Source organism: Streptomyces sp. NPDC101234, assembly GCF_044767525.1.
GTDB classification, from domain to species: domain Bacteria; phylum Actinomycetota; class Actinomycetes; order Streptomycetales; family Streptomycetaceae; genus Streptomyces; species Streptomyces sasae.
In genome coordinates this window covers 283,051-329,832 of record NZ_JBIWOA010000011.1, presented here as the reverse complement: position 1 = coordinate 329,832, position 46,782 = coordinate 283,051, and the positions used below count along the sequence as shown (strand labels likewise).

Genomic DNA, 46,782 nt, shown 5'->3' with positions numbered 1-46,782 from the left:
AGGGCACCAGGGCGGTCGCCCAGGCTCTCGTCGAGTCCAAGGGCTTCACCGTCGTGGGCGGCGGGGGCGCCCCCCCCGCCCGGCGGAAGGGATTCAGGTTCCTGTGCGTGGAGTGACGCGGTGTCAGCCGGTCGCGCCGCCCGAGACCCACTCGGTCCACGGCATGTTCCAGTCGCTGAGGCCGTTGTCAGGGGCCAACGCGGCCTTGTCCGCGGAGTTCTTGACGATCACGACGTCACCGACCATCGAGTTGTCGAAGAACCACGCGGCCGGCTGCCTGCCGTCGCCGCCGCCCTTGACGTCCTTCAGGCCCACGCAGCCGTGGCTGGTGTTGGCCTTGCCGAAGATCGAGTCGGCACCCCAGTAGTTGCCGTGGATGAAGGTGCCCGAGGAGGTCAGGCGCATGGCGTGCGGTACGTCGTCGATGTCGTACGCGGGCTTGCCGTCCTTCTTCGTGAGGCCGACGCTCGCACCGTTCATGTGGGTCTGCCCGAACTTCTCGGAGATGACCATCCGGCCGTTGTACGTCGGGTGCTCGGCGCTGCCGGACGAGATCGGGATGGTCTTGATCGTCTTGCCGTCTCGTACGACGGTCATCTGCTTCGTCCTGGCGTCGACCGTGCTGATCTGGCTGCGGCCGATCTTGAACGTGACCGTCTTCTGGATGCCCTGACGGGTGAGCTTGACGGTGACGGTGGAGCCGGGCTTCCAGTAGTTCTCGGGGCGGAAGTCCAGGCGGTTGTCGTTGAACCAGTGACCGACGACCTGCTGCCCGCTGCTGGAGCTGACCTGGATCTCCGACTCCACGGTGGCCTTGTTGCTGATCGCCTTGGCGAAGGAGATCGACACCGGCATGCCCACGCCGACGGTCGAGCCGTCCTCGGGGGAGAGGTGCCCGATGAAGTCGTTGGCCGGGGAGACCGTGGTGATCGTGGCGTTCCCGGTCACGGAGCGGCCACTGGCGTCCACCGCATCTGCGGCGACCTGGTATCTGGCGGCCCGCTCCAGCCGGCCGTCCGGCTTCCAGGACGTGCCGTCGGCGGACAGGGTGCCGGGAATCTCGGCACCGGTCGCGACGGCGGTCATGGTCACCTTGGTGAGCGTGCCGTTGCTGACCGTGACGTTGACGGGGTCGTTGATTCCGACGCCGTAGGCACCTTGTCCGGGCGTGATCTTTATTCGGGCGTCGGAAGCGTCCTGGGTGCCCGCCTGATCTGCCTGCGCATGCGATGTCGGCTGATTCCCGGCGGCGGCGTCGCCGCCGGTGGCGGCGTTGCTGGTGCCGCCGAGGGCTGTGAGCGCGAGTACGCCGCCGAGTACGCCGGTCATAGCCGTCAGTCCGGTGTGTCGCTTACTTAGCGTGATCAAACGCTTCTCCCATGCCGCTGGTCGTTGAAATCTCTGGAGCTGGTCACCGGAGAGGTGACAATTTGGACTAAAGAACTATTTTTAACCATTGATCTGCCCTGAAGGGAGCCAATTGTGGCGAATTCCACGCGTCCCGAGAGCTTCACCCAGGCCCTGCTCGGCGGCCGGACGGCGCGTGGTCGATCTGCTTTCGCCGCTCGGCGCGGGCCATGGTGGGGGTGCTGCGATGGGCGTGGCGCCGGTCACAGGCAACAGCCCAGGCTTCTGGGGCAACGGCCGCAGCCGGGGGCGAGTCGCGATCAGACCGAGCTCCGTTCCGCGGTGGCTCTCCACTGCGGCTCCGGCCGCTCGGGACGCCCGCCCGCGCATTTTGACGGCCGTCAACCGGTCCCAGGCCAAGGTCCGGCCACTGGTCGAACAAGCGATTGCCACCTTCAAGTGCGGGCGACTCCTCCACAAGCTGCGCTGCTCGACGACCCGGATCACGAGCCTCGTCCAAGCCGTGCTCACTCTCCATCTGGCCAGTTCAAGCTGAGGATGGAAAAAGCTCAGTGGATGTCGACGTAGTCGGCGACCGCGGCGCTGGAGGCGGAGCCGGACGTGCGCGTAGACCGTGGCGGTCACGCCGATGTGGGCGTGGCCCACAACCTCCTCGATGACGACGAGTTCGACGCCCTGTTCCGGAAGGAGTGTCGCGGTCGAGCGGCGGAGGTCGTGGAACCGGACCGGCCGCAGGTTTGCCTCGCGGAGTAGGGCGTTGAAGTGCCGGGCGAGAGGCGCTGGTTCGATCGCGTGTCCATCCGGCCGTGTGCAGACGTAGCTGCCGCCCTGCCGCCCTGCCGGCCCGAACCCTCGTGCTCCCTCGTGAAGGCGACCCCCAGGCCGCCCGCGATGCCTTGCACGAGTACCTCCAGATCGTGCGGCGCGCGCGGCTCGGCAACCAGCCCTGACCGTGGCCGGTATCCCATAGGCGCCCCGAGGCGGGCCGGGCGACGATCCGTTCAGTCGTCGGCTCGGCCGTGGTCGAAGAGCAGGCGTACGAAGTCGGTGACGGGTCCGGCGATGTCGAGGTCTTGGTCGAGCACCCGATGCAACCGCAGCCCGTTGAGCGCGGCGTGGAAGAGGGACGCGGCACTCTCGGAGCTGACGCCCTCGCGCAGCCTGCTGCGGGTCGACTCGTCGTGGAATCCCTCGGCGAACTGCGCGCGCTCGCGTTCGTAACGTTCGACGAAGTAGGTGTGGGCGGGACGAGCCGACTGTGTGGCCGCCTGCGGGGTCAGGTCCGTAGCGGTCGTAGCGGGTGGCCGCAATGACGGAGTCCGGTGTCGAAACCGGAGCGATTATCGGTTCTTTCGCCGGTCCTGAGGGTACGGTCATCAAAGGAGCGGCCGGAGGCTTGGCTGCGGGGTTCGTCACCAGCAAGGTGACGAACAATATTTTTTCGGATATCTGAGGCTGGTTCTGACCGTGGCATCCTCGCTGGCGCTCGCTGGGGCCGCTGCCTTTGCCGTGCTCTCCGCGCAGTCCTGGACGCGAGTCGTCCGCCACTGGGACGACCCGGCGGCGCCCTCATCGCCGATGGCTCTGGCGAGGCTTTTCGGGCCTGACGCCCAGCGCAGGCTTGAGCACGCCTCTGTGCTCAACGCCGCCTGCCTGAGTGGTCTGACCCTCCTGCTGCTCGGCGGAGCATGGCTGCCCCCGGCGGGGAGTACGGCCAAGGAGAACCCAGTCGCCCTGGGGGTCGCAGTTCTCGGACTGGCCGTCTTCTTCGCCGGGATTCTTGCGCAGCTGTCCATAGGCTTCTTCGGCGGACCGCGCTTCTTGCTGCCCAGGCGCTTCAGGGGTGCGAAGTCCGACGTCTCTGCGGTTTCCATGCCTGTTCCCGGCAGGGCAGGCGATACCGCAGAAATTTCGGCAGATCGGGATGAGGCGGAGAGCTAGGCGCAACTGCGGCGCTACAAGGTCTACATGGACGGGAGGCGTGCGGGAGACCTGTGGCCGCGCGAAGCGTGCCTGAGCGCGGACACCCTGCCTGACCTGGCTGGGTGCAATCGCACACGGTCGATCTACAGTTGGCGTCATGAGCCGTTGGCAGGAGTTGACCGGGGGGACGTCCGGGCAGGACTACGCTGCACGGTTCGCGGCTCTGGCCCGCAGTGGGAAGGACGTGCACGGCGAGGCGCGGTTCTGCGCGGCGCTCGTGCCTGCCGGAGCGCGGGTGCTGGACGCCGGGTGCGGTACCGGACGGGTCATGATCCGGCTCACGGAACTCGGGTACGACTGCGTCGGGGTGGATCTCGACGCGTCGATGCTGGCGATGGCGCGGAAGGAGGCGCCAGGGCTGCCCTGGTTCCAGGCCGATCTGGCCGAATTCGAGCCCCGTCTGCTGGGTGTCGCGGCCGACTTCGATCTCGTGGTCGCCGCGGGCAACATCTTCCCGTTGCTCGCGTCCGGCACCGAGGCCACGGTGGTCGGCCGCCTGGCCGCCGCCCTGCGCCCGGGCGGTCTGCTGGTCGCCGGCTTCGGCCTGGACGAAGCGCATCTGCCCGTGCCGCCCGGCATCACCCTGCCGGAGTACGACGACTGCTGCGCCGCGGCCGGCCTCACTCTCGTCGACCGCTTCGCCGGCTGGGACGCCGAACCGTACGACGGCGGCGGCTACGCCGTCAGCGTCCACCGCCGGTCGCTGTCCTGACCGCTGCGCCCGTCGGGCGGCCGGTGGCCTCTGCGGGTGGTCCGCGAGCGGCCTCGCCGGGGGACCGGATCCCGCCACCGGGAGCCGGAGCGCCCCGTGGATCCCGCGCGGCACGGGCGGGACCGGCCCCGTGAACCAGCGGTGGAAAACCTGTGGATGAACTGTCGGTGGGGCCGCCTATGCTGCATCCGAAGATCACGCGGAACCTGGGGAGGGCGCGGCATGTTCGACAAGCTGTTCGGCAGAGGCGGGGAGAGACCGGCGGCGGATCCGCACGCACTTCCCGCCCCGCGCCTGCTGCCGAACCGGATGTACACGCTGCGCGCGCTCGGGGACAGGCGGGTGCTCGCGCTGGTGGAGGCGGCCTCGGCGGGTGACTGGACGGCGGTCAAGGCGGCGCTGGGCCCTTTCGATCTCGGCCGCGACGATCAGGTCCTCGGCGAGCTGGCCGAGCTGGACGGTGTGCAGGACTGGATCGGCCGCGCCGTCGAGGAGGACAAGGAGCACCGGGCGACGGCCCTGCTGATATCCGGGGCGCGTCACATCGTCTGGGGCTGGGAGGCGCGCACCCGCGCCCGTGCCGTCGACGTCACGCGGGAGCAGTGGCGGGTCTTCGGCGAGCGGCTCCGCATCGCCGAGGAGCAGCTGCTGGAGGCGGCCGAGCTGCGGCCGGAATGGCTCACGCCGTGGCGCCGACTGCTCACCTCCGGCCGGGGCATGTCGCTGGGCCCCGTCGTCAACGAGACCCGGCTCGACGCCGCTCTGCGCCGCGACCCGCTGGATCTGGAGACCCATGTCGAATGGGTGTCGCATCTGCAGCCGCGGTGGAACGGCGAGCCCGGTGCGGCCCTGGCGTTCGCCCGTGAGGCGTTCGCCGGAGTGCCCGACGGCGATCGACTCGGCTGTGTGATCGCCATGGCGCACATCGAGGACTGGGTCGAGTCCGACCGCAAGAACTGCCTCATCACCCCCGAGATCCAGGACGAGTTGCTGGACGCGGCCGAGCGCAGCGTCCTCCACCCCGCCTATGTGCGCCGCCCGGGCTGGCAGCAGGACTTCAACATGTTCGCCATGGCCCTGTCCCTGGCCTCCGAACGGATCGCGCTGCCGCGTGTCTTCCGTGAGCTGGGCGGCGCCTACACCCCGTGGCCCTGGAGGTACATGGGGCGGCCGGAACAGATGTACGCCCGCGCCCGGCGCAACGCCTGACCCCGCCACCCCGCCCGCCGCCCACCTCACCCCGGACTGCCCGATGACTCTGCCCGACACCCCTTCGAGCCCGGCCGGCGCCGACCGCACCTTCCAGGTGGATCTGCGCGGCCTCGTCGACCTCCTCTCCCACCACCTCTACTCCAGCCCCCGCGTCTACCTGCGCGAACTCCTGCAGAACGCCGTGGACGCGCTGACCGCGCGACACAGCCTCGAACCGGACGCCCCCGCCGACGCGTTCGGCATCCGCCTGTACGCCGACGGTTCGGTGGTACGTGTGGAGGACGACGGCGTCGGTCTCACCGAGGCCGACGTGCACACCTTCCTCGCCACGATCGGCCGCAGCAGCAAGCGCGCCGAGAAGATCGCCGAGCAACGGGCCGACTTCATCGGCCAGTTCGGCATCGGACTGCTCTCCTGCTTCCTGGTCGCGGACGAGATCCATGTAGTGAGCCGTTCCGCCCGCACCCCCGGCGCCCCCGCCGTGGAGTGGCGGGGACGTGGCGACGGCAGCTACTCCGTGCGCACCCTGCCCGCCTCCGCCCGCCCCCGGCCCGGCACCACTGTCACCCTGACACCGCGCTCCGACGCGGGCCAGTGGACGCGGCCGGTCGAAGTACAGGCGTTGGCACGGCACTTCGGCTCCCTGCTGCGGCACCCGGTCACCTTCGACGCAGGCACGGGCGGCCCCGGCACAGCCGTCAACCCCGAGCCCGCGCCCTGGTCGCGCACCTACCCCTCGCCGGGAGCCCGCTCCCGGGCACTGGCCGCGTACGGCGAGGAGGTCTTCGGGTTCACGCCGCTGGACACCATCGAACTGGACCTGCCGGCCGTGGGGTTGAAGGGCATCGCCTGCGTGCTCCCCGAGGCGGTGCCGGCCGGGCGCCGCCACGGTCACCGCGTGCACGTCAAAGGCATGCTGCTGTCCGAGCAGGCCGAGGAGATCCTGCCCGAGTGGGCGTTCTTCGTCCGCTGCGTCGTCGACGCCGAGAGCCTGCGCCCGACGGCGTCCCGCGAGTCCCTGTACGAGGACGGCACCCTGGCCGCGGTCCGGGACGCCCTCGCCGAACGGCTGCGCGCCTGGATCGCCCGGACCGCCGCCAGTGACCCCGACCTTCTCGGCCGCTTCCTCCAGACCCACCACCTGGCCGTGAAGTCCCTCGCCGTGCACGACGACGAGATCCTGCGGATGCTGCTGCCGTGGCTGCCGTTCGAGACCACCGACGGACACGCCACGCTCGACGAGTTCGCGCGCACCCACCGCACCGTGCTCGTGACCTCCAGCGTGGAGGAGTTCCGGCAGGTCGCCGCGATCGCCGCGGCCGCCGGGCTCGGCGTCGTCAACGGCGGCTACACCTACGACCGCGAACTGGTCCACCGGCTACCGGAGATCAGGCCGGAGGTGAGTGTCGCCGACCTCGACCCGGCCACGCTCACCGCCCACCTCGACCCCGTCGACCGGGAGACGGAACTGGCCGCGGCGGCCTACCTCGCCCAGGCCCGCGACGCCCTCGCCGTGTTCGACTGCGATGTCGCGCTGCGCACCTTCCAGCCCGCCTCCGCCCCCGCCCTCCTCCTCGACAGCCGCGAGGCCCGGCACGAGCGCACCCGCTCCCAACTCGCCCGCGAACAGCAGGGCGGCGTGTGGGGCGACATCCTCGGCCATCTGCACCAGGAGGCCCCGCGGGCCCAGCTGATCCTCAACCAGCTCAATCCGCTGGTCCGTACCGCGGTGACCATCGACGCGCCCGAACTGGCCCGCACCAGCGCCGAAGCCCTCTACGGACAGGCCGCGCTGCTGTCCCGGCGCCCGCTCAGGCCCGCCGAGTCGAGCCTCATCAACCGCTCCTTCCTCGACCTCCTCGCCCACGCCCTGCGCAAGGACAGCTGACGATGCCCATCGCACCCCATCCCCAGAACACGGACGAGCTGTACGAGGCGCTCCAGGAGAACGACCGGCGACCCTACGGCCGTACCCGCACCGTCACGGCCGAGGAACTGGTCGAGTCCGCCGAGCAGTTCGCGGAGCCCCGCCCGCTCGTGCACGCGCTCCTCGCACTCCAGAAGGCGTACAACTACGGTTCCGAACCCAGGAAGGCGCCCGTCGTCTTCGCCCGCGTGCTCACCCTCTTCGACGAGCAGCCCGACGTCTTCGACGAGCGGCTGCGGCACACGCTGTTCTGGCGGTTCAAGTGGGTCGCGGGCGCTCTGGTCGCCCTGCCCGAGATGCCCCTGGCCAGCCTGCGCCAGTGGCTGACCGAGATGCGTGACCGGTACGAGAAGGCCGGTCTCGAACTCCAGCCCTACTACGGAGAGGCGTACCGCCTCGCCGCCCACGTCGGTGAGGAGACCGACCTGGCCTTCGAGCTGTGGGCGGGACGCACCCGTACCCGGCTCAGCGACTGCGAGGCCTGCGAGATCTGCGTGCGCGCCGTGCACCATCTCGCGGCGGGCGACGACGAACGGGCACTGCGCACCTGGGAGCCCGTCCTGGCCGGGAAGGAGTCCTGCCAGGAGGAGCCCGCCCGCTCCGTCTCCTACGCGCTGCTCCCTCTGCTGCGCACCGGCCGCACCGACCGTGCCCGCGAACTGCACCTCACCGGTTACCGCGCCTGCCGCCGCAACCCCTCGATGTCCGGCGAGATCGGCCGGCACCTGGAGTTCTGCGCGCTCACCGGCAACGAGGCACGCGGCCTGGAACTCCTCGCCGAGAACCGGAACCTGTTCGACGAGGTCGAATCACCGCTGGACCTGCTCAGCTTCCTCACCGGTGTGGAGGTACTCCTCCAGCGCGTCGAAGCCCTCGGGCACGGCGGTCTGCCCGCCGCCGGATACGCGGGCCGCTCCTGGACGGTGACCGGCCTGCGCGCCGAGGTGCGCGGCCGCGCCGACGACCTCGCCGCCCGGTTCGACGCCCGCAACGGAACCACGGCCCACACCGACCGGCGCAGCGCCCGCCTCGACCGCGCCCCGCTCCTGGACGCACTGGAACTGACCCTGCGCGCCCGCGGTCTCGACGACGTGGCCCCGGCCGCCCCGGCTGCCGCACCCGCCGCCCGCACGGCCGCCGACATCCCCGAGTCGCTGACGGAACTCATCCTCCGGGCGAGGGCGTTGGACGAGCAGGGGCACCTGGACGCGACGGCCTGCTGGGCCCGGCTGCGCACCCTCGTCGCCGCCCCCGACTACGTCCACCCCGACGACCCGGCCGTGGGACCGCTGGTACTGCTCCGTGCGGACCTGCTGGAGGACGAGGCGGGCCGGGCGGCCGAGAAGGACGAGTACGCCGCGGCCGTCGCCCTGCACAAGGAGGCGGCGAGCCTGTACGAGGAGGCCGGAGCGCCGGGGCACGCCGCGCTCTCCCGCGCCTGCGCCGTGCTGCCCACGGGCGACATCCCCGGGGAGGACACCGACGGAGCCGACGCGAAGGCCGCCGCGCTGACCGCCGCCCACGCGGCCCTCGTCCGGCTGCACGAGGAGACGCCCGGCCTGGCCCCGTACCAGGAGGCCCGCCTGCTGCGGCTGCGGGCCACCGCGCTCGGCCTGCGGCTGCAGACGTCGAGGGACGAGGAGGCCGTCGCCCCGGTGTTCGCCGAGGTGGACCTGCTGCTCGACTTCGCCACCCGGCACGACATCGCCGGACAGGTCTCCGGCGCTCTGCTGCTGCGGGCCAGCACATACGCCGTCTCCGGCGACCTGCCCGCCGCGGTCACCGAGACCGACGCCCTCCTGGACCGGCTGAAGGAGCACGGCCCCGCCTGGCACCTGCCCCGCACGCTCGCCCTGCGCGGCCGGATCCGGCTCGGCCTCAGGAACGCGCAGGACGCGTACGCCGACCTGACCGAGAGCCTGCGGCTGCTCGCCGACTGGCCCTCCGGCACCGGCGCCGGCGCCCGCGTCCACGGTGATCTGGCCCAGGCCTGTATCCACCTGGGCCGCCCAGACGAGGCACTGCGGCACCTGACGCGCTCCGCGGAGCTGGAACTGCGCCACGGCAGCCGGACGGACGCGTTCTGCACCTACAGCAACGCGGCCCAGCTCAGCCTCGAACTGGGCCGCGTCGAGGACTGCATCGCGCTGCTCGACTCCCTCCTGGCCGAACCGGACGTCGCCGCCGGAGAGCTGGACGACCGGCTCGTCGCCCAGCTGCGCATGCACCGCGCCCGCGCACTGCACGCGGGGGAGGACCTCAAAGCCGCCACGGCGGAGTTCGCCGCCCTCGCGGCCGAGTCGGCCGGCTGGGACGACGACCCCGGGAGCCACGCCGTGATCGCCGCGGAGACCGCCGTACTCCTCGCCGAGTCCGGCGAGTTCGGCCGGGCCCGCGAGGCCGCGGACCAGGCCCTCGCCGCCCACGCCCTGGCCCCGCGCCACGAGCAGCTCAGCAGTTGCCTGCGCGAACTCGCCCGCCTCCAGGCGGAACGGCAGGGGGCCGAGGGCCTGGCCGACGCCCTGGCCCTGCTCGCCGACGCGGGCACGGTCGCCGACGAGGCCCGCGCCGCGGGGTACGAGGCCCGCGGCCGCTCCCTGGACAGCGCCCTTGCCTTCGAACACGGACGGGTCAACGCCTACGCCGGTGAGTACGAGACGGCCCTGGCCGCTCTGGACCAGGCCCTCACCCTGCTCGGCGAACCGGGCCCCGGCGAGGACCAGGCCGGGGAGTGGGCCGAGTGCGTCCGTCTGGCGGCCGTCGTGGAGGGCCGGTACCTGGAACGCACCGCCCCCGCCCTCACCCGCCTCGACGGCGCGGTCTCCCGCCTCACCGCCCTGGGCCACACCGAGGAGACCGGCCCGCTGACCTCCCTGGCGGCCCGGCTGCGCGACGAGAAGTGATCGCCCGCGGGCGCGGCCCCGTGCCGCCCCTGGGCACGACCGGTGCCGCGCTCGGGCGCAGTCCGGTGCCGGCCGGGCGTGCATCCCGTCCGGCCGGCACCGGACTGTGCCGGGCCCGTGCCGCCACGATGCCCGGTGCCCGGTGAACATGAGGGCACGTCACAACCGCGAAGCACGACTCCGGCCGGGTACGGTTCCTCTCGCGTGACCGGGGCGGCACATGCCCGTGGCGGCGGTGCGTCAGGAGCCCGTGCCGAAGAACCGTGGCTCCGCGAGGAACACCGGGGTTCGGCACGGCTTTCGGCCGGTCCCGTACCGGGAGCGGTCCGCGTCCGCGGCGGTGCGGGGCCGCCCGGACGGCCGGCCGGGGCGTGGCCGCCGGGGCCCGTCCGGTCCCGTCCGTGAACTTCGCAATCAAAAAGTCCTGTTGGCCTCGTTGACATGTCGCAAGCACACACGTTTCACTCAACACTCGTGCATGGCAACGTTGTCAGGCCGTGGAAGCGACCGGAACCGTTGCCTGTCGCCGGCATTCCGGTGTTTCTCGGCGCGCCGACACCTGATGTGCGAAGCACGAACTGCTGCGGAGGCAACCGATGGTGAGACCCCGACGTTCAGCCGCACCACCCGACCGCGCGAGATTCCGCCGACGCCTCGCCGTGATCTGTGTCCTGGGCATGGCAGTCCTTCCGCTTCCGGCGATCGGAAGCGCCCAGGCCGCGAGCACCGCGACGCCGCCCCTGGTGAAGGACCCCGCGTCCCTCGTCAACCCCCTCATCGGCACCTCCGGTGCGGTGGACACCTTCCCCGGCCCCGACATGCCGGCCGGCATGGTGCAGTGGGGGCCCGACACGACGCCCGACCGCCCTGACGGCGGCGGCTACGAGTACAACGACAAGAAGATCTCCGGCTTCAGCCTCACCCACGTGTCCGGACCCGGCTGCCCCGTCGCGGGCGACCTGCCCGTCCTGCCCGTGACCGGCGCCCTGTCGGGCGACCTCGGCACCACGTCCGTCGGCTTCAGCCACGCCGGCGAACAGGCCGGCATCGGCGCCTACAAGGTCACCGACGCGAACGGGGTCAGGACCGAACTGACCGACACCACCCGCGCCGGGCTGGGCACCTTCACCTTCCCCGCCGGTCAGCAGGCGAACCTGCTGTTCAAGCTCAGCGGGGGCGCCACCCAGGTGGACGGCACCCGCGTCCAGGTGGTGAACAGCAAGGAGATCAGCGGCGCGATCGACAGCGGTCACTTCTGCGGCGCGAGCAACAGGTACACACTGCACTTCGACATCAAGTTCGACCGGCCGTTCACGGCGAGCGGCACCTGGGTCGGCAGCACCATCAACCCCGACGCGACGTCACTGAAGGCGGGAAAGGTCCGGCCGGCTCCGCGGAAGTCCGGGTCGGCGCCGCTGAAGGAGAAGCACTTCACCGTCCCGGCGAAGCCGTCCCCGACGATCCACGGGAGCGGAGCCAAGGCCTCCGGCACTGCCTCGTCCGCACCGAGCGCCACGGCCGCCCAGCCTCCCACGACCGGTGCGAACGGCATGTACCTGACCTTCGACACCTCCGTCAGCCCCAAGGTGACGGCCAAGGTCGGTATCTCGTACACGAGTGACGCCAACGCGGCGGGCAACCTCAACGCCGAGATCAGGAACTGGAACATCGGCGCCGTGGAGCAGGCCAACCACGACGCCTGGAACGCCGTACTGAAGAACATCCAGGTGGGCGGCGGCTCAGCCGACCAGCAGACGCAGTTCTACACCGCGCTCTACCACGCGCTGCTGCACCCGAACGTCTTCTCGGACGACAACGGCCAGTACATGGGCATGGACAACCAGGTCCACAAGCTGGCCAAGGGCCAGCAGGCCCAGTACGCCAACTACTCCGGCTGGGACACCTACCGCTCCCAGACCCAGCTGATGGCGATGGTCGAGCCCAAGGTCGCGAGCGATGTCGTCACCTCGATGCTCAACGGCTACGACCAGACGGGCCTGCTGCCCAAGTGGGCCTCGAACAACGGCGAGAGCTATGTGATGGTCGGTGACCCGGCCGCCGGCATCATCACCGACGCCTACGCCTTCGGCGCGCGAGGCTTCGACACGGGCAAGGCCCTCGCGGCCCTCCAGCACGAGGCGACCGTCCCGAACAACGACCGCCCGGGCGAGTCGGTGCGGGATGCCAAGGGCTATCTCCCGCTGGACGAGAACGACTACGGCTGCTGCAACTTCTACGGCCCGGTCTCCACCCAGCTGGAGTACGACTCCGCCGACTACGCCCTCGCCGCCTTCGCCAAGTCCCTGGGGAAGACGGCCGTCTACGAGAAGTTCGCCACCCGCGCCCAGGACTGGATGAACGTCTTCGACCCGCAGACCGGTTACATGCACGGCAAGAACAAGGACGGCCAGTTCGTGGGCGGTTTCGCCCCCGGCACCTCCAACGGGTTCGTGGAGGGCACCTCCGCCCAGTACACCCCCATGGTCCCGTTCAACCTGAAGCAGCTCATCCAGGCACGCGGCGGTGCCAAGGCGTACTCGTCCTACCTGGACAGCCTGCTCGACGACATCACCCGTCCCGGCAGCACCGATGCCGACCTGAGCAACGAGCCCAGCGTGGAGATCCCCTGGGAGTACGACTACACCGGCCAGCCGTGGAAGACCCAGGCGGCGGTCCGCGCGGCCCAGCACGACCTGTACTTCAACGCCCCGGTCGGCTCGTTCGGCAACGACGACCTCGGTGCCATGAGCTCCTGGTACGTCTGGTCCGAGCTCGGCATGTACCCGGAGACCCCGGGCACGGACACCCTGGTGCTCGGCAGCCCGGCGTTCCCGGCGGCCCAGGTGAGCCTCGGCGGCAAGACGGTGCGGATCAACGCGCCGCAGGCCGCGCCCGACGCGCCGTACGTGCAGTCCCTGAACGTCAAGGGCAAGGCGTGGAACGCCTCCTGGCTGACGTACCAGCAGTTCAGGGGAGCGGGCACGCTCGACTACACGCTCGGCACCCAGCCGAACACCTCCTGGGCCTCCGGCCCGTCGGCGGTGCCGCCGTCGGACACCACGGGCGGCGGCCGGGTGCTGGCCGCGACCGGCCCCTCCGGCGACGGTCTGGTCCTCCAGCCCGGCGCGGCCGGTGACGCCACCCTCGACCTCACCAACCTCGGCAGTACGGCCGTCACGGTCGACTGGAGGGCGACGGCGCCCTCCGGCGTCACACCGGACACGACGTCCGGCTCGCTGACCGTCCCCGCCTCGGGCAGCGCCGAGGCGAAGGTCCACGTCACGGCCGGCACGGACGAGGGGAGCTTCCCGGTCACCTTCGCGCTGACCGACCACAGCACCGGTGCGGCACTGCCCGGAGCGACCCTCCGCGTGGCCGTCGCCAAGGCCGGCGCGCTGTGGCCGTACGACACCAACGAGGGCATCTACCCCGACGGCACCGGCTTCTCGGGCGGCTTCGACGACGGCGGCTGGGCGTACTCGCAGAGCGCGCTGTCGGCGGCGGGCGTCATCAGCGGCTCCACCCTCACGGTCGACGGCATCTCCTACCCCTGGCCGACGGTGACGTCCGGTCAGCCGGACAACCTGGAGATGGCCGGCCAGACCATCCCGATGCCGGCCGGCACCTCGGGCGCGTCGCTGGGTCTGCTGGGCGCGGCGGCCAACGCGCCGACCGACGGCAGCGGGGTCTCGGGCACGGTGACCGTCACCTACACCGACGGCACCACCTCGAAGGCGACGGTCGGCTTCTCGGACTGGACGCTCAACGGCGGTTCCAGGCAGCCGATGGCGGGTGACACGACGGCCGTCACCACGGCCTACCGGAACACGGGCAGCGGGGGCCGGGACGGCGTGAAGACCTACGTCTTCGCCACGAAGGTCCCGCTGGACCCGTCCAAGCAGGTGGCCTCGGTCACGCTGCCGGTGACCGGCTCGTCGGGCACCGACCACCTGTTCGCCTACGGCTTCGGTCAGTAACGGACGGACGAGCAGGGCCGGTTCCCGGGTTCACGCCCGGGAACCGGCCCTGCTCCATGCCGATGCGGTACCTCAGCTCAGGCTGAAGTCGTCGGCGTAGACGTCGGACTGGCCGTACCAGCCGTGGACGAAGACCGTGACCGATCCGCTGCTGCCGGTGGTGAAGCTCACCGTCAGCTGGTTCCAGCTCGTGCTGTTGGACCAGGTGCTCGCACTGGCGCCGCCCGAGACGCCGATGTACGCGTACGGTCCCTGCACCCAACCGCTCAGTGTGTAGGTGTGGTTGGGGGACAGGGTGACTGTCTGGTCGCATTCGCCGGTGCTGCTGGAGCTCGGGGTGACCTGAAGGCTGTGGCTGCCGCTGTGGACCGGGCTGGACACCACCGAGCTGCCGCCCGTGCAGGTCCAGGGGCTCAGACTGCCGTTCTCGAAGCCCGCGTTGGTGAGCGAGCCCCCGCCGCCGCCTCCGCCGCCACTGGTGGTGACGGTGAGCGTGTAGGTCGCGCTGTGGCTGCCGCTCGCGGCGGTGCCGGTGACGGTGATCGGATAGCTGCCCGCGGCCACGGACGAGCCGACGGCCGCGGTCAGTGTCGAACTGCCGCCGGACGTCACGGAGGCGGGGCTGAAGGAGACGCTCACACCGGACGGCGCACCGGAGGCGGCGAGGCTGACGGATTCCGCGCTGCCGGCGGTGACGGCGGTGGAGACGGCCGCCGTCGCCGAACCGCCCTGGGCCACCGAGGCACTGCCCGGGGACAGGGCGAGGGAGAAGTCGGTGGTGGTGCCTCCGCCGCCGCCCGAGCTGCCCTCGTAGGGCACGAAGGCGTCGGTGAACGCGAGACTGTTCTGGCTGATCTCACTGCACGTGGACAGCGAGTTGGCGCTGCCGCTGCACGGCTGGTCCCGGTTGGCCGACCAGAACGCCAGCCGCCCGACGCTGTTCTGCGCGGCGAAGCTCTCCACCGTCTGGGCGTCCGCGAGCGTGAAGGTGGAGCCGTCGTCGTTCTTGCCGATCATCGGGGTGATCCCGAGGTTGGCATAGGTGTAGCCGGAGTCGACGGACTGCATCTGGGCCAGCGTGGCCCGGGCCGCGGAGAGGGCGGCCTGGCCCATCTCGGTGCCGGTGCCGGCGTAGTAGTCCATGGTCATGATGTTGACCACGTCGATCTTGATGCCCGCGTTCTTCGCGGCCTTGAGGATGTTGACGCCGTCGCCGGTCAGGCCGCTCGTCAGCACCGGCAGGGTCATGGAGAACTGCAGGTTCGGGTTGGACGCCTTGAGGTCCTTCATCGCCTGCATCTGGCGGGCCGCGGCCGCGGTGTCCGCGATCGCGGCGCCCTCGACGTCGAAGTCGAGCTGGGTGACGCCGTAGTCGTTGATGATGGCCTGGTATCCGGCGTCGATGCTGCTCTGGGTGGAGCACGTCCAGGCGAGCGGCTCGCCGCTGGCTCCGCCGGAGGAGACGATGACGGACGCGCCCTCGGACTTCGCCCTGGCGATCTCGGGGTCGGTGTAGGAGTCGTTGCCGATGGGGAGCGTGTCGCCCCAGATCTGGGTGCAGCCCTCGCCGAGCACGAAGGCCGCGGTGTAGGCCTTGAGCCCGTGTCCGGTGACGGCGGTGTCGAGCAGTCCTTCCTGACTGTTCGACATGTCGACGTAGGGAGCCACGGAGTAGACGCTGCCCGCCGCGGCGCTGCCGGCGGGGGCCAGCGCGACGGCGACACCGGTGGCCGTGAGCGCGAGGGCACACGCGGAAGCCGCGAATCTTGCCAGGTGCATGACATTGGCCCTTTCGGGATGCCCATCGGGGCGGAGAGGTGGGGGGTGGGCCGGTGCGGTTGGTACATACCAAAGCGCCGCGAGCCTTCTCCGTCAAGAGGACTAGACCAACTGGATCCGAACGGGTCGGCGTGGCCGACTCCCCGCGAACGGGCGGCGGTCCGGGTTGTCGACGACCGGACCGCCCTCGCCGTGCGGCTTCCTGGGGTGAGCGTCGGTCACCGCAGCCGGCGGCCACGACGTGAGTCGCGCCGCACCGGGCCCCGCTACTTTCCGACCAGTCGGTCGGTGCCTCAGGCGGAAGGTTCCGTCACGGTGGACTCGCTCCGGCGGAGGGTGGCCACGGCCGCCCATGCGATCGCCACCAGGGGGATGGCGCCCGAGATGATCACCTGCCCCCGGCTGGAGATCAGAGTGTTCGGGGTGCCCAGCAGATAGCCGAGGCCGATACAACTGCGGGACAGCGCCTGGAAACAGGCCCAGGCGCTGCCGTGCACCTCGGCCGGTACGTGCGCGTGCACCGCGTTGCGCAGGCCGACGTTGCAGGCGCCGTTGCCGAAGCCTCCCATGAGGAACAGCGGGAACATCACCGCGGAGACCGGGACGAGGCCGGCGAGGAGCAGACCGAGGCCGATGCCCGAGACACCGCCGAGGATCAGCGCGGTGTGCCGGTCGCTCCACCCCGCACGGCCCGCGAGCAGCGCGCCCGGAATGGATCCCAGCGCCCAGGTCGCCAGGAAGAGGCCGAAGACGGTGTTGTTGCCGTCGGCCACGCCCCGCAGGTAGTAGACGCCCGCGACGCTCTCGATGCTGGTGGCCAGCATCGCCGCCGCCAGCGCCGGCATCAGCGTGCCCACGACCGGGGCGTCGCGCAGCGCCCGGTAACCGTCCGCGAGCTTCGTGGCGGGGCGGCGGCCGATCGCCACGTCCACACTGCGCGGCACCGCCAGCATCGTGCAGCCGGCGAGCACCAGGAAGGAGACGGCGTCGGCGGCCAGCAGCGCGGCGGTGCCCCACAGGGAGTTCAGAAAACCGGCCAGGGGCGGCCCGACCAGCCCCGCGACGGACAGGCCCGCCGTCAGCAGGCTGTTGGCCCGTCCGGTGTGCTGCTCCCCGGCCACGACGGGCAGCATCTTGAACCCGGCGGCCACCGAGGCCACTCCGGCCAGGGCCGACAGTGCGATCAGCGCCACCTTCGCATGGAACCCGCCGACCGCGGTGGCCGCGCCCAGGGACAGCGACTGGACCAGCAACGCCCACAGGCACACCGCGCGAGCGCTGAACCGGTCCACCACGGAACCGATCAACGGCGCCGCGAGCACCGTCGGGATGAGCTCGGCGAGCAGCACCTCGGTCACCCCGAAGCGGATGTTCCCGTCCGCCGCGTGCAGCACCAGCCCCAGAGAGGCGAGGGTGTCACCGAGACGGGAGAAGATCGTTCCCACGATGAGCACCTGCGCGGCGACCGGCATCGCGGCACCCCGGCGCAGCGCGGCGAACGGCGCTCTCCGCGTCCTTTGCGTGTCCAATCGAGTCCAATCCGTCCGCCTGCCGGGCCCATTCGGCCTGCCCGCGCATCAGATTAGGCCTGCTGGTGAAGCGGAAGAGCGTCCATCGGCCACCGGGAAGTACCGCATCCCGGCCATTGCGCGCCCCGCCGGAACCCGAGGCGGGATCCTAATTTCTCAGCCATGAGCAGCACTTCACGGAATGTCCACGCATGTTCCACATCAACTCCCGCTGTGCCCCGACGGGAAGGCGCACTCCACGCTTCACCCGGGAAGATGTGCATCCGGGGCGTTCCGGACGTCCTTTCCCGGAACGGAGGTTCCGGTGAAGGAGATGGGTGCCCCGATGTCCGACTGGGAGCCGTAAAGCGTGTTTTTCGGCCAATCGCTGGAGTTGCGACGGTCTCGGCCGGTGAACTGCCCCCTCTCCGGACGTCGATCCGGAAAGCGCGTTCAGGGTCCGTCGAGTTATCGGGGCCGGCCGGATGAATGTCCGGAAAATGTCGGGACAACGTGCCGTCGTATTCCCCGAGGAGTGGAGAAAAGGGAACGAACCGGCATCTCGGGGAAGGGTGTCTCGCCTGGTCGGAAAACCGGGTGCCGGGCCCCCGGCCTGCTGTCTACACTCGCCAGGTATCACGCACCGTAGCCGTGGAACGAGGTTCCGGTGCTTTGCCGTGACGAGTTCGGACGAATGAGGGGAGAGGGCTGTGCGTGACCGTGCCGCTGTCGTCTCCCCGTCTTCCCGCTACGAGGTGATCCTCGTGTCCTCGGCCCTCCGGTGCCCGCTGCGCGGCCGGTACCGGACTCCGTGACACGCGACCGACTCAGCAACTCCCGGCATATGCCAACTCTTTGACGTGTCGTCAGTCGCGTCCGGCGAACTTCGCCGCACGGGGAATTGCGCTGCCCATTCCGGAACCGTCCGGGAACCGCAATCGAAAGGCATCGGGCCATGCGCACCGAACTCCACCCGAACTCCGTCAACCCCCTTGCCGTCGTTCGTAACCTGGGCATCCTCGCCCACGTCGACGCCGGAAAGACCACCGTCACCGAACGCATCCTCTTCGCCACCGGTTCCATCCACAAACGCGGCGAGGTCCACGACGGCACCACCGTCACGGATTTCGACTCCCAGGAACGCGACCGCGGCATCACCATCTTCGCCGCGGCCGTCAGCTGCGCCTGGGACGGCCATCGCGTCAACCTCATCGACACCCCCGGCCACGTCGACTTCGCCGACGAGGTCGAACGCTCCCTGCGCGTCCTCGACGGCGCGATCGCCGTGTTCGACGCGGTCGCCGGTGTGGAGCCGCAGAGCGAGTCGGTGTGGCGGCAGGCCGACCGGCACGGCGTTCCCAGGATCGCCTTCGTGAACAAGCTGGACCGCGCGGGCGCCGACCTCGACAGAGCCGTCGAGTCGATCCGCACCCGCCTGCACCCGGCACCGCTCGTCGTCCAGCTGCCCATCGGCGCGGAGGACGGCTTCACCGGCGTCGTCGACCTCGTGCACATGCGCGCCCTGGTCTGGCCGGACGGCGGTGGTACGGCGGTGGCAGGGCCGGTGCCCGCGCCCCTCAGGGAGGAGGCGGAACGCCGGCGGCGCGCCCTGGAGGAGACGGTGGCCGGGCTGCACCCGGCCGCGCTGGAGGAGTTCTGTGCGCCACCCGGCAGGCTGTCCGCCGGCACACTGGTCACCGCTCTGCACGAGCTCACCCTGACCGGCGACGGCGTCGTCGTCCTGTGCGGCTCCGCGTACCGCAACCGGGGCATCGAGCCGCTCCTCGACGCGGTCGTGGCCTATCTGCCCTCGCCGCTCGACGTGCCCGCCGTACGCGGCACCCACCAGGGTGCCGAGGAGCGGCGGACCGCCGACCCCGAAGGGCCGTTCGCGGCGCTCGCGTTCAAGGTGACCGCGACCGCCACCGGACGCCTCACCTACGTCCGCGTCTACTCGGGCACGATCGAGAAAGGAGACACCGTGTGGAACCCGGCGACCCGGCACACCGAGCGTGCCGCCCGCATCCTCCGCGTGATGGCCGACCGGCACGAACCCCTCGACCGGGCCGTGGCCGGTGACATCGTCGCGGTGGTGGGACTGAAGTCGGCGCGTCCCGGCGCCACGCTGTGCGCTCCGGGCGCCCCGCTGCTCCTGGAACCGCCCGTCGCCGCCGACCCGGTGGTGTCGGTCGCCGTCGAGGCCCGGCGCCGTACCGACACCGACCGGCTCGCCCAGGCGCTGGCCCGGCTCGTCGAGGAGGACCCCTCGCTGGTGGTGCGCACCGACGCCGAGACCGGGCAGACGGTGCTGTCCGGGATGGGCGAACTGCATCTGGAGGTCGCGGTGGAGAAGGTCCGCCGGGACGGCGGTCCCGAGATCGCGGTGGGCCGACCGCGTGTCGCCCTGCGGGAGACCGTGGTCCGCGGGGTCACGGGGTTCGTCCACCGGCATGTCCACCAGACCGGCGGCGCGGGGCAGTTCGCGCATGTCGTCCTGGACGTCGAACCCCTGGGGCACGAGGCCGGCTTCGAGTTCCGGTCGGCCGTCGTCGGCGGCCGTGTGCCGCAGGAGTACGTCCGCGCGGTCGAGGCCGGCTGCCGGGACGCCCTCACCGAGGGCCCCCTCGGCGGGCACCCGGTCACCGGGCTGCGGATCACCCTCACGGACGGGTCGACACATGTGAAGGACTCCTCGGACACGGCGTTCCGCACGGCTGGGAAGCTCGGACTCCGCGAAGCCCTCCGCGCCTGCGCGACGGTCCTCCTGGAGCCCGTCGCCGAGGTCACGGTCACCGTTCCCGAGGACGCGGTGGGCGGCGTGCTCGGCGACCTGGCCGCCCGGCGCGGCCGGGTCACCGGCTCCGACAGCCGGGACGGGGCCGCGGTCCTGACCGCCACCGTGCCGCTGGCCGAACTCTTCGGCTACGCGACGCGGCTGCGCGGCCGCACCCAGGGCCGCGGCACCTTCACCACCCGCCCGTCCGGCTACGCCCCGGCGCCGCAGGCGGCGACCGCGAGCTGACACCGGAGCGGGACGGAGGTGGTGCCGGGGCGGGGACCGGGGGTCGGGGACAACTCCCCGACCCCCGCAACCGACGGGGTGACCTGCCCGGCGCTGTGGACGGCGTCCCGCCGACCGCTGTGGCAGGCAGGCTGCCCGTGGGCGTGGGTGATGGTCCGTCTGGTGTGGTCGGTACGGCCCGCCGCCATCGTGGGTGGCGGTCCGTCCGGCGTCGTGGGGAGTAGCCCGCCCGGTGTCGTAAGCGCGGCCCGCTCACCACCGCCGGTGACGTCGCCGTGCGCGGCGAGCCGCCCGGTCCGGTCGCCGACGGCCCGTCGAAACACAACCGTTGTGGAACGGCGCTCCGCCCCGCTTCGGCCAGGTCACCCGGCTGCGGCCCAGGTCACGCCGCCGGGCGCGGCCGCACGGTCGTCCCGGAACCGGTCGCTCCTGCGCCCGCCTGCACGGATACCCGTGCCGGATCCCTTGACGAGCCACTCTTCGGAGGATTAACTCACGTCCTAAATTAAGCCATGAGGGGCTTCGGGAGCCGAACGGCGGTCCGGTCTTCGCCAGCGCGGGGCCGGCGGCCTTCGCGAAGCCCTCTCGGGGTTCTCGACTCCCGGAAAGGCACAGCTGGAGCCATGCGCAGCATCCGAGCCGCGGCCGTAGGCGCCGTCACCATGTCTCTCGCCCTCGCGGCCACGGCCTGCGGTGGCGGTTCGTCCACCGGCGGCGGGTCCAACGACTCCCCGAAGACGCTCACCTACTGGGCCTCCAACCAGGGCGCCAGCATCGAGGTCGACAAGAAGGTGCTCCAGCCGGAGCTCGAGAAGTTCCAGAAGCAGACCGGCATCAAGGTCAAGCTGGAGGTCGTGCCCTGGTCGGACCTGCTCAACCGGATCCTGACCGCGACCACTTCGGGCCAGGGCCCCGACGTGCTGAACATCGGCAACACCTGGAGCGCCTCGCTGCAGGCGACGGGCGCGCTGCTGCCCTGGGACGCCAAGAACTTCGCCAAGATCGGCGGCAAGGACCGGTTCGTCGACTCCGCGCTCGGCTCCACGGGCGCCGAGGGCAAGGACCCGGCCGCCGTACCGCTGTACTCGATGGCGTACGCGCTCTACTACAACAAGAAGATCTTCGCCGACGCCGGCATCTCCCAGCCCCCGGCCACCTGGGCCGAGTTGATCGCCGACGGCAAGAAGATATCGGCGAAGGGCAAGTCGGTGCTCGGCGCCGAGGGCGGCAACGTCTCGGAGAACATCCACCACACCTTCGTCTTCGCCAAGCAGAACGGCGGCGACTTCTTCACCGCCGACGGCAAGCCGGACTTCACCAACGACAAGGTCGTCGCCGGGGTCAAGCAGTACGTCGACCTGATGGCCAAGGACAAGGCCATCCCCACCGGCGACGCCGAGTACGCGCAGAACCAGTCGGTGAGCGACTTCGCCAAGGGCAAGCAGGCCATGCTGCTGTGGCAGTCCGCGTCCGCCAACCTCAAGTCGCAGGGCATGAGCGACAGCGACTACGGCATCGCCCCCGTGCCCGTGCAGTCCGGCACCCCCGGCACCGGCACCCAGGTCAACTCGATGGTCGCCGGCATCAACCTGGCGGTCTTCAAGAACACCAAGAACCTCGACGGCGCCACCAAGTTCGTGAAGTTCATGACCAGCGACGACGAGCAGAAGATCCTCAACACCGCCTACAGCTCCATCCCGCCGGTCAAGACCGCCCAGGAGGACGCGGCCTTCAACACCCCCGCCAACTCCGTCCTGAAGAACACCCTCGCCACCAGCGCCGCGGCCCTGCCCCAGGTGGCCTCCGAGTCCCAGTTCGAGACGACCGTCGGTACGGCCGTGAAGAACCTGTTCGCCGACGTGGCCGCCGGACACGCCATCACCACCGACTCCGTGAAGGCCGAGCTGGAGAAGGCCCAGCAGCAGATGCCGGCGGCCTGAACGAGATGACGACCACCACCACCGCTGTGCAAGAACCGGCGCGGGTGAACTCCCCCGGGGCGGCGGGCGGCTCGGGCCGCCGCCCCGGGCGGATCCGCCGCATCGGACTGCCCTACCTGCTGCTCCTGCCCGCCCTGCTGCTCGAACTCCTCGTCCATCTCGTGCCGATGGTCATCGGCGTCGTGATGAGCTTCAAGGAGCTCACCCAGTTCTACATCCGCGACTGGGGCACCGCCCCGTGGTCCGGCTTCGACAACTACAAGGTGTCGGTCGACTTCGACGCCCCGGTCGGCCAAGCCCTGTTGCACTCCTTCTTCGTCACCGTCGGCTTCACCCTGCTGTCCGTCGGCCTGTGCTGGCTGATCGGCACCGCGGCCGCGGTGTTCATGCAGGACAACTTCCGCGGCCGCGGCCTGCTGCGCGCGCTGTTCCTGGTGCCGTACGCGCTGCCGGTCTACGCGGCCGTCATCACCTGGGTGTTCATGTTCCAGCACGACAACGGCCTGGTGAACCACGTCCTGCACGACCAGCTGCACCTCACCGACAAGCCGTCCTTCTGGCTGATCGGCGACAACAGCTTCTGGGCGCTGCTCATCGTGTCCGTGTGGAAGGGCTGGCCGTTCGCCTTCCTGATCGTGATGGCCGGACTCCAGAACATCCCGCGGGAGTTGTACGAGGCGGCCGCCCTGGACGGCGCCGGTCTGTGGCAGCAGATCCGCCGGATCACCCTGCCGTCGCTGCGCCCGGTCAATCAGGTCCTGATCCTGGTCCTGTTCCTCTGGACGTTCAACGACTTCAACACGCCGTACGTGCTGTTCGGCAGGTCCGCCCCGGAGGCCGCCGACCTCATCTCGGTCCACATCTACCAGGCCTCGTTCGTCACCTGGAACTTCGGCACCGGCTCGGCCATGTCCGTGCTCCTGCTGCTCTTCCTGCTGGTGGTGACCGGCGTGTACCTGGTGTTCACCTCGCGCGGACGGAGGACCGCGGATGTCTAGCCCGTCCAGTTCGCCGATGGCCCCGCCGCGCTCCTTCCTCTGGTCCCGGCGGATCTTCCTCACGCTGCTCACCGGGTTCGTGCTGATCCCCGTGTACGTGATGGTCTCCAGCTCGCTCAAGCCCCTCGCGGACGTCACCGGCAAGTTCCGCTGGCTGCCGAGCGGGCTGACCGTCCGCCCGTACATCGACATCTGGTCGACGGTCCCGCTCGCGAAGTACTTCGTGAACTCGCTGATCGTGTCGGTCTCGGCGACCGTCTGCTCGGTGGTCGTCGCGGTCTTCGCCGCCTACGCGGTCAGCCGCCACGACTTCCGCGGCAAGCGGGTCTTCACGGTCACCGTGCTGTCCACGCAGATGTTCCCGGGCATCCTCTTCCTGCTCCCGCTCTTCCTCCTCTACGTCAACATCGGCAACGCCACCGGCATCGCCCTGTTCGGCTCCCGCGGCGGCCTGATCCTCACCTACCTGACGTTCTCGCTGCCGTTCTCGATCTGGATGCTGATCGGGTATCTCGACTCCGTGCCGCGGGACCTGGACGAGGCGGCGCTGGTGGACGGCTGCGGACCGCTCGGCGCACTGTTCAGGATCGTGGTCCCGGCCGCGATCCCCGGCATCGTCGCGGTCGCCGTCTACGCCTTCATGACCGCCTGGGGCGAGGTCCTCTTCGCCTCCGTCATGACCAACGACACCACCCGCACCCTCGCCGTCGGCCTCCAGGGCTACTCCACGCTCAACGACGTGTACTGGAACCAGATCATGGCCGCCTCGCTGGTGGTGAGCGTCCCCGTGGTGGCCGGGTTCCTGCTCCTCCAGCGCTATCTCGTCACCGGACTGACGGCGGGCGCCGTCAAGTGAACCCGCCCGTGTCCGAAGGCTTTTGCGAAGCTCGTTCCGAAGGGACCTACGTGACCATCGACCTCGCCGCACTCCCGCACGACTTCCTGTGGGGCACGGCAACCGCGGCGTACCAGATCGAGGGAGCCGTCGCCGAGGACGGCCGCTCACCCTCCATCTGGGACACCTTCTCGCACACCCCGGGGAAGATCGCGAACGACGACAACGGCGACGTCGCGTGCGACCACTACCACCGCTGGCGCGAGGACATCGGCCTGATGCGCCGACTCGGCGCCAACGCCTACCGGTTGTCGGTCGCCTGGCCGCGGGTGCTGCCCGGCGGCGACGGCCCGGTCAACGCCAAGGGCCTCGACTTCTACGACGAGTTGATCGACGGCCTGCTGGCGGCCGGCATCACCCCGTCGGTCACCCTCTACCACTGGGACCTGCCCCAGGCCCTCCAGGACCGGGGCGGCTGGCCCGAGCGGGCGACCGCCGAGCACTTCGCCTCGTACGCCTCCGTCGTCGCCGAGCGCCTCGGTGACCGCGTCCACCACTGGACCACCCTCAACGAGCCCTCCTGCTCTGCCTGGATCGGCCACCTGGAGGGCAAGATGGCCCCCGGCTGGACCGACCTCACGGCCGCCGTCCGCGCCTCCTACCACCTGCTCCTCGGCCACGGCCTCGCCGCCCAGGCGATCCGCGCCGCCGCGCCAGGCGCCCAGGTCGGCATCGTCAACAACCTCTCCACCGTCTTCGCCGCGACGGACCGTCCCGAGGACGCGGCCGCCGCCCACCGCCACGACGGGCACGTCAACCGCTGGTGGCTGGACCCGGTGCACGGCCGTGGCTTCCCGGCCGACATGGTCGAGACGTACGGCGTCGAACTCCCCGAGCGTCCGGGCGACCTGGCGACCATCGCCACCCCGCTCGACTGGCTGGGCCTGAACTACTACTTCCCGGCGTACATCGAGGACGACCCGAACGGCCCCGCGCCCTACGCCCGTTCCGTCCACCGCTCCGGCGTCCCGCGTACCGGCATGGACTGGGAGATCGACGCGAGCGGCATCGAGACGCTGCTGCTGCGCCTCACGAACGAGTACGGGGCCCGCAAGCTCTACGTCACCGAGAACGGCTCCGCCTACCCGGACGTGGTCCGCCCCGACGGCACGATCGACGACCCCGAGCGCCAGGAGTACCTGGCCGGGCATCTCGCCGCCTGCGCCTCGGCGGCCCGCAAGGGCGCCCCGCTGGCCGGCTACTTCGCCTGGTCGCTGCTGGACAACTTCGAGTGGGCGTACGGCTACGAGAAGCGCTTCGGCCTGGTCCACGTCGACTACCGCACCCAGGTCCGCACCATCAAGGGCAGCGGCCTCCGGTACGCGGACATCATCCGCGACCACCGGGGGCAGGCCCGCCGGGCGGCCTGACGAACCCGGGCCGGGCGGACCGCCCGGCCCGACACGACCGCGGTGGGCGCGGTCCAGGGGAGTTCCGCGCCCACCGCACACCCGTGCGCACGGGCGCCCCACCCGGAGCGCGTACGGTGCGTGACCGTACGAGGACGTTCCGTGGACAGTACGTCGGCCTTGCCGCCACTCTGAGTGAGTCGATCGCGTGAGTGGCGCATGGACGTGCCTGGAGGTGGCCACGCAATGACCAACGACGAGGGCGAGAGCGACGACGGCCTGCCGGCCTGCGAGGTGGACCGGGAGCCCGATCCCTCGGACAGCCTGCGGACGTTCGGAGCCGTCGTCCAGGCCCTGCGCGAGCACGCCGGGCACAGCAGGGCCGAGTTCGCCGAGTCGGTCAGGTACTCCAAACACACCGTGGCCTCGGTGGAGCTGGGACGGCGCATGCCGGACAGGGCGTTCGTGGAACGTGCGGAGCAGGCGCTGGGCAACACGGGGGCGCTGCGGAAGGCGGCGCAGTTCCTGACCCGGGGGGACAAGGGGCTCGCGGCCTGGTTCCGGCAGTGGGCCCGGCTGGAACGGGTCGCGGAGAGTCTGTGCACCTATGAATGCAGGCTGGTGCCGGGACTGTTGCAGTCGGAGGGGTACGCGCGGGCGGTGTTCGAGGGCACCGCTCCGGTCGTCACGGACGATGAGGTGGAGAACCTCCTCGCCGTACGGATGCGGCGGCAGCGGATGCTGTACGAGCGGCCGAAGGCGCCGTTCAGCTTCATCGTCGAGGAACATGTCTTCCGGCGGCGGTTCGGGGATGCCGGGCGGATGCGGGAGTTGTACGACACCGTGCTGGAGCGGGCGGCGCCGCGGAACGTGACGCTTCAGATCGTGCCGGTCGACGCGGGGTTGCATACGTGTCTGGACGGGCCGGTGCGGTTACTGGAGACGCCGGACGGGCGGCGGTTCGGCTACTCCGAAGGACAACAGAACGGGCGGCTGATCAGCGACGTGAAAGAGGTGAGCCTTCTCCAGCGGCGCTATGACACACTGCGCTCGCAGGCCCTGAACCCCGAAGACTCACGGGGACTGCTGGAGCGACTGCGAGGAGAGCTATGAGCGCGACGGAACTCGTCTGGTTCAAGTCCAGCCACAGCGGCAGCCAGGGCGACGACTGCATCGAGGTCGCCGTCACCGAACAGGTCGTGTGCATACGGGACTCCAAGGACGTGGCGCGGCCGCACTTCGCGGTCGGACGCGAGGGCTGGACGTCGTTCGTGCGGTACGCCACGCGGCACTGAATCGCCGGCGTCGGCGGCCGTGCCTGAGAAAGCGCAGTGAACATGCCGTCGGTGCCCTGCGTATCCCCCCGAGCGTGGGAGGATCGCTCACCATGAGTGCGTCGCCGGCGGTACGGAGCCTGCGTGCCGCGGTGTTCGCCGCGGTGTGCGTGCTCCTGGCTGCCGCCGGGCACGGCCTCGCCATGGGGGACATGCCACCGCTGTGGGCCGACGCGGCGGGGTTCGCCGTCGTGTTCGCCCTGGGGCGCGCCCTCGCGGGAGGTGAGCGCGGACTGCCGGAGATCGGTGTCGGCATGCTTCTCACCCAGGCCGGTCTGCACTTCGGCTTCGACGCGGCGCGCGCGGTCACACCCGCGCATCCCATGCGGATGGCCGGCATGCACGGGCATGTCATGGCCGGTATGGCCCAGCAGCCGCACATGGTGACCGCGCACGCCACCGTCGCCCATGTGCTCGCCGCCCTCGTCGCCTCCTGGTGGCTGCGGTGCGGCGAGGCCGCGCTGTGGTCGCTGCTGCGCCGAGCCGTCGCGTTCGTGCCCGGGCTGGCCGCCTGGTGGCGTGACGCCCCGCTGGCCGCGCCGTGCGACAGCCGCCTGCCCGTCCCGGCCCGCCCGGTCCGGCCCCGGCTGCCGGCGCTACGGCATGCCGTGAATCGACGCGGCCCTCCGATCCCGTATACGGCCTAACAGCAGTAACAGCCTCTAACACACTTCAGCCGTACGGAGATCCACTCAGCCATGTCTGCCATGTCCGTGACTCGCCTCACCCTCCGCCGCGCCGGCACCGTCACCGCCCTCACCGCAGCGTCCGTCCTCGTCGCCGCCGGTGTCGCCGCCGCGCATGTCACCGTCCACCCGGAGAGCTACGCCAAGGGCGCCACCGACGGTGTGCTCACCTTCCGCGTGCCCAACGAGGAGGACACCGCCTCGACCACCAAGGTCCAGGTCTACCTGCCCACCGACCACCCGGTCCTGGGCGTCCTCGTCACTCCGCAGGACGGCTGGACCGCCAAGGTGACCACCACCAAGCTCAAGACGCCCGTGAAGACCGACGACGGCACCATCACCGAGGCCGTCTCCGAGGTCACCTGGACCGGTGGCAAGATCGGCGCCGGCCAGTACGAGGACTTCAATGTCGCCTTCGGGCAGCTGCCCGAGGACACCGACCAGCTGACCTTCAAGACCCTGCAGACCTACTCCGACGGCAAGGTCGTCCGCTGGATCGAGGAGGCCCAGAGCGGTGCCGACGAGCCGGAGAACCCGGCGCCGACGCTCAAGCTGACGGCGGCGGGTGACGACGCCGGGGCCTCCTCCACCGCGTCGGCGACGAAGAGCAGTGCCAAGGCGACGACCGCCTCCGCCGACACCAGCGACTCCACCGCCCGGGGGCTCGGCATCGCGGGCCTGATCGTCGGCGCCCTGGGCCTGGCGGCGGCCGCGTTCGCCTTCGTACGGACGCGGGGCGGCGCACGGTCGTAGCCCACGCGTGCGGGCCGACACCCGTACGCCGGCACAGAGAGAGGGCCCGAACCATCCCCCGGTCCGGGCCCTCTTCCTGTGCCGTCGGCTAGCTCATCGCACCGCGGCCAGCTCCCGGACCTCCACCCCGGCCTCCGCCGGTGCCTCCACCAGCTCCGCCTCCACCGGCGTCATCTCCTGCGCGACCGCCGTCCGCGAGTTGCGCCACAGCCACACCACGTCCCGCCCGAACGACCACAGCAGCGAGCCCAGCGCCAGCAGCACCACGCCCAGGTTGGCCAGGTACGGCAGCAGGTCCGAGCCCGCCAGCAGCAGGCAGACGCCCTGCATCGCGGCGACCGTCTTGCGGGCCATGGAGTGCGGCAGCTGGGCGTTCAGCCAGGGCGCGGCCTTCGCGGCCGCGACGAACGCGTAGCGCATCCCGCCGATCAGCAGCACCCACGGGCCGAGCTGCATCGACACGTACACGCTCAGCACCAGGATCAGGAACGCGTCGACCTCCATGTCGAAGCGGGCACCCAGCGCGGTCGACGTGCCCGTGCGGCGGGCCACCTTGCCGTCGACGCCGTCGAGGATCAGGGCCACGGCCGTCAGGCCGACCAGGAGGGTGACCGGCGTGGAGCTCTCGAAGGAGTCGGCGACCAGGGCCGTCACACCGCCGACCAGGATCGCGCGGCCCAGGGTGACCCGGTTGGCGGGACCGAAGGAGCGGGGGCGGGTGCGGTGCAGGGCCCGGGAGAGCACCGCCCAGGTGGCTATCGCGAACGCGAGACCCACAAGCCAGCCGGCCGGCCCCATGCCGATCGCCGAGCCCAGCAGGGCCAGCAACAGGATCTGTACGCCCGCTCCCACAGCGGTCTCCTGCTGGACCAGCCTGGCTTCGTAAGTGTTGTTCAGGGCCACCGCACGTCCTCCGGCCGAATGACAGAGTCGATCAACGCCGCGTACTGTGCGCGGCCTGTGCACTTCTCGCTGTGCACTTCTCGGTACGTGAACCACTTCCCGATCGTTCAGGAGGATGCCGATGAACTCGTCGGCCCGCGCGTTCTGGCTCCGCTCCCCGGGCCACGGAGAGCTCCGCGACGTCACCCTCGCGGCGCCCGGCGAGGGTGAGGTCCTGGTGCGCTCGCTCTACTCGGGAGTCAGCCGCGGCACCGAGACACTGGTGTTCCGCGGCGGGGTCCCGGAGAGCCAACACGCCGTGATGCGGGCGCCGTTCCAGGAGGGCGAGTTCCCCGGACCGGTGAAGTACGGCTACCTCAACGTCGGCGTCGTGGAGGACGGCCCCGATGGGCTGATCGGGCGTACGGTCTTCTGTCTGTATCCGCATCAGACGCGTTACGTCGTTCCGGTGAACGCGGTGACGGTGGTACCGGAGCGCGTACCCCCGGCGCGCGCGGTACTCGCGGGCACCGTGGAGACCGCCGTGAACGCCCTCTGGGACGCCGCCCCCCTGGTCGGCGACCGCATCGCGGTGATCGGCGGCGGCATGGTCGGCTGCTCGGTCGCCGCCCTCCTCGCCCGCTTCCCCGGCGTACGGCTCCAGCTGGTCGACGCCGACCCGGCCCGCGCCAAGACCGCCGAGGCCCTCGGTATCGGCTTCGCGGCCCCCGAGGACGCCCTCGGCGACTGCGACCTGGTCGTCCACGCCAGCGCCACCGAACAGGGCCTCACCCGCGCCCTGGAACTCCTCGCGCCCGAGGGCACCGTCCTCGAACTGAGCTGGTACGGCGACCGGCGTATCGCCCTTCCGCTCGGCGAGGCCTTCCACTCCCGCCGCCTCACCGTGCGCAGCAGCCAGGTCGGCACCGTCTCCCCGGCCGCCCGGGCCGGCCGCAGCTACGCCGACCGGCTCGCCCTGGCCCTGGACCTGTTGGCGGATCCGGCGCTGGACGCCCTCATCACGGGAGAAAGTGCGTTCGAAGAGCTACCGGAGGTGCTCCCGAAACTCGCCTCCGGGGAGATCCCGGCCCTCTGTCACCGGGTGCGCTACGCAGACATCCGCTGACGGAACGTCCAATGGGCCCGCCAAGAGCGCCTGACCTGAGAAAAGAGTGAGAGTGGACTGAACACGGGGAAGCCAAGAGCCGTACTAAGGGCATCCCCCGGCAGGGATCAGCCGAGGGACCAGACGCGCCGCACCTGGAGGGTCGTCCGTTGTTCAGCATCACCGTCCGCGATCACATCATGATCGCCCACAGTTTCCGCGGCGAGGTGTTCGGGCCCGCGCAGCGACTGCACGGCGCCACGTTCCTCGTGGACGCCACCTTCCGCCGCGAGCAGCTGGACGACGACAACATCGTCGTCGACATCGGCCTCGCCACCCAGGAACTCGGCGCCGTGGTCAGCGAGCTGAACTACCGAAACCTGGACAACGAGCCCGACTTCGCCGGGATCAACACGTCCACGGAGTTCCTCGCCAAGGTCATCGCGGACCGGCTCGCCGAGCGGATCGAGAAGGGCGCCCTGGGCGAGGGCGCCAGGGGCCTCGCCGGACTGACCGTCACCCTCCACGAGTCGCATGTCGCCTGGGCGAGTTACGAGCGTGCCCTGTGACCGACATGGCCATCGACCGGAAACCGGCCGCCCTCACCTACGTGCCCGCGCCGCGCCCGGCCACCGCCGACACCAACTCCCCGGCGAACATCGGGATCCTTCCCATGTCCCTGCGTACCGTGCACTTCGTCATGCCGGGCGGTGTCGACGACCCGGCCCAGCCGAGCGGCGGCAACGCCTACGACCGGCGGGTCTGCCTGGACCTGCCCGGCTTCGGCTGGCAGGTCACCCGGCACATCGTGGCCGGCTCCTGGCCGCGCCCCGGGCAGACCGCCCGCGACTCCCTCGCCCGCACCCTGCGGGAACTGCCCGACGGTGCCGTCGTCCTCCTTGACGGCCTGGTCGCCTGCGGGGTCCCCGAGATCGTCGTACCGGAGGCCGAACGGCTGCGGCTCGCGGTCCTCGTGCACCTCCCGCTCGGCGACGAGACCGGGCTTGACGCGGCCGTGGCCGCCGACCTGGACGCCCGCGAGCGCGCGGTGCTGCGCGCCGTGCCCGCCGTGATCGCGACCAGCGACTGGGCGGTACGACGGCTGGTCTCGCACCACGGCCTCGCCCCCGACCGCGTCCATGTCGCCGCCCCCGGCGCCGACATCGCCCCGCTGGCCAGCGGCACCGACGGGGTCTCGCACCTGGTGTGCGTCGCCGCCGTCACCCCGCGCAAGGGCCAGCACCGGCTGGTCGAGGCCCTCGCCGCGGTCCGGGACCTGCCGTGGACCTGCACCTGCGTCGGCGGGCTCGGCCAGGACCCCGAGTACGTCGCCCATCTGCGGTCGCTCATCGCGAAGCACGGGCTGACCGACCGGCTGCACCTCGCGGGCCCCCGCGCCGGCGCCGAACTCGACGCCAGCTACGCGGCCGCCGACCTGATGGTCCTCACCTCGTACGCCGAGACCTACGGCATGGCGGTCACCGAGGCCCTCGCCCGGGGCATCCCGGTGCTCGCCACCGACGTCGGCGGTCTGCCCGAGGCGCTCGGCCGCGCCCCCGACGGCGGGGTGCCCGGCATCCTCGTCCCGCCGGAGAACCCCGCCGCGCTCGCTGTCGAACTGCGCGGCTGGTTCGGCGAGGCGGACGTACGCCGTCGCCTCAAGGCCGCCGCGCGCGGCCGGCGGGCGGCGCTCGACGGCTGGGCGGCCACCGCCCGCAGTCTGGCCGGAGTCCTGCTGCGGCTCCCCGACGAACCCAGGAGGGCGGCATGACCAGCGAGGCGACGACCACTACGACCGCTACTCCGGTCGGCGCGGTCCCCGCGCAGCCGGGGCCGAGGGATGTTACGGATGCAGGAGTGGGACGAGAGCGCGAACACATGCCTTCCGAGGTGATTCCCGGGGCCGGACCCGTCGTACGTGCGGGCGAGCGGGCCACCGTGCGGCTGCGCGAGACCGGGCCCGAGGAGCCGCCGCGGTACGCCCCCGAGTGGCTGGAGCTGCGCGAGAGCGCGGACGCGGCCGCCCGCGCGAACGATCTGCTGGACCCGCTGCGGATCCGGCTCGCCAACCTGCCCGGCAAGGCGGGCGGTCTGGTCGTGCACGACCTGGGCTGCGGGACGGGGTCGATGGGCCGCTGGCTGGCACCCCGCCTTGACGGCGCCCAGCACTGGATCCTGCACGACCGCGACCCCTACCTGCTGCACTTCGCCGCCGTCGCCTCGCCCCGCGCCGCCGCCGACGGCAGCCGGGTCACGGTGGAGACCCGGCGCGGTGACGTCGCCCGGCTCACCCCCGACGCGCTCATAGGCGCCTCGCTGGTGACCGCCTCCGCCCTCCTCGACGTGCTCACCCGGGAGGAGGTCGACACACTCGCCGAGGCCTGCGCCGGGGCCGGCTGCCCCGCGCTGCTCACCCTGTCCGTCGCCGGCCGCGTCGACCTCACCCCGGCCCACCCGCTGGACAAGGAGATCACCGAGGCGTTCAACGCCCACCAGCGGCGCGGCGGGATGCTCGGTCCGGACGCGATCACCGCGGCCTGCGAGGCGTTCTCCGACCGGGGCGCCACCGTGAAGGTGCACCCCAGCCCCTGGCGGCTCGGCCCCGACGAGAAGGCGCTCACCGAGCAGTGGCTGCGCGGCTGGGTCGGCGCCGCCGTCGAGGAGCGTCCCGAACTGGCCGAGCGTGCCGAGGCCTACCTGGCCGAGCGGCTCGCCGCCAACGCGGCCGGTGAACTGCGGGTCCTCCTCCACCACAGCGACCTGCTGGCGCTCGCCCGGCCCACCGGAGGCTCCTCGTGACCACCCCCACCCTGGTCCGGGAGACCCCGGCCGTCGCCCCGGTGAGCGTGCCCCGGCGCCTGAGCCTCCGCGCCGTCCGCACCCACCTGGGCACGGTCGCCGGAGCCGCCATCATCGGTGTGCTGCTGTGGCGGCTCGGCACCGGCGTCTTCCTCGACGGACTGCGCCGCATCGACACCCCGACCCTGGTGCTCGGCCTGGTGATCGGCGCGATCACGACCGTACTGAGCGCCTGGCGCTGGCAGTTGGTGGCCCGGGGGCTCAACCTGCGGCTGCCCCTCGGGCCCGCCGTCGGCGACTACTACCGGGCGCTGTTCCTCAACGCGGCGCTGCCCGGCGGGGTGCTCGGCGATGTGCACCGGGCGGTGCGGCACGGGCAGAGCGAGGGCGACGTCGGCCGCGGGGTCCGCGCGGTCGTCCTCGAACGGACCGCGGGGCAGATCGCGTTGACGGTGTTCGGCGTGAGCGCGCTGCTGATCCTGCCCTCGCCGGTCCGCGCGGACGTGCGCAGCTTCGCCCCGCTGGTGGCCGCCGGTGTGGCGGGCGCCTGCGCGGTCCTGGTCGCCGTGCGGATGAACAAGGCCCCGGGCAAGCGCGGCGGGGCCCTGCGCTCGACCCTCGCCGAGGCCCGCCGTGCGCTGCTGTCTCGGGAGAACGGTCCGGGTGTCGCCCTGTCCTCGGGGACCATCCTCGCCGGGCACGTCGGCATGTTCGTGGTCTCCGCCCGGGTCGCCGGCTCCGCCGCGTCGGTGGCGGCGCTGACGCCGATCGCGGTCCTGGCCCTGGTCGCGATGGGCCTGCCGCTGAACGTCGGCGGCTGGGGCCCTCGCGAGGGTGTCACCGCCTGGGCGTTCGCCGCGGCCGGCCTCGGCGCGGACACCGGGCTCGCCACCGCCGTCGTCTACGGCGTCCTCAGCTTCGTGGCGGCCCTGCCCGGTCTGGTGGTCCTGGTCGTGCGCTGGTATGCCGGACTGCGCTACTCCCGCTCGGCGGTGAGCAGTTCGAAAACCGCGCCGAAGGAATCGGCGAGGGCGGCGAGGAGTTCTTTCCCCTTTTCCGCCGAACCCAGGGAAGGGCGACCGATGACGCCCGACTCGGTATAGGCGGACATTCCCAGGGTGAGGAGATGACGACGGTCGTCAGCGGTGAAATCGGCGGACTCGTGACCAGGGCGGACCAATTCGGGATGAGCGTGCAGCAGAATGGAGGTCTCGATTTCTCCGGCATGCATGTCGGTGAGCGCGGAGGTCTCCACCCCGGCCCGCTCCAGCGCCGTCTCCCAGTCCTCCGCGGCCGGGTACAGCGCCAGCCGCTCGCCGCGCGCGGACGCCTCCTGCACGACGTTGCCGAGCACGTAGTTGCCGCCGTGGCCGTTGACCACGACCAGCGCCTCGACGCCCGAGCGGCGCAGCGAGTCGGCGATGTCGTTCACCACCGCGTGCAGGGTCACCGACGAGATGCTGACGGTCCCCGGCCAGGCCGCGTGCTCGTGCGAGCAGGACATCGTCACCGGCGGAAGGAGATGCACCGGGAAGGCGGCGGCGATCTCCCGGGCGACGGCACAGGCGACAAGGGTGTCCGTAGCGAGCGGAAGGTAGGGGCCGTGCTGTTCGAAGCTCCCGACGGGAAGGACGGCGACCTGAGTTGAAACGCCCGCCCCCCTGGTCCGTACCTCTTCCGTAGTGTCCGCCGGCAACAGACCGTATGCCGCCGTACGCGCGCCCGAACCACTCATCTTTTCACGGCCTTTCGTCTCTGCTTAGGAATCAGATCATGACAGAAAACATCGGCGTACTCGGCACGAAGTCCGCACGGCGTTCGGGCGTGGAACGCGTCGTGAATGCACCGCTGCCCACCGTGTACGGGAAATTCCAGGCGATCGGCTACCTGGACCACGACCGCGGCGACGAGCAAGTGGCCCTCGTCTACGGGGACATCGACAGCGACCGGGTGCTGACCCGGCTGCACTCGGAGTGCCTGACCGGGGACGCGTTCGGCTCCCAGCACTGCGAGTGCGGCGACCAGCTGGCCGCGGCCCTGCGCGCGGTCGTCGCCGAAGGCAGCGGCATCGTCGTCTACCTGCGCGGCCATGAGGGCCGCGGCATCGGACTGCTCGCCAAGCTGCGCGCGATGGCCCTGCAGGCGGAGGGCCTGGACACGGTCGAGGCGAACCTCGCGCTCGGACTGCCCGTCGACGCCCGCGACTACGGGGTCGCCGCCGGCATCCTGCGCGACCTCGGGGTGAGTTCGGTACGCCTGATGTCCAACAACCCGCGCAAGCGCGAGTCCCTGGTACAGCACGGCATAGAGGTTGCCGAAACGGTCCCGCTGCTGATCGAGCCGTGCGAGAACAACATCACCTACCTGCGCACCAAGCGGGAGCGCCTGGACCATGTGCTGCCCCACCTGGACGCGGTGGCGCACTGGTCGTGAGGTACCGGGCGGCTCCCCGGGGAAGGATCGGGGGAGACCGACAGGAGGTACACGCGTGAATCTTCGGGCCCAGGTCGTGATCATCGGCGGCGGGGTGATGGGTACCAGCATCGCCTACCACCTCGCGAGCGCGGGCGTCCGCGACGTCGTCCTCGTCGAACGCGACGAGCTCGCCGCCGGATCCACCTCGAAGGCCGCGGGCGGGGTGCGCGCCCAGTTCTCCGACGAGCTCAACATCCAGCTGGGCGCGCGCAGCTTAGAGGCCTTCGCCCGCTTCGGGCAGGAGATCGGGTACGACATCGGGCTGCACCGCGTCGGCTACCTGTTCCTCCTCTCCACCCCCGAGGAGGTCGCCTCCTTCGAGGCGGGGGTCCGGCTGCAGAACCACCTCGGCGTGCCCAGCCGGATGCTCACCCCGCAAGAGGCGGCCCGGCTCTCCCCGTTGATCGCCACCGAAGGACTGCTGGCCGCCGCGTACTCCCCGGACGACGGCCACTGCACTCCGGAGTCCGTCGTGCACGGCTACGCGGCCGCCGCCCGCGCCCACGGCGCCCGCGTGCTGCGCCGCACCGAGGTCACCGGCATCGAGCGGGACGGCCCCTATGTCACCGCCGTGCACACCACCCTCGGCCGGATCGCCACCGAGACGGTGGTCTGCGCGGCCGGGCCCTGGTCGAGGGCGGTCGGCGCGATGGCCGGCGTCGACCTCCCGGTGCAGCCGCTGCGCCGCCAGATCGCGGTCACCGAACCGGTCCCGGGACTGCCGCCGACGCTCCCCATGACGATCGACTTCACCACCAGCCTCTACTTCCATGCCGAGGGCCCGGGCCTGCTGCTCGGCATGTCCGACCCCGACGAGCGGCCGGGCTTCGCCACCGACACCCACGACCGCTGGATCCCCCGCCTGTACGAGGCGATGCAGCGGCGCGCCCCGGCCCTGCTCGACCTGCGCCGCACCGGCGGCTGGGCCGGCCTGTACGAGAACACTCCCGACCACAACGCCCTGATCGGCGAGGCGACTTCGGTCTCCCGGTTCCTGTACGCCACCGGGTTCTCCGGCCACGGCTTCTTGCAGGGCCCGGCCGTCGGCGAGGTGATCCGCGACCTGTACCTGGGCCGGGCGCCCTTCCTGGACGTCCGTCCCCTGAGCGCCGGCCGGTTCGCGGCCGACGCCCCACGCCCGGAGGGCAATCTGGTCTGAGGCCGGCGGCTCAGTCCTGGATCGTCTCGTGGACCAGCCGGCGCAGGTCCGGGAAGACCTTCAGGGTCTTGGGCCGCACCTGGGTGTGGAACTGCACGGTCAGATCGTGGGTCGGGTCGACCCAGAACGCGGTGGTGGCCGCCCCGGTCCAGCCATAGGCGCCGGGGCTGCTCGGCGCGAGGGTACGGGCCGGGTCGATCACCACGGAGACGCCCAGGCCGAAGCCGAGGCCGTCGTTGCCGGGCTCCTGGTGGACGGGGGCGCCGAAGGAACGCAGATCGGTGCCGCCGGGCAGGTTGTTGCGGGAGAGCAGGCCGACCGAGGCGGGGGAGAGGAGCCGGACGCCGTCCAGCTCGCCGCCCCGGCGCAGCATTTCCATGAAACGGTGGTAGTCGTACGCCGTCGCGGCGAGGCCGCCGCTGCCGGACAGGAAGCGGGGGCGGCCGCGCAACGGCAGCCCGGGGATCGCCTCGATGGCGCCGCCCTCCGTCTCGCCGTACAACTCGGAGAGCCGGTCGGCCTGTTCGGGGACGATGTGCAGGCCCGCGTCCGGCATGCCGAGCGGGCGGAAGATCCGGTCCGCGAAGAACTCGTCGAGCCCCTGCCCGGAGACCACCTCGATGACCCGGCTGAGCACGTTGAAGCCGACGGAGTAGTTCCACCGGGTGCCCGGCTCGAACTGCAGGGGCATGCGCGCGTACACCGCCATCGTCTCGGCGAGGTCCGCGCCCGACGGCACCGAGAACTCCAGGCCGGCCTCCCGGTAGAGGGCGTCCACGGGGTGCGTGTGGTAGAAGGCGAAGGTCAACCCGGCGGTGTGGGTGAGCAGATGACGGATCAGGATCGGGCCGTCGGCCGGCCTGGTCACCGTGTCGGCACCCGAACCCGACACATACACCCGGGGATTGGCGAACTCGGGGAGGAAGCGGTCGACCGGATCGTCCAGCGACAGCAGGCCGTCCTCCGCCAGCAGCAGTATCGCCACCGCGGTGACCGGCTTGGTCATGGAGTAGACCCGCCAGATGGTGTCCGGCTCGACCGGCAGCCCCGCCGCGCGGTCGCGGTGGCCGTGGGAGGTGAGGTGGGCGACCCGGCCGCCGCGCGCCACGGCCACCAGGTAGCCGGGCAGGCGCCCTTCGTCGACGTAGTGGGCGAAGTGCTGGTCGAGGCGGTCCAGCGCCTTCACGTCCAGCCCGACCTCACTGGGGTCGACTTCCTGTCGCAGCTGTGCCATCGCTCTCCTCCGGTCGTGTCGTCCGCGGTGCGGTCCGACCTCGGACCTCATCGTCGCGCAGGAATGGGGGAACGGTCCCGCTCATCCGTGTGTGGTGTGACCGACGCTATAGAAGAGGCGCCGGGCAGCGAACGTGCGAGCGCCACGCCGAACACGGCCAAAGCGGCCAGTACGAGCAGCGGTACCACGGTCCCGGAGCCCAGCAACGCGCCCGCCACGGCCACCCCGAGCGCGGGACCCACGTTCAGCGCGGTCTGCTGCGACCCGCCCGCCACCCCGGCCGAACCGGCGTCCGCCTGCCGTACGACGACATGGGTCGCCGCCACCATCACCGTCCCGAACCCGGCGCCCAGCAGCGCGAATCCGCCGTACAGGGCGGGGCCGGCCGACGGCCGGGTCAGCAGCAGGACGCCGAGCGCGAGGAGCGCCATCGCCGAGGCGACGGTACGGCGCGGGCCGAGGCGGCGCAGGAGTACGGGGCACCCGGCGGCGGACGCCACCATCAGCACCGCCAGCGGCAGACTGCGCAGCGCGCTGGCGAACGGGTCGAGACCGAGAGTGCGCTGGAGGACGTACACGCCGACGAAGAGCGTGCCGAACAAGGCCGCCGACGCGGCGACCAAAATGCCCAGGGCCGCCCCGACCGCAGGGGCTCCGACCAACCCGGGCGGCAGCAGTGGGCTCGGCGTCCGCCGCTCGTGCCGTACGAACGCCACCCCGGCGACCACGGCCACGCCGAGGCTCACCGGCGCTGCGGTGACCAGCCCGTACACCAGCCCGGCCAGCGTCACCGCGAGCAGCACCGCCCCCGGCACGTCCAGCGGGCTCCGGACCACCGGCTCCCGCTCCTCCTCCCGCCCGGCCAGCACGAGCACCCCGAAGAGCGCCGTCGGCAGCACATGGAGGAAGAACACCGCCCGCCAGCCCAGCCCCGTCACCAGCGTCCCGCCGAGCAACGGCCCCGCGGCGGCCGCCAGTCCGACGGCCGCGGTCCGCAGGGCCAGCGGCCTGGCGAGCCCGTCCGGCGGATACGCGGTCCGGAGCATGCCGAGCGTGGCAGGTTGCAGCAGCGCCCCGAACGCCCCCTGCGCCACCCGCAGTCCGATCACCCAGCCGACTCCCGGCGCGAGGCCGATGCCCGCGGAGGCGGCGCCGAAGCCGAGCATCCCGAGCCCGAACATCCGCCGCTGCCCGTACCGGTCGCCGAGCCGCCCGGCGAACACCAGCAGGCTCGCCACCGTGATGAGATAGGCGGTACTGGTCCACTGCACCTCGGCGAAGGAGGCACCCAACTCCCTCTGCAGGGTGGGCTGCGCGACCGTGAGGACGGTCCCGTCCAGCGCGACGACCACGGCGCCCGCCACACTGCTCGCCAGCGTCAGCCGCCGGTTCACCGTCCGGCCTCCGGCCCGAGGTGCGCGTCCAGTGCGGCCCGCAGCAGCGGCCCGAAGTCGTCGGAACCGGTGGCGAGTTGGAGACTGCCCCAGTTCCACAGCTGGGCGATGCCGTGCAGGTTCGCCCACAGGGCGCCCGCGACGAGCCGCGCGTCCACGCTGGGCCGGGCCCGGCCGACCAGGTCGGCGAGCAGCCCGAACAACGGCAGGCTGGTCTCCCGCAGGCGCAAGCGGCCGCTCTCCAGCAGGTCGTGACGGAACATCAACTCGTACATGCCCGTGTTGTCCCTCGCGAACTCCAGGTACACCCGCGCCAGTGCGGCGACTTGCGCGCCCGGTGCCGCCGTCCCGACGCCCAGCGCCGCCTCCGAGCGCACGGCCAGCTCGGTGAAGCCCCGGCGTGCGATGGCCGAGAGCAGTTCGAGATGGGTGGGGAAGTAGCGGCGCGGCGCCCCGTGCGAGACCCCCGCGCGGCGGGCGATCTCCCGCAGGGTCAGCGCCTGGGCACCCTCGGCGGCCACCAACGCCACGCCGACGTCGACCAGCCGGTCCCGCAGACCTGTGTCGGACTCTGTCATAGACACTGTCTACCAGTCGGCCGTAGACAGTGTCTACCGTCTTGCCCGGAAGGGAATGGAAGGGAATGCCGGACGGCCGCGGCGGGGTTGTCCCTCGTATGACCCAGGACACTCTTCTGAAGCTGCTCGCCGAAGGTCACGCCGGGGTGCTGGTCACCCTCAAGAGCGACGGCCGCCCCCAGCTGTCCAATGTCAACCACGCCTACTACCCCGACGAGCGGACCGTGCGCGTGTCGATCACCGACGACCGCGCGAAGACCCGCAACCTGCGCCGCGACCCCCGCGCCTCCTACCACGTCACCAGCCCCGACCGCTGGGCCTACGCGGTCGCCGAGGGCACCGCCGAACTGTCACCGGTCGCCCAGGACCCGTACGACGAGACCGTCGAGGAACTCGTCCGCCTCTACCGTGACGTCCAGGGCGAGCACCCCGACTGGGACGACTACCGCGCCGCGATGGTCCGCGACCGGCGGCTGGTGCTGCGGCTCCGCGTCGAGCGGGCGTACGGCATTCCGCGGGCGTAGGCCCGAGGCGGCCGGGTCCCGGCCGGGGCGTGGCGTGAATGCGCCGGGATCCGGGTTGACGGGGCATCGCCACAGGGGGCTCGAATCCGTCCTGTGGACGGCCGGGGGCGTTGTCACAATGAGTGGCCCGTCGACCTAGCCACGGAGCTGACCATGCGTAGACCCGCAGTACTGCTGGCCGTTGCCGCAGCCCTCGGCATCCCGTTCACGGCACCGGCCGCCACCGCGGCGGCCGCCACCCCGACGACCGAGGTCGTCTGCCAGGACTGGTCCGCGTATCCGCAGTACATCCGTCACATCTACCTGAACGCCGACACCCCCACGGGGGCCAAGGACTTCGACGAGCAGCCGGTGACCCTCACCTGCTACGAGTGGTCGGGGTCGACTCCGGCCACGGTCTCGTACTCCATCAGCTACGTCATGAACGGGGTGGACCATCCCGACGGCGCGACGGGCATCCTCACCATGGGGCACGGCTTCGTGTGGACCCCCGTCATGCCGGGCTATGTCTACCGGGCGAGTTTCACGCTCGTCACCTGACACGGCGGACGCACTCATGATCCCGGAGTCCCGTCGGGGAGCCTCCTGGGGCCTGCGGTCCAGGGCGATCGGCCGATGGCCGCGCCGTCCCCGGACGCCTGGGCGTGCTCTGCGAGCGCGGCTGGTCCAACGCGTAGCGCCCGGTGCTTGCCGCCGCACTCTCCCGGGGCTAGCCTCCGCGGGTGATCAATGGGGCACATGTGGTGATCTACACGCGTGACGCCGAGGCGGACCGTGCTTTCCTCCGGGACGTGCTGGGCTGGCCGCACATCGACGCCGGACACGGCTGGCTCATCTTCCGGCTGCCGCCGGCCGAGGTGGCCTGCCATCCGGCCGACGGCGAGCCGTCGCACGAACTGATGCTGATGTGCGACGACCTGGATGCGACGGTCGCCGAACTCACCGCCAAGGGCGTGGTGTTCAGCCGACCCGTCCAGGTCGCGGCCTGGGGCCGGGTGACGGGCCTCCGGTTGCCGGGCGGAGGCGAGGTCGCCTTGTACGAGCCACGTCACGAGCGCGCCTGACACCGGTCTCCTCTCGCACCCAGGCCTCCAGGCAGTGCGTGAACTCGGCTGCCCTGTCAGCCCAGTTGAAGTGGGCGAGGGCCGCTTCACGGCCGCGCTGGGCGGCGGTGTGACGCAGGATCGCGTCGGTGCTCAGCCGTCGTACCGCCTCCGCCGCCGCGCATGGATCCTCGTACGGGACGACGAGACCGCAGCCGTGCCGCTCCACCATGTCGGCCGCCAGCGGGGTGGGCGTGGTGACGACCGGGACGCCGTGGGCCATGTACTCGACGATCTTGGTGGGCCGTGAGTGCCGGTAGTTGGGCTGGTCGTGGAGGAGGGAGAGCCCGGCCAGGGCGCCGGGGAACAGGGCGAGCGCGCGGTCGTTGGGCAGGAAACCGTGCCAGCGCAGGACGCCGTCCCGGTCGGCCGCGGTCAGCGCATCCCGGACGTCGGGGTCGGCCGCGCCGGCCACCTCGATGCGTATGCCGGGCCCGAGGTGCCGGGCCGTCTCGATCAGGTCCAGCGCACCGCGGGCCCGCGACAGATGGCCGACGTAGACGACGTGTCCGGTGCCCGGCGGTTCGGGCGCCTGGACGGGCGCGGTCGTGAAGTTCGGCACCACCGGGTGGGTGCGGCGGAAGCGCTCCTGGTAGGCGTCCTCGGCCAGCAGCAGCCGCAGATGGCGTTCGGCCAGCCGCTCGGCCGCCCGTACGCCGAGGCGCAGCGGCGGCCTGAGCGCCCGCGGCACCCAGCGTTTCATGGTGAGCGCCGCCGCGGTGTCCTCGTGGACGTCCCAGACGACCACCGGCGCCGTCCCGGACCGCCGCCAGCGGCGCAGGGTGCCGGGCAGGGCCAGGAGCAGTTCCGGGTCGTGGAGGAGGATCAGGTCCGCCTCGTGGCCGCGCCGGGCCAGCAGGGCGCGGGCCGCGCCCACCGCCGTGCGACGGCTGCGGCCGGCCGCCCGGGGCAGGTCGATGCCTTCGAGGTCGGGGCGGGGGCGTACCGAGCGGGCCGAGAACGGCGCCGCGTACACGACCCGGTGCCCGCGGTCCCGCAGCGCACCGATCTGCCGGTGCAGGATGCGCGCGTCCTCGGGGTGGTGGACAACGGTGACGACGAGTATCCGCATCTGAGCGCCTTTCGACTCCGCCGCCCGGAGCCTGCCGACTCCGGGCGGTGGAAGGGGAGTTGCCGCAGAGATCGCCTAGAGCACCTCGACACCGGGCCGGAAGATCCGCCCCCGGGTGTCGAAGAGCAGGCGGGCCTCGTCGCCGAGGACCGGCAGGTCGTAGGCGGAGTGGTCCTGGAGCAGGATCGTCAGGTCGTGCGAGCGCGCGGCGGCCGTGACATCGGTGACCCGCGGCACGGCCTCGCCGTCCACGAACCAGGCGGGCACGAACGGGTCGTGGAAGGCGATCTCGGCCTCCCGCTCCCGCAGCAGCCGGGCCACCGGCACCGCCGGCGCCTCCCGCTGGTCGGCGACGTCCGGCTTGTAGGTGACGCCGAGCAGCAGCACCCGGGAGCCGTGCAGCGCGCGGCCCTCGTGGTTGAGCAGGTCCTGGGCGCGCCGGACGACGTACAGCGGCATGTGCGCGTTGATCTCCCGGGCGAGTTCGACGAACCGGAACTCGTAGCCGATCGAACGCACCTTGTAGGAAAGGTAGTTGGGGTCGATGGGGATGCAGTGGCCGCCCACCCCGGCGCTCGGCCGGAAGGCCTGGAAGCCGAACGGCTTCGTCCCGGCGCAGCGGATGGCGTCCCATACGTCGACGCGCAACTCACGGCAGAGGATGGCGAGTTCGTTGACGAGGGCGATGTTGACGTGCCGGTAGGTGTTCTCCAGGAGCTTGGCCATCTCGGCTTCCCGGGTGCCCTTGGCCTGGATGACGGTGTCGACGAACTTGCCGTAGAAGGCCGCCGCGCGGGCCGCGCAGGCCGGGGTCCAGCCGCCGACCACCTTCGGTGTCCCGCGCAGCCCGTGTGTGGTGTTGCCGGGGTCGATGCGCTCCGGTGAGAAGGCCAGCGCGAAGTCCGCGCCGGCCCGCAGCCCCGACTCCTCCAGGAGTGGTTTGACCACTTCCTCGGTGGTGCCGGGATAGGTGGTCGACTCGAGGACGACGAGCCGTCCGGGGCGCAGTCCGCCCGCCACCGTCGTCGTGGCGGAGGTCACCGCGCGCAGGTCGGGGCCGCCGTCCTCGCCGAGCGGGGTCGGCACACAGATCACGATCGTCTGCGCACGGGTCAGACAGGCGCTGTCCGTGTACGCGGTGAACCCGGCCGCCCGCATCCGGGCGACGTCCTCGTCGGACACGTCGCCCACATGGGAGTGCCCGGCGTTGAGGCCCTCGACGACCCGTGGGTCCAGGTCGAGCCCCGCCACTCTCAGGCCCACCGCCGATGCCTCCCGCGCGAGCGGAAGCCCGACGTAACCCAGCCCGATGACGGCCAGCTCGAAGCCGTCGATCTGTTGTTCGTCCCCGAGCGATTCGCTCAATTCCCCGAGCGGTACGGCCTTTTCGACCTGCATAGGGATTCACTCCGCCCTCGACGGCAGACGCCGTACGGATCCGAAGGGCCCGGAGGACACGGTTCCGGGCGAGGGGCCTCAGACACATCCGAGAGCGCGATACGCCTCCCGGGTCGTGGCAGCGACCCTTTTCCAGGTGCGGTCACGCGCTACCAGAGCGCGGGCGGACGCTCCCCATTCATGCCGCCGTTTTCGACTGTAGAGCAATACTTCGAGAGCTTCTGCCCAAGCCCGTGGGCATTCAGGAGTGATGAGGCGTCCGTTCACCTCGGGTTGCACGAGTTCCCGTAGGGCTGTGAGATCACTGGCCGCCACGGGAAGGCCGCTCGCCATCGCTTCGACCGGCTTGAGCGGGGTGACCAGACGGCAGACCCGTTCGTCGGTGCGCGGCACCGCGAAGACGTCCAGAACGGCGTGGTAGGAGCGCACTTGGCGGTGCGGCACCCGGCCGGTGAAGAGCGCGGTGCCGTCGTCGAGACCGAGCCGTCCGGCGAGCGCCTGGAGCGCCGCGCGCTCGGGTCCCTCACCGACGATCAGCAGCCGCAGCGGGACACCCCGACGGCGCAGTTCGGCACCCGCATGGAGCAATGTGGCGATTCCCTCGTGTGGAGTAAGGCTGCTCACGGTGCCCACCACATAGTCGTCGGCCGCGATGCCGAGCCGGGTGCGCAGTTCCGCCCCGTCCGGGGGCGGGGCGAGGAAGGAGTCGTCGACCGCGTTGGGCACGATCAGGACCCGCTCCTCGGGCACCCCGCGGCCCACGATCTCGGCCTTCATCGCCGTGCCCAGCGTCAGCACCAGATCGGCCCGGCGCATGCAGTACGTCTCCAGGGCGCGCCGGGCGCGGTACGTCTCGTCGTCCGGGCCGCGCCCCGTCGCCTGGGTCAGCCAGGTCTCCTCCAGAAAGCCCCGCACCTCGTAGACCACGGGCAGCCCGTAGGTCTCCCGCAGGGCCAGCGCCACCCGCCCGTTGGCGTGGTCGGTGGCCGCGTGCAGCACGGCCGGCCGCAGCCGCTCCACCAGGCGTCCGGCCAGTTCGGCGTTGCGGGCGAGCGCCGCGCCCTGCCCGTACGGCAGTACGGGCGGCAGCAGCCGGTGCTGCGGCACCCCGTTCACGATCTGCAACGGACGGGCGTCCAGGACGCCCTGCGCCACCGGGAACCCGATCCGGGTCACCACGTGCGGATCGAGCCCGGCCGCCCGCTGCGCCTCGGCGAGGGCCTGGGTGCGCACGGTGTAACCGGCGTGCTTGAACGGCAGCCCGTTGGTGACCACATGGAGCACCCGGCCCGGCTCGGGCCGCACGGACCGCCCGGCGGGCGCCGGGACCCGGGCCGCGGACGGCGCGGCGGCCGGTCCGGCCGTACGGGCCCGGGCGGCGAGCCGCCGCTCGACGCCTTCCAGCCCGCGCCGCACCCGCCCCGGCAGCAGCCGCACGCCGAGCAGCGCGGCCCGCGTGGGGTCGTGCCGCAACTCGCCCCATGCGACCGATGCGGCCAAGCTGAGTGCACGGGGGATGCGACGCGGCTGGTGCCGGGACGGACGTCGGGCCATGTCGCCAAGGTAGGCCGACAGAGCGGAGAACGTACGACATGAACGGCCGCGTACTCCACGTCGTAGGGACCAGACCGAACTTCGTGAAGGCCGCGCCCGTCGTCGCCGCACTGCGCGCGAGCGGGCACGACCAGGTCCTGGTGCACACCGGTCAGCACTACGACGAACGGATGTCGCGCGTCTTCTTCCGGGAGCTGGGCCTGCCCGCCCCCGACACCGACCTCGGCGTCGGCTCCGGCAGCCACGCCCGGCAGACCGCCGACCTGCTGGTGGCCCTGGAGGGCGAGCTGCTCGCCCGCGCCCCGGCCCTGGTCGTCGTGTACGGCGATGTGAACTCCACGCTGGCCGCGGCCCTGGTCGCCGCCAAGCTCGGCATCCCGGTGGCCCATGTCGAGGCCGGGCTGCGCAGCTTCGACATGGCGATGCCTGAGGAGGTCAACCGGCGCCTGGTCGACCAGCTGGCCGAGCTGCTCTTCGCCACCAGCCCCGAAGCCGTCGGCCACCTCGCCCGTGAGGGAGTCGACCCGGCCCGGGTGCACTTCGTTGGCAACCCCATGATCGACACCCTGCTCACCCATCTGGAGCATTTCGACCCGGCCGCCGCCCGCACCGCCCATGGACTGCCCGAGCGGTACGGCGTGGTCACCCTGCACCGTCCGGCCAACGTCGACGACCCCGAGGCGGCCGCGGCCGCCGCCCGCGCCCTCACCGAGGCCGCGACCCACCTCGACCTCGCCGTGCCGCTGCACCCGCGCGGCCGGGAGGCACTGCGCAGGGCGGGCCTCGCCGACGCACCCGGTATCCACCTCCTCGAACCGCTCGGCTACGTCGAGTTCATGGGCCTGGTCCGCGGGGCCGCCGCCGTGATCACCGACTCGGGCGGGGTCCAGGAGGAGACCACCGTGCTCGGCGTCCCCTGTCTGACGCTGCGCACCACGACCGAACGCCCGGTCACCGTCACCCACGGCACCAACCGCCTGGTCCGGCACGGCGAACTCGTCCCCGCCCTGCGCAAGGTCCTGGACGGCCGGGCCGCGCCCGACCCCGACGGGCCGCCGCTGTGGGACGGCAAGGCCGGTCCCCGCATCGCCGGTGTGCTCACCGAGTGGCTGGAGCGCCATGACTGACGCCCCGCGCGCCTCTGAAGCCCCGCGCACCT

The 46,782-nt window shown here is 71.5% G+C and carries 39 protein-coding genes and 3 pseudogenes (1 of these 42 only partly in view); 29 read left to right on the top strand and 13 right to left on the bottom strand.

Annotated features, from left to right (window positions below; translation table 11 throughout):
* Nucleotides 1-123: 123 nt before the first annotated feature.
* Nucleotides 124-1,329: an Ig-like domain-containing protein gene (locus ACIRR9_RS22265; RefSeq protein ID WP_403754408.1), complete on the bottom strand. Its 1,206-nt coding sequence runs from the start codon at nt 1,327-1,329 to the stop codon at nt 124-126.
* A gap of 412 nt (nt 1,330-1,741) precedes the next feature.
* On the opposite strand from ACIRR9_RS22265, the pseudogene ACIRR9_RS22260 reads away from it, so the two are divergent.
* Nucleotides 1,742-1,903: pseudogene (locus ACIRR9_RS22260) on the top strand (IS5/IS1182 family transposase); the annotation flags it as partial.
* Nucleotides 1,904-2,022: 119 nt separating this feature from the next.
* On the opposite strand, the pseudogene ACIRR9_RS22255 reads toward ACIRR9_RS22260, so the two are convergent.
* Both ACIRR9_RS22255 and ACIRR9_RS22250 read right to left on the bottom strand, forming a co-directional pair.
* Nucleotides 2,023-2,157 (bottom strand): annotated as a pseudogene (locus ACIRR9_RS22255) (site-specific integrase); the annotation flags it as partial.
* A 212-nt stretch (nt 2,158-2,369) separates the two neighbouring features.
* Complete coding sequence (locus ACIRR9_RS22250) at nt 2,370-2,678, bottom strand: hypothetical protein (protein WP_403754405.1); 309 nt, start codon at nt 2,676-2,678, stop codon at nt 2,370-2,372.
* On the opposite strand from ACIRR9_RS22250, the gene ACIRR9_RS22245 reads away from it, so the two are divergent.
* The 7 genes from ACIRR9_RS22245 to ACIRR9_RS22215 all read left to right on the top strand — a co-directional run bounded on the left by ACIRR9_RS22245 (nt 2,678) and on the right by ACIRR9_RS22215 (nt 14,082).
* Complete coding sequence (locus tag ACIRR9_RS22245) at nt 2,678-2,821, top strand: hypothetical protein (RefSeq protein WP_403754402.1); 144 nt, start codon at nt 2,678-2,680, stop codon at nt 2,819-2,821. The genes ACIRR9_RS22250 and ACIRR9_RS22245 overlap by 1 nt on opposite strands.
* A gap of 14 nt (nt 2,822-2,835) precedes the next feature.
* Nucleotides 2,836-3,309 carry a hypothetical protein gene (locus ACIRR9_RS22240; protein ID WP_403754399.1) on the top strand — a complete coding sequence of 158 codons (474 nt, stop codon included), beginning with the start codon at nt 2,836-2,838 and terminating at the stop codon, nt 3,307-3,309.
* Between the two features lie 139 nt (nt 3,310-3,448).
* Nucleotides 3,449-4,063, top strand: a complete 615-nt coding sequence (locus ACIRR9_RS22235; RefSeq protein ID WP_403754396.1) for a class I SAM-dependent methyltransferase — start codon at nt 3,449-3,451, stop codon at nt 4,061-4,063.
* 222 nt (nt 4,064-4,285) lie between these two features.
* A complete protein-coding gene (locus ACIRR9_RS22230) occupies nt 4,286-5,272 on the top strand; it encodes a hypothetical protein (protein WP_403754393.1) in 987 nt (328 codons plus the stop codon).
* A 43-nt stretch (nt 5,273-5,315) separates the two neighbouring features.
* The gene (locus ACIRR9_RS22225) at nt 5,316-7,163 is read left to right on the top strand and encodes an HSP90 family protein (RefSeq protein WP_403754390.1); all 1,848 of its coding nucleotides are present in this window, start codon (nt 5,316-5,318) and stop codon (nt 7,161-7,163) included.
* A 2-nt stretch (nt 7,164-7,165) separates the two neighbouring features.
* Complete coding sequence (locus ACIRR9_RS22220) at nt 7,166-10,105, top strand: hypothetical protein (RefSeq protein ID WP_403754387.1); 2,940 nt, start codon at nt 7,166-7,168, stop codon at nt 10,103-10,105.
* A 677-nt stretch (nt 10,106-10,782) separates the two neighbouring features.
* Nucleotides 10,783-14,082 carry a lectin gene (locus ACIRR9_RS22215; protein WP_403754384.1) on the top strand — a complete coding sequence of 1,100 codons (3,300 nt, stop codon included), beginning with the start codon at nt 10,783-10,785 and terminating at the stop codon, nt 14,080-14,082.
* Between the two features lie 72 nt (nt 14,083-14,154).
* Here ACIRR9_RS22215 and ACIRR9_RS22210 read toward each other — a convergent pair whose 3' ends face one another.
* Complete coding sequence (locus ACIRR9_RS22210; protein ID WP_403754381.1) at nt 14,155-15,861, bottom strand: carbohydrate binding domain-containing protein; 1,707 nt, start codon at nt 15,859-15,861, stop codon at nt 14,155-14,157.
* A gap of 293 nt (nt 15,862-16,154) precedes the next feature.
* Nucleotides 16,155-17,390 carry an MFS transporter gene (locus ACIRR9_RS22205; protein ID WP_403754378.1) on the bottom strand — a complete coding sequence of 412 codons (1,236 nt, stop codon included), beginning with the start codon at nt 17,388-17,390 and terminating at the stop codon, nt 16,155-16,157.
* A gap of 934 nt (nt 17,391-18,324) precedes the next feature.
* On the opposite strand from ACIRR9_RS22205, the gene fusA reads away from it, so the two are divergent.
* From fusA to ACIRR9_RS22160, 9 genes are all read left to right on the top strand, one after another.
* Complete coding sequence (gene fusA / locus ACIRR9_RS22200) at nt 18,325-20,391, top strand: elongation factor G (RefSeq protein WP_403754375.1); 2,067 nt, start codon at nt 18,325-18,327, stop codon at nt 20,389-20,391.
* Nucleotides 20,392-21,014: 623 nt separating this feature from the next.
* Nucleotides 21,015-22,331 (top strand): ABC transporter substrate-binding protein, encoded by a 1,317-nt coding sequence (locus ACIRR9_RS22195; protein ID WP_403754372.1) that lies wholly within the window; start codon nt 21,015-21,017, stop codon nt 22,329-22,331.
* A gap of 5 nt (nt 22,332-22,336) precedes the next feature.
* Entirely contained in the window at nt 22,337-23,329 is a 993-nt protein-coding gene (locus tag ACIRR9_RS22190; protein ID WP_403754369.1) for a carbohydrate ABC transporter permease, read from the top strand.
* A gap of 16 nt (nt 23,330-23,345) precedes the next feature.
* Entirely contained in the window at nt 23,346-24,185 is an 840-nt protein-coding gene (locus tag ACIRR9_RS22185; RefSeq protein WP_403754447.1) for a carbohydrate ABC transporter permease, read from the top strand.
* Nucleotides 24,186-24,235: 50 nt separating this feature from the next.
* Nucleotides 24,236-25,594: a GH1 family beta-glucosidase gene (locus tag ACIRR9_RS22180; RefSeq protein WP_403754366.1), complete on the top strand. Its 1,359-nt coding sequence runs from the start codon at nt 24,236-24,238 to the stop codon at nt 25,592-25,594.
* A gap of 225 nt (nt 25,595-25,819) precedes the next feature.
* A complete protein-coding gene (locus ACIRR9_RS22175) occupies nt 25,820-26,686 on the top strand; it encodes a Scr1 family TA system antitoxin-like transcriptional regulator (RefSeq protein ID WP_403754363.1) in 867 nt (288 codons plus the stop codon).
* Entirely contained in the window at nt 26,683-26,868 is a 186-nt protein-coding gene (locus ACIRR9_RS22170; protein WP_403754360.1) for a DUF397 domain-containing protein, read from the top strand. Before ACIRR9_RS22175 ends, ACIRR9_RS22170 begins: the two co-directional genes overlap by 4 nt.
* Nucleotides 26,869-26,960: 92 nt before the next feature.
* The gene (locus ACIRR9_RS22165; protein ID WP_403754357.1) at nt 26,961-27,554 is read left to right on the top strand and encodes a hypothetical protein; all 594 of its coding nucleotides are present in this window, start codon (nt 26,961-26,963) and stop codon (nt 27,552-27,554) included.
* Between the two features lie 60 nt (nt 27,555-27,614).
* Nucleotides 27,615-28,346 (top strand): YcnI family protein, encoded by a 732-nt coding sequence (locus ACIRR9_RS22160; RefSeq protein WP_403754354.1) that lies wholly within the window; start codon nt 27,615-27,617, stop codon nt 28,344-28,346.
* Nucleotides 28,347-28,439: 93 nt separating this feature from the next.
* On the opposite strand, the gene ACIRR9_RS22155 is transcribed toward ACIRR9_RS22160, so the two are convergent.
* Nucleotides 28,440-29,249: a CDP-alcohol phosphatidyltransferase family protein gene (locus tag ACIRR9_RS22155; RefSeq protein ID WP_403754351.1), complete on the bottom strand. Its 810-nt coding sequence runs from the start codon at nt 29,247-29,249 to the stop codon at nt 28,440-28,442.
* A gap of 121 nt (nt 29,250-29,370) precedes the next feature.
* Between ACIRR9_RS22155 and ACIRR9_RS22150 the strand changes: the two genes are divergently transcribed.
* The 5 genes and pseudogenes from ACIRR9_RS22150 to ACIRR9_RS22130 all read left to right on the top strand — a co-directional run.
* Nucleotides 29,371-30,354 carry a zinc-binding alcohol dehydrogenase gene (locus tag ACIRR9_RS22150; RefSeq protein ID WP_403754348.1) on the top strand — a complete coding sequence of 328 codons (984 nt, stop codon included), beginning with the start codon at nt 29,371-29,373 and terminating at the stop codon, nt 30,352-30,354.
* A gap of 149 nt (nt 30,355-30,503) precedes the next feature.
* A complete protein-coding gene (locus ACIRR9_RS22145) occupies nt 30,504-30,902 on the top strand; it encodes a 6-carboxytetrahydropterin synthase (protein WP_093497951.1) in 399 nt (132 codons plus the stop codon).
* A gap of 5 nt (nt 30,903-30,907) precedes the next feature.
* Nucleotides 30,908-32,104: a glycosyltransferase family 4 protein gene (locus ACIRR9_RS22140; protein WP_403754444.1), complete on the top strand. Its 1,197-nt coding sequence runs from the start codon at nt 30,908-30,910 to the stop codon at nt 32,102-32,104.
* A gap of 107 nt (nt 32,105-32,211) precedes the next feature.
* Entirely contained in the window at nt 32,212-33,132 is a 921-nt protein-coding gene (locus ACIRR9_RS22135) for an SAM-dependent methyltransferase (RefSeq protein ID WP_403754344.1), read from the top strand.
* Nucleotides 33,129-34,010, top strand: a pseudogene (locus tag ACIRR9_RS22130) (YbhN family protein); the annotation flags it as partial. The gene ACIRR9_RS22135 and the pseudogene ACIRR9_RS22130, both read left to right, overlap by 4 nt.
* 98 nt (nt 34,011-34,108) lie before the next feature.
* Here ACIRR9_RS22130 and ACIRR9_RS22125 read toward each other — a convergent pair.
* Nucleotides 34,109-34,867, bottom strand: coding sequence for a creatininase family protein (locus tag ACIRR9_RS22125; protein WP_385681508.1), 759 nt, complete (start codon nt 34,865-34,867; stop codon nt 34,109-34,111).
* Nucleotides 34,868-34,905: 38 nt separating this feature from the next.
* Between ACIRR9_RS22125 and ribA the strand changes: the two genes are divergently transcribed.
* Nucleotides 34,906-35,565 (top strand): GTP cyclohydrolase II, encoded by a 660-nt coding sequence (gene ribA / locus ACIRR9_RS22120; RefSeq protein ID WP_403754340.1) that lies wholly within the window; start codon nt 34,906-34,908, stop codon nt 35,563-35,565.
* A 55-nt stretch (nt 35,566-35,620) separates the two neighbouring features.
* Nucleotides 35,621-36,766: an FAD-binding oxidoreductase gene (locus ACIRR9_RS22115; RefSeq protein WP_365335087.1), complete on the top strand. Its 1,146-nt coding sequence runs from the start codon at nt 35,621-35,623 to the stop codon at nt 36,764-36,766.
* A 10-nt stretch (nt 36,767-36,776) separates the two neighbouring features.
* Here the strand turns inward: ACIRR9_RS22115 and ACIRR9_RS22110 are convergent, their stop codons facing one another.
* The 3 genes from ACIRR9_RS22110 to ACIRR9_RS22100 are packed head-to-tail and all read right to left on the bottom strand — an operon-like array spanning nt 36,777 to nt 39,972.
* Nucleotides 36,777-38,000: a serine hydrolase domain-containing protein gene (locus ACIRR9_RS22110; RefSeq protein ID WP_403754337.1), complete on the bottom strand. Its 1,224-nt coding sequence runs from the start codon at nt 37,998-38,000 to the stop codon at nt 36,777-36,779.
* Nucleotides 38,001-38,047: 47 nt separating this feature from the next.
* A complete protein-coding gene (locus ACIRR9_RS22105) occupies nt 38,048-39,394 on the bottom strand; it encodes an MFS transporter (protein WP_403754334.1) in 1,347 nt (448 codons plus the stop codon).
* Nucleotides 39,391-39,972, bottom strand: a complete 582-nt coding sequence (locus tag ACIRR9_RS22100) for a TetR/AcrR family transcriptional regulator (RefSeq protein WP_403754331.1) — start codon at nt 39,970-39,972, stop codon at nt 39,391-39,393. The genes ACIRR9_RS22105 and ACIRR9_RS22100 overlap by 4 nt, the downstream gene beginning before the upstream one ends.
* Nucleotides 39,973-40,070: 98 nt before the next feature.
* Between ACIRR9_RS22100 and ACIRR9_RS22095 the strand changes: the two genes are divergently transcribed.
* The 3 genes from ACIRR9_RS22095 (at nt 40,071) to ACIRR9_RS22085 (ending at nt 41,560) form a co-directional block, all read left to right on the top strand.
* Nucleotides 40,071-40,496, top strand: coding sequence for a PPOX class F420-dependent oxidoreductase (locus tag ACIRR9_RS22095; protein ID WP_403754328.1), 426 nt, complete (start codon nt 40,071-40,073; stop codon nt 40,494-40,496).
* Between the two features lie 153 nt (nt 40,497-40,649).
* Nucleotides 40,650-41,036, top strand: a complete 387-nt coding sequence (locus tag ACIRR9_RS22090) for a hypothetical protein (protein ID WP_403754326.1) — start codon at nt 40,650-40,652, stop codon at nt 41,034-41,036.
* Between the two features lie 182 nt (nt 41,037-41,218).
* Nucleotides 41,219-41,560 (top strand): VOC family protein, encoded by a 342-nt coding sequence (locus tag ACIRR9_RS22085; RefSeq protein WP_123972214.1) that lies wholly within the window; start codon nt 41,219-41,221, stop codon nt 41,558-41,560.
* On the opposite strand, the gene ACIRR9_RS22080 is transcribed toward ACIRR9_RS22085, so the two are convergent.
* The 3 genes from ACIRR9_RS22080 to ACIRR9_RS22070 all read right to left on the bottom strand — a co-directional run bounded on the left by ACIRR9_RS22080 (nt 41,457) and on the right by ACIRR9_RS22070 (nt 45,569).
* Nucleotides 41,457-42,671: a glycosyltransferase gene (locus ACIRR9_RS22080; protein ID WP_403754322.1), complete on the bottom strand. Its 1,215-nt coding sequence runs from the start codon at nt 42,669-42,671 to the stop codon at nt 41,457-41,459. The genes ACIRR9_RS22085 and ACIRR9_RS22080 overlap by 104 nt on opposite strands.
* Before the next feature lie 75 nt (nt 42,672-42,746).
* Nucleotides 42,747-44,069 carry a nucleotide sugar dehydrogenase gene (locus ACIRR9_RS22075; RefSeq protein ID WP_403754319.1) on the bottom strand — a complete coding sequence of 441 codons (1,323 nt, stop codon included), beginning with the start codon at nt 44,067-44,069 and terminating at the stop codon, nt 42,747-42,749.
* A 78-nt stretch (nt 44,070-44,147) separates the two neighbouring features.
* Nucleotides 44,148-45,569: a glycosyltransferase family 4 protein gene (locus tag ACIRR9_RS22070; RefSeq protein ID WP_403754316.1), complete on the bottom strand. Its 1,422-nt coding sequence runs from the start codon at nt 45,567-45,569 to the stop codon at nt 44,148-44,150.
* A 92-nt stretch (nt 45,570-45,661) separates the two neighbouring features.
* On the opposite strand from ACIRR9_RS22070, the gene wecB reads away from it, so the two are divergent.
* Nucleotides 45,662-46,750, top strand: a complete 1,089-nt coding sequence (gene wecB / locus ACIRR9_RS22065; RefSeq protein ID WP_403754313.1) for a non-hydrolyzing UDP-N-acetylglucosamine 2-epimerase — start codon at nt 45,662-45,664, stop codon at nt 46,748-46,750.
* Nucleotides 46,743-46,782 carry the 5' end (the start) of a class I SAM-dependent methyltransferase gene (locus ACIRR9_RS22060; protein ID WP_403754310.1) on the top strand. Its footprint extends 752 nt past the window's final position, so only the first 40 of its 792 coding nucleotides appear in the window; it begins with the start codon at nt 46,743-46,745; its stop codon lies off the right edge, out of view. The genes wecB and ACIRR9_RS22060 overlap by 8 nt, the downstream gene beginning before the upstream one ends.

Bases quoted from the DNA above. Each gene is read 5' to 3' on its own strand.
- ACIRR9_RS22265 (WP_403754408.1), bottom strand. From the start codon at position 1,329: ATGACCGGCGTACTCGGCGGCGTACTCGCGCTCACAGCCCTCGGCGGC.
- ACIRR9_RS22245 (WP_403754402.1), top strand. From the start codon at position 2,678: ATGACGGAGTCCGGTGTCGAAACCGGAGCGATTATCGGTTCTTTCGCC.
- ACIRR9_RS22235 (WP_403754396.1), top strand. From the start codon at position 3,449: ATGAGCCGTTGGCAGGAGTTGACCGGGGGGACGTCCGGGCAGGACTAC.
- ACIRR9_RS22230 (WP_403754393.1), top strand. From the start codon at position 4,286: ATGTTCGACAAGCTGTTCGGCAGAGGCGGGGAGAGACCGGCGGCGGAT.
- ACIRR9_RS22225 (WP_403754390.1), top strand. From the start codon at position 5,316: ATGACTCTGCCCGACACCCCTTCGAGCCCGGCCGGCGCCGACCGCACC.
- ACIRR9_RS22220 (WP_403754387.1), top strand. From the start codon at position 7,166: ATGCCCATCGCACCCCATCCCCAGAACACGGACGAGCTGTACGAGGCG.
- ACIRR9_RS22215 (WP_403754384.1), top strand. From the start codon at position 10,783: ATGGCAGTCCTTCCGCTTCCGGCGATCGGAAGCGCCCAGGCCGCGAGC.
- ACIRR9_RS22210 (WP_403754381.1), bottom strand. From the start codon at position 15,861: ATGCACCTGGCAAGATTCGCGGCTTCCGCGTGTGCCCTCGCGCTCACG.
- fusA (WP_403754375.1), top strand. From the start codon at position 18,325: ATGCGCACCGAACTCCACCCGAACTCCGTCAACCCCCTTGCCGTCGTT.
- ACIRR9_RS22195 (WP_403754372.1), top strand. From the start codon at position 21,015: ATGCGCAGCATCCGAGCCGCGGCCGTAGGCGCCGTCACCATGTCTCTC.
- ACIRR9_RS22190 (WP_403754369.1), top strand. From the start codon at position 22,337: ATGACGACCACCACCACCGCTGTGCAAGAACCGGCGCGGGTGAACTCC.
- ACIRR9_RS22185 (WP_403754447.1), top strand. From the start codon at position 23,346: ATGGCCCCGCCGCGCTCCTTCCTCTGGTCCCGGCGGATCTTCCTCACG.
- ACIRR9_RS22175 (WP_403754363.1), top strand. From the start codon at position 25,820: ATGACCAACGACGAGGGCGAGAGCGACGACGGCCTGCCGGCCTGCGAG.
- ACIRR9_RS22170 (WP_403754360.1), top strand. From the start codon at position 26,683: ATGAGCGCGACGGAACTCGTCTGGTTCAAGTCCAGCCACAGCGGCAGC.
- ACIRR9_RS22165 (WP_403754357.1), top strand. From the start codon at position 26,961: ATGAGTGCGTCGCCGGCGGTACGGAGCCTGCGTGCCGCGGTGTTCGCC.
- ACIRR9_RS22160 (WP_403754354.1), top strand. From the start codon at position 27,615: ATGTCCGTGACTCGCCTCACCCTCCGCCGCGCCGGCACCGTCACCGCC.
- ACIRR9_RS22150 (WP_403754348.1), top strand. From the start codon at position 29,371: ATGAACTCGTCGGCCCGCGCGTTCTGGCTCCGCTCCCCGGGCCACGGA.
- ACIRR9_RS22140 (WP_403754444.1), top strand. From the start codon at position 30,908: ATGGCCATCGACCGGAAACCGGCCGCCCTCACCTACGTGCCCGCGCCG.
- ACIRR9_RS22135 (WP_403754344.1), top strand. From the start codon at position 32,212: ATGCCTTCCGAGGTGATTCCCGGGGCCGGACCCGTCGTACGTGCGGGC.
- ACIRR9_RS22125 (WP_385681508.1), bottom strand. From the start codon at position 34,867: ATGAGTGGTTCGGGCGCGCGTACGGCGGCATACGGTCTGTTGCCGGCG.
- ribA (WP_403754340.1), top strand. From the start codon at position 34,906: ATGACAGAAAACATCGGCGTACTCGGCACGAAGTCCGCACGGCGTTCG.
- ACIRR9_RS22110 (WP_403754337.1), bottom strand. From the start codon at position 38,000: ATGGCACAGCTGCGACAGGAAGTCGACCCCAGTGAGGTCGGGCTGGAC.
- ACIRR9_RS22100 (WP_403754331.1), bottom strand. From the start codon at position 39,972: ATGACAGAGTCCGACACAGGTCTGCGGGACCGGCTGGTCGACGTCGGC.
- ACIRR9_RS22095 (WP_403754328.1), top strand. From the start codon at position 40,071: ATGACCCAGGACACTCTTCTGAAGCTGCTCGCCGAAGGTCACGCCGGG.
- ACIRR9_RS22090 (WP_403754326.1), top strand. From the start codon at position 40,650: ATGCGTAGACCCGCAGTACTGCTGGCCGTTGCCGCAGCCCTCGGCATC.
- ACIRR9_RS22080 (WP_403754322.1), bottom strand. From the start codon at position 42,671: ATGCGGATACTCGTCGTCACCGTTGTCCACCACCCCGAGGACGCGCGC.
- ACIRR9_RS22075 (WP_403754319.1), bottom strand. From the start codon at position 44,069: ATGCAGGTCGAAAAGGCCGTACCGCTCGGGGAATTGAGCGAATCGCTC.
- wecB (WP_403754313.1), top strand. From the start codon at position 45,662: ATGAACGGCCGCGTACTCCACGTCGTAGGGACCAGACCGAACTTCGTG.